The following is a 57671-nucleotide window of genomic DNA, read 5'->3' as shown; positions in this document are numbered from 1 at the left end:
CCACAGGCCGGGTTTGTGCAGGCCGGGCAGGCCGCCACGCAGGTCGCTGCGCTCCAGCAGGGCCAGGCCTTCATGCAGGGCGCGTGGGGCCGGTTCGCCGCGTTCGACCAGCGCATCGCGCAGGGTGCGCAGTTCGCTGCGGGCGTGCTGCGAGCCCATCACGTCCAGCGCGAGGAAGCGTTCCAGGGTGCCGCGGTAGTCCTGTTCCAGATCGCGCCCGAACTGCTCGAACACCACCGGCTCCACTGCATTGGGCCAATCGGCATCGCGAACGAAGCGCGGCGTGGCCGCCAGCATTGCCAGCCCGCGTACCTGCGGTAGCGTGGCGGCACCATGCAAGGCAACCAGCCCGCCCAGCGACCAGCCGCACCACATCGCTGCCGGCGTGGCGCTGGCGATGGCGTTGACCAGATACGGCAGCCGCAAGGGCGTGGCATCGTCGCGGCTGTGGCCATGGCCGGGCAGGTCGACCACATGCAGCTCGAAGTGCGGCGCCAGCCGCTCGACTAGCGGCGCGAAGATGCCGCCATGCAGTGCCCAGCCGTGGATCAGGACCAATGCCGGTCCGCTGCCGGTGACTTCGATATGCATGGCGTTACAACCGGTTCTCAGGCAACAGTGTTCAGGGACTTCTGGTACAGCACCACGTCGCGGGCCTTGGCGATGGCGTCTACCAGCGCCTTGACCTGCTCGACGGTATGCAGCGCCGACATGGTCACGCGCAGGCGTGCCTTGCCTTCGGGCACGGTCGGCGGACGGATCGCACTGACCAGGAAGCCGGACTGCTCCAGCGTCGCCGACAAGGCCATCACCGTGGCTTCGTCGCCACAGAGCAACGGTTGGATCGGGGTTTCCGAGGCCATCAGTTCCAGCCCGTTGCGGCGCGCGCCCTCGCGGAAGCAGGTGATCAGTTCAGTGAGTTTTTCGCGGCGCCAGTGGTCGCGGCGCGCCAGCTTCACCGCCGCCAGCGAGGCGGCAGCCTGTGCTGGCGGCAGGGCGGTGGTGTAGATGTAGGGGCGTGCGGTTTCGGCCAGGTGCTGGATCAGTGCGTCCTCGCCCAGCACCACTGCGCCGTGGCTGCCAAGTGCTTTGCCCAGGGTAGCCAGTTGCAACGGAACCTCCTTCACGCCCAGCCCGGCATCGGCCACGCAGCCGCGGCCGTGTTCGCCGATCACGCCAATGCCGTGAGCGTCGTCCACGTAGAACAGCGCCTCCTGCATGCGTGCCACCAGCGACAGCGAGCGCAGCGGGGCGATGTCGCCATCCATGCTGAACACACCGTCGGTGACCAGCATGGCAGCGCCGTCGGCGGTGTTCTTGAGCTGGCGCATGGCGCCTTCGCTGTCCAGATGTGGATAGCGGCGCAGGCGGCAGCCGGCCAGGCGGCTGGCATCGAGCAGGCTGGCGTGGTTGAGCCGGTCCTGCACGCAGATATCGGTTTCTTCGGTGAGCAGTGCTTGCTGCACGGCCAGGTTGGCCATGAAGCCGCTGTCGAACAACAGGGCGCGCGGATAGCCGAGCCAGTCGGCCATCTCGCGTTCCAGCTGCTCGTGCACGCTGTGGTGACCACAGACCAGGTGCGAGGCGGTGCTGCCGGCGCCTTCGCGGCCGGCGGCGTCCTGCAGCGCGGCGATCACCTCGAACTGTTGCGACAGGCCGAGGTAGTCGTTGCTGCAGAAGCCGGTCAACCAGCGGCCGTCCAGCTCCAGTCGCACGCCATCGCGGCGGCTGATGCTGCGCCGGGTGCGGATGCGGCCTTGGGCAAGCCGCAGCTTGCGCTGGGCGTTGATGCGGTCGTGGATGTCGGGACGGGCCATGGCAAGGTTCATGGTCAAGCGGGCGGCTAGCGTACCCGGTTGCCTGTAAGAATGCCCAAGCGGCGCCCCGCGGGCGGGGCGCCAGCCAGGTCAGGCGCTGCGGGCGCAGAGCGGGGCGATATCCAGGTGCACCGTGCCGGGGTGGTCGTGGTCGTCGGCGTCCACATTCACCTGCATCGGGCTGATGCCGAGGCGGGCGAACAGGGCCTGGTCGCGCTCGGTGTCCGGGTTGCCGGTGGTCAGCAGCTTTTCGCCGTAGAAGATGGAGTTGGCGCCGGCCAGGAAGCACAGTGCCTGCAGCTCGTCGCTCATGCTCTCGCGGCCGGCCGACAGCCGCACCATCGAGCGCGGCATCACGATGCGGGCGACCGCGATCATGCGCACGAACTCGAACGGGTCCAGCTCGGCACTGCCGTGCAGGGGCGTACCGGCAACCTGCACCAGACGGTTGATCGGCACCGAGTCCGGATGCGCCGGCAGGTTGGCCAGCGCCTGCAGCAGGCCGGCGCGGTGTTCGCGGGTCTCGCCCATGCCGACGATGCCGCCGCAGCAGGTCTTCATGCCGGCGTTGCGCACGTGTTCCAGCGTATCCAGGCGGTCCTGGTACTGGCGGGTATGGATGATGGAGTCGTAGTAATCCGGCGCGGTGTCCAGATTGTGGTTGTAGTAGTCCAGCCCGGCGTCCTTCAGCGCCTGCGCCTGGTGGCCTTCGAGCATGCCCAGGGTGGCGCAGGTCTCCAGACCCAGCGACTTCACCTCGCGGATCATCGCCGCGACCTTGGGGATGTCACGGTCCTTGGGCGAGCGCCAGGCCGCACCCATGCAGAAGCGCGAGGCGCCGGCCTGCTTGGCGGCGCGGGCGCGGGCCACCACGCTGTCGGTGTCCATCAGCTTCTGCGCGTCCACGCCGGTGTCGTAGCGCTGGGCCTGCGGGCAGTAGGCGCAGTCTTCCGGGCAACCGCCGGTCTTGACCGAGAGCAGGGTGGAAACCTGTACCTGCGCCGGGTCGAAGTGCTGGCGATGCACGCTGGCTGCGCGATGCAGCAGCTCGGGGAAGGGCAGTTCGAGCAGGGACAGCAGCTCTTCGCGCTTCCAGTCGTGGCGGATGACGGTGGACATCGGTATTACCTGACAGATGGGGCGATGGAAGCGGCGCAGTCTGGTCAGCATACACATTGCTGTCAACTATCTAATGAAAGGTCTGGTTTACAGGATTGGGAGCCAGTTATCGGCGCTGCTGTTCCCGCCGCGCTGCCTGGTCTGCGGCGAGGATGGCTTGCCGGGGCGGGATCTGTGCCTGGCCTGCAGCGCCGGACTGCCATGGCAACGGGCCGCTTGCCGGCGTTGTGCGCTGCCCTTACCGGGCGTCGATGCCGGTGGGGTGTGCGGCGCCTGCCAGCGCTCGAGCTCGCCCCTGCAATCGACGCTGGCGGCCTTCACATATAGCGCGCCGGTTGACGGCTTGTTACTGCGGTTCAAATTCCACCATGACCTCAGCGCCGGGCGACTGTTGTCGACCTTGTTGCTGGATGCAGTGCGCGACGCCGAGCGCCCGCAGGCGATCGTGCCGGTACCGCTGCACCTGTCACGGCTGCGCCAGCGCGGTTATGACCAGGCCTGGGAGCTGGCCAAGCCGGTGGCGCGCGCGCTGCAGCTGCCGCTGTGCCGTGGCCTGCATCGGCGGCGTTCAACCCAGCCGCAATCGGAGTTGGACGCATCGGAGCGCAAACGTAATCTGCGCGGCGCCTTCATCGCGGTGGGGCAGTTGCCCGCACATGTGGTGCTGCTCGATGACGTGATGACCACCGGTGCTACCTTGCATGCAGCCGCGCTCACTCTGCACCGCGCCGGCGTGCAGCGGGTGGATGCCTGGGTCTGTGCGCGAGTGCCGTGATTGCCGTCTGTGTGATCACAAGGCCGTATCTGCGCCGCAACTGGCTTGAATTCACGCATGTCATCTCTACATGCCATTACTACGGCTATGGGCCTAGACTGGGATTGAAAGGCCTTTACACCTGTTCAACATAAGGAGACAGACATGGGTGCTTCCCCGGGATTTCCTGCTGGATCGCTGTTTGGCACATTGACGCGCAACTGGTGGGTGCTGCTGCTGTTTGGCCTGTTTGCTGTGATATTCGGCGTACTGGCGGTAATGGCGCCGGTGCGTACCGCGGCCGTTCTGGCGTGGTGGCTCGGCATCATGGCCATTGTTGAAGGCGTGGTGGTGCTGGTCTCTGCCTTCAATGGCTCTGCACCGGTGTCGCGCGGTTGGGCGCTGTTCTATGCGCTGGCTTCCATTGCCTTTGGCGTATTGGCGGTGATCAACCCGCTGGCCACGGCGAGCGTGCTGCTGCTGTTCCTGGCCGCCTGGCTGGTGGTTGGCGGCATCTACCGCATCGTGTTTGCCATCCGCGTGCGCAAGCAGATCACGGGCGAGTGGATGCTGATCGTCAGCGGTCTGCTGGCAGTGGCCTTGGGCGTGATGTTCGCACTCAACCCGATTGCCGGACTGGCAGTGACTTCGCTGTGGATCGGCGTGCTGGCCTTGATCTACGGCGTGCTGCAGATAATCGCAGCGTTCCGCCTGCGTTCGCTGGGCAAGTCCATCGGCGCGATGTGACGTCGCATTTTGTAGGAGCGGCGTAAGCCGCGAAGCAGATAGTCCATCAGATCCACAGAGGGCTGTGCTATCCGACATTGTTGGCTTCGCGGCTTACGCCGCTCCTACAAAGGGACAGCGGCACCGCAATAGAGAAACGGCCCGCTATGCGGGCCGTTTCTTCAATCCAGGTACTGGCTGGCAACAATGCCGGCAAACAAGACAGCGCCGACCCAGTTGTTGTGCAGGAAGGCCTTGAAGCAAGGCTCTCGCTCGCGGTCGCGGCACAGCCAGAACTCATAAACCACCAACGCTACCGCCACACCGATGCCGGCCCAGTAAGCCCAGCCCAGCCCCGCGCGCTGCCCAACCAAGGCCATCGCAGCAAAGAACAGCGCGTACAGGATGCCCTGGATGACCAGGTCCAGATCGCCGAACAGGATGGCGGTGGAATGCGAGCCCACCTTCAGGTCATCGTCGCGGTCAACCATGGCGTACCAGGTGTCATAGGCGGTGGACCAGAGGATGTTGGCGGCGTACAGCACCCAGCCCAGCGGCGGAACTTCGCCCTGGATGGCGGCGAAGGCCATCGGGATGCCCCAGCCGAAGGCCATGCCCAGATACACCTGCGGCAGATGCGTGTAGCGCTTCAGGTAGGGATAGCTGGCGGCCAGGAACACGCCGATGAAGCTGAGCCCGATGGTCAGGGCGTTCAGGGTCAACACCAGCGCGAACGCGACCAGCATCAATCCGGCGAACAGCATCAACGCCGCGCGGCCGGAGATCGCGCCGGTGGCCAGCGGTCGGTCCTTGGTGCGTTTGACGTGCGGGTCCAGCCAGCGGTCGGCGTAGTCATTGATGACGCAGCCGGCCGAGCGGGTCAGCCAGACGCCGGCACTGAACACGAACAGTATCCACAGCGGCGGCAGGCCGTCGGCAGCCAGCCACAGCGCCCACCAGGTGGGCCACAGCAACAGCAAGGTGCCGATCGGGCGGTCGGCGCGCATCAATTTCCAGTAGTGCCCGAACCGCGAGGTTGTAGCTGCGGTGGACGGTGTAGTTGGCAGACGGCTCATGTGTAAAGGTTACCAGCTGGGCAGGTTTTTCCCGCCCAACTGCAGCGATCCAAAGGTGGGGGCAGACCTGCGGCCGCTTTTGCCGTTAGAATGCGCGTCCGCCCGGCTCAGCCGGTCGGAGCACAATGCGCCCGTAGCTCAGCCGGATAGAGTAGTGGCTTCCGAAGCCATTGGTCGGGGGTTCGAATCCCTCCGGGCGCGCCAGATTGAAGTCTGGGCTTGTCCCAGACTGTCAGAAACCCCAGAGAAATCTGGGGTTTCTGCGTTTCAGCCATTCAATGTCGTGTGTAGGAACCCTGGCCAGGAACGTCCGTGCCGACCGAGGTGTGGGCGACGCGCGATGGCGGAGCCCCGGGCACCTGCAATCACACCGATTCTGGCGGTGATGGTTTGCAGGCGTCTTCAGCTGCTACTAGCGTTGCCGCAGTGCCGGCCCCTCAGAGGTTGATGCGCACCCCAAGCTGGAATGCACGGCCCGGCAAGGGCGCGATGTACTTCAGTGGTGAGTTGTGCGGGCGGGCATCGGCATCGAGCAGGTTTGAGCCATTGAGAAACACCTCGATCGCGCTGATGTAGCCACCACGTGGCTGGAAACGGCGGCTTACCTGCATGTCCAGCATGTTGAAGCCATCCAGCGGGATTTCCTCGCTGACATTCTTCCCCAGGTACTTCTGCTTGTCGTAATAGGTGCTGGAGATGCCGGTCTTCCAGTCGCCCTTCTGCCACGCAATGTTTGCGCCATAGCGATTGGTTGGCATGTTGGGCAGGTATTGACCGTCGTTGTGCGCGCGCAGCGAATCCGGATGGTCTGCGCGGTTTTTCACCAGATCGGAGAAGGCGGACAGGTTCAGCGTGCCGTAGCGGCCGAGCTCCAACGTCTGGGAAACATCGACTTCAAAGCCCTTCACCGTGGTGTCGGTCTGCTTCCAGTATTTCAAGGGAAGGCGGTTGGCAGTCTGCAAGCCGGAGTGGCCTTGGTAGAGGAAGTTCTCGTACTTCATGACATAGCCGGTCACGGACATGTCAAAGCCACGGTTGTTGAACAGCAGGGCGAATTCGGTATTTCTGGCCCGCTCGGGTTTCAGGTTCTGGTTTCCTTCTTCCTGGGTCATGACCGAGTAGTGGGCGTTGCTGGCGTACAGCTCATTGACCTCAGGTGCCCGTTGCGAGGACGAGTAGCGGGCCTTGACGCTGAGTCGGCTGCCGAGCTCGACAAGCGCCCCCAGGTTGTAGCTGTTGAGCGTGAACGACCTGTCCTCCAGTTTCGAGTTGGCCGAATTGCGTGAGGTCTTGAAGGCACTGCTGCGGATGTCATGATCCACGCGCTCGTGGCGGAACCCCGCATCGACCGACGCGCCATCGAAGTCGAGGCTCTGTTTCAGGAACACCGCATTGGTCACGCTCTGCACATCGGGCAGGTAGCGCAGTGTGCCGCTGCCGCTGATATCGCGCGTGCGCTGGCTGAGCCCGAGCAGGCCGCTGAGCGGACCGGCACGGCGCTGTGCCAGCAGCGCTTCGGCCTGGTAGCTATCGAACTGGTACTCGTTGGCCTTGCTTGTCCCCAGCTGTTCGGCCGAGGTGTTGCTCAGCTGCGACACGCGCAGATCCGCACTTTCAAACAGCGGAAGCGGATCCAACACATTGGCCTGCAGCGCGTACTTGGTCTGCTTAAGCACGACGCCGACCGGGCGACCTTGGCTATGGTCGGAGCCGAAGGACAGGTTCTCCATCGAGAAGCCCGGCACGCCGTAGTCGCTGTCCTTGGCGTCGATGCTGATGCCGATGTAGCCGCGGTCGAAGAAGTAGGTCGAACCGGCGGCAATGTTTGTGTTGCGGAAGTAGCTGTTGCCCAAGGTGCCGCGGTAGTTGGGGGTGACGTCGCGGTTGATCTTGTTCTGCACATACGAAGGCGTGCCGGCCACATAGTCCGGGTTTGCCGGGTTCACGTAGGTCTTGCCCTGCCAGACCGATGACGGCTTGTTGGTATAGAACGAGAAGCTGCCGTCCGCCCAGTCCGGGTTTTCGGTCATGAACTGGTCGATATATGGCTGCGATGCCTTGTTGTAGACCTGCTGGATGCGGGCCTCCTTCTGGCAGCTGTCGGCCAGGCCGCTGTTGACCCCGCCGCCGGCCGGAAACAATCGGCTGTCGCAGACGCTGGCCTTGCTGTTGCCTGGGATGTCGTAGTGCGAGATCCGTTGATGCGACATCTGCAGATTGGTCGATAGATTGCGCTGGTTGTTGAAATTCATCCGGAAGCCCTGCGCGTCGGCGGCATTGAAGCCCTGCCTGAGCACCAGCTCCATCTCCTGGTCCTTGTCTTCCATCTTGGTGGAGATGATGCCGGAGTCGACATCGACGCTGCCGCCGATCGCATTGCCGCCATGGCGGACGCTGTCCGAAGACTTGTTGACGCTGATGCTGCGTACGAACAACGGGTCGAACGGGATGGCGATGTCGCCGCTGAGTGCGTTCATGCCGAGGATGGACTGGCCATCTTCCAGCACCTGCACGCGGTTGCCGCTCAGGCTGCGAATGACCGGCGCGCCTGCGTTCGGGCCGAACGCGCTGTTCTGCACGCCCGGCACGTGCTCCAGCATGCCGCCCAGGGTCCGGTTCTGCGTCTGGGAGTTCTCGACGACAACGATGCTGTCGATCCTTGAAGCCTTGTCTGCCCGGACCTTGATGGTGGGCAGGGTGGTGTCGTCCGCGGCGTAGGCGCTCTGGACAACGAGCAGCACGGCGGCTGCAAGTACGTGTTGACGCATGGATCATCCCCGTTGAAATTGGAATGTTATAATATATCGTTTAAGGAAAAGCGAGAGTCAATCCGCTGCCGTCCGGGTGCGGCGTACTCCGCAGGTGCGGCGTTTGCCGGGGAGATCGTCCGCGCGGTGTTGCCTTGGACTTCAGGGGTAGCAAGCCTGGCTCGAGACGATAGGAGACCTGCTCGCCCGTTCTGCCACCATTGCTGCGAAGCACCCGAAGCACCCGAAGCACCCGAAGCACCCGAAGTACCCGAAGTACCCGAAGTACCCGAAGCTCCCGAAGCTCCCGAAGCTCCCGAAGCGCCCGAAGCAGCCAGGCATGGCCGGAATGCCGGGTCGCTTGGCTGGATGGAGACCGTTGTTGTCGCTGCCCGCTGGCAAGCCAGGTTTGCACGGAATCCCAACTTATCGGATGATAGTGATTCCTATTCGCAATATTTGCCCATGGCCAACGCTTCGCCGGCATCGGCGCCTGATTCCCTGCAGGGCCTGTATGTCGCGCACCATGGGTGGTTGCTGCAGTGGCTGCGGCGACGCATGTCCGCGGACGAGGCGGCAGCGGATCTGGCGCAAGACACCTTCGTGCGCCTGCTGCAGAAGCCACAGCTGCCAGCGCTGGAGCAGCCGCGTGCCTACCTGACCCGCATTGCCAATGGGTTGGTCATCAACCTGTGGCAGCGCCGCGCGCTGGAGCGGGCATGGCTGGATGTGCTGGCAAGCCTGCCTGAGTGCTTGGTGCCTGATGAGGAACAGCGGCAGATAGCACTGGAGGCATTGCTGCGCATCGACCGCATGCTGGATGCATTGCCGGCGCGGGCACGTGAGGCCTTCCTGCTGTCGCAGTTGGATGGGCTTACCTATGCGGTGATCGCCGAGCGCATGGGCGTCACCGAGCGCACCATCAAGCGCGACATCGTGCTGGCGCTTGCGGCCTGCCTCGAGGCGATGGACTGATCCGTATGCGGGAACCCTTGGCCAGGACCGACACGCCCATTCCCGCACCCGTGCTGCACGAAGCGGCCGAATGGCTGCTGCGTTTCCGCGAAGGCGATCTCGATGCCAAGGAGCGCGCGGCCTGGCAGCGCTGGCTGTCCAGCAACGACATGCATGCGCGTGCCTGGCAACGTGCGGAGCGCTTGACCGGCCTGCTCGACGATGTGCCCGGCACGGTAGGCAGTGCGCCGTTGCTTCAGGCGCGCCGTACTCTGCAGGGGCGCCGCGCGGCGTTGACGGCGATCGTGGGGATGATGCTTGGTGCGCCGCTGGCGCGCCTGGCCTGGCAGCGCGAGCCTTGGCAGCATCTTGTTGCGGACAGCAGCACCGCCATCGGCGAGCGCAGCGCGTTGCGGCTTGAGGATGGCAGCGAACTGCTGCTCAACACCGATACTCGGATCGCCGTCACCTTCAATGAGCAACAGCGACAAGTGCAGCTGCTGCGTGGCGAGTTGCTGTTGCAGACAGCAGCCGATGATCGCCTTCCAGCGCGACCGTTGCTGCTGCAGCTGCGTAACGCGCATCTTATTGCTCTGGGTGCGCGCTTCGCCGTGCGGATGTGGGATGACCATGCGCGCGTGGCGGTGGAGCAGGGCGCGGTGCGGATCCGCCTCGGCGATCGCGGCGATGTCACACAAGTGGTGAGCGCAGGCCAGCAGGCGATCTTCAACGTAGCGGGCATTGGCCCAGTTACTGCGCTACAGCGCAACAGCGTGGCCTGGGTACAAGGCGTGCTGCATGCCGAGGCCATGCCGCTGGGCGAGCTGCTGGGCGAGCTGGCGCGTTATCGCAACGGCGTCGTGCGTTGTGATCCGGATATCGCCAATCTGCTGGTATCCGGCCTATTCCAGCTGGACGACACCGATACGGTGCTCGCCCTGCTGCAGGCGGGGTTTCCGCTACGGGTGCGCTATCGCAGTCGCTTGTGGGTGATGGTCGACCCCGCCTGAGACCGGGATGTCCCTTTTTGCCGGTTGGCCGGGCAAGGAAGTGAACCCTTTCAATTCCTTTCTGTCACGGACCTTGCCATGTCTTCGCGTCCCCCTGTTGTCCGAACCTCGCTGGCGCTTGCCTGCCTGGTCGCGCTTTCGCTGCCATTGCCACAGCTGGCCCTTGCCCAGAACGGCGCAACCGCTGTTGGCGAAAGCAATGTGAGCTTCAATCTTCCGGCCGCGCCATTGGCGCGGGCATTGAACGACACTGCGACCGCCGCCGGTGTTTCGTTGAGCTATGACCCGGCGTTGGCCGCAGGCCGCTCCGCGCCCGCTTTGCAGGGCCGCTATACGGTGCGCGCAGCGCTTGCGCGACTGCTGCAGGGCACCGACCTGACGGCACGCGAAGTCAGCCCGGGCGCGTGGAGCATCCAGCGCGTGGCCGGTGCCGACAGCGACGCCGTTGTGATCGGCACGCTGCGTGTCGGTGGTGAGCGCTCAGCCGATCCCACTGGCATCGAGCGCGACGAGCGCGGCTACGACGATGTGTACGATCTCGATCTGTCGACCGTGTACGCCGGGCGCGAGCAGATCGAACGCTATAAAGGCGCTGCACCGGCCGACATCTTCAAAGGCATGGTCAACGTCTACAGCGGCGACGCCCGCAACAGCGGCGCGCTGGACCCGAACATCCGCGGTATCCAAGGCCCGGGCCGGGTGCCGCTGACCATCGACGGCACCGAGCAGGCGCTGACGGTCTGGCGCGGCTACATGGGCGCCAACAACCGCAACTACATCGATCCCAGCCTGATCGGCGGCATGCAGGTCATCAAGGGTCCGGCGATGGTGCGTGGTGCCAACACTTCGGTGGGCGGCGCGGTGCAGATCAAGACGCTGGACGTCGACGACATCCTGCTGGAAGGCGAGAGCTTCGGCGGTGAGCTGAAGATGGAGGCCAGCGACAACGCCATCGATCCGAAGTTGCCGGCTTTGTTGACCGGCAAGCCTGTTGGCAGCGTGCCTGGCTTCCCGACCAGTCCGGTCAATTTCTATGACCCGACCCTGTACCAGCATCCACGCACCAGTGGCAGCGGCAGCTTCGGCAATGATCAGGCATGGCGCCTGGCCTTGGGCCTGCGCAAGGACAACTTCGACCTGATGGCGGCCTACGCCTTCCGCGAGAAGGGCAACCACTTTGCCGGCAAGCATGGCAGCTCGTTCTATGACAACGCGCCCACCAACAGCTGGGACTATGTTCCTTACCTGGCCAAGGTCTATGTGCCGGGTTCGGAGATCCTCAACTCCTCCAGCCGCATGGAGTCGTGGCTGGTCAAGGGCACCTGGCGCTTGAGCGACAGCCAGGTGCTGCAGCTCAACGTGCGTGACACGCAGTCGCGCTATGGGGAGATCATGCCCTCGCGCATCCAGTGGGCCAGCACCGTCACCGACGGCATCCCGCAGTGGCCGCTGAGCCAGGTGGATGCGCGCTCGGTGAACCTGGAATACAAGTGGCGCCCGGGCCTGGACTGGGTAGACCTGCGCGCCAACCTCTGGCGTACCGATACCGACAGCGCGACCTATAGCAGCGGCGGTCTGCCCAACGATCGCATGAACTGGTACAACGACGTCGACAAGGTCTATGTAACGCCAGATCACTTCCGCAATACCGCAATAGCCAACGGAAAGAATGCGCGTACGGGTTTCTCGTTCGACAACAAGATGCAGTTGCACGAAAGCCTGGACCTGACGGTCGGTGGCAACCTGCAGAAGGAAACCCTGAGCTCCAAGGACGCCTACAACGATCCGGAGATCACCGGCTATTGGCGTGGCAAGCCGCGCGCTGGCTGGCGTCGTGAGTACGATCTGAGTGCCTTGTTCGAATGGCGGCCGATCGACAAGCTGCTGCTGAGCGCCGGCGTGCGCTACCAGAACTGGCAGTCGTTCGATGAATTCCTCGCCCGCCAACAGCGGGCCGGCGTACTGCCGACCAGCAGCCAGGAGTCCTCGGGCCGGGTGATGAAGTGGAGCACGCTGGAGCACTACACCCAGGCCGAGATCGATACCTCGGTCGAGCAGATGACCAGCCTGGTGGAAAGCCAGTGGTCCTTCTACGAGGAATTCTTTGGGTATACGCGCGAGCAGTTTGTGGCGGAAGTGCTGAACCCATCGCTCGACGAAGTTCGCAGCCGCACCACTTACACCGCCAACAACGAAATGCTGTGGAAGCACGATGGCCAGGGCCGTTACAACCGCGCCGACAATCCCTGCATCAACGGCGCCATCGACTTCAGCAACGTGGTGCTGAGCGGTAGCAGCAAGTGCTGGTCTGATGGCCCCTATCCCGGCCAAAGCGTCAATGGCGAGTTGATCCCCTTTGCCACCGTCGACAACACCGCACGCAGGCAGCGTGGCGCTGGCTGGGTGCCGTCGTTCGCGGCGACCTATGAGTTCAGCGAACACAGCCGCGTCTATCTGCGTCACAGCCAGGTGCGCCGCTTCCCGGCCTTGTTTGAAAGCACGATTGGCTTCTCCAGCATCCAGGACAGCTACGGACTGAAGCCGGAACATGCGTTCAATACCGAGTTGTCGTGGGTGCAGGACTTCGGTCAGATGCTGGATGGCAATCCGCTGGCGGACCTGAAGATCGCCTACTACCACCACCGCACCCGCGACGTGATCGAGCGTAGCCCGCAGCTGACCTTCTCCAACATCGACGAGCAGACCATTCGTGGCGTCGAGGTGCAGGGTCGCTTCGACAACGGCCGCTTCTTCACCGACATCAGCGGTGCCTGGAACCTGGAAAACCGCGTCTGCGATGAGCACACCGCGATGTTGCTGGACAACACCGGTGGCGTCTCCAACTGCGTGGAAACCGGCTTCGTCGGCGGTTACCTGGTGACCATGGCGATTCCGCGCTACACCTTCAACTGGACGGTGGGCACGCGCCTGTTCGACGGCAAGCTGGAGCTGGGCAGCCGCATTGTCCACCACGCGCCGCAGGAGAGTGTGTTCAAGGACAACTACGGCAGCCAGTCGGCGACGATTTCCTATTACCTCAACACACCGTTGCAATGGGGTCGCATCACCACTTATGACGCTTACGCCACGTGGCGCGTCAATGACCGCGCCACGGTCGAAGTGGTGGGCACCAATCTGGGCAACCTCTACTACATCGACCCGCTGACGCGGTCGTCCATGCTGGCACCGGGCCGCACGCTGAAGGCGAGCTTCAACTATCGGTTCTGATCCAGTGCGGCGTGCTTGAACACGCCGCATGCAACAAAAAGCCCGCTCGGAAGTGACTCCGAGCGGGCTTTTTGACTTTTGTTGCGAGCAATTTCCAACAAGGACGCGATGTCGTGCACGCAGCAAGCCGGAGAGCAGGCTTGCGTGGAGAGTCCCAGCAGCTATTGTCTGCGAATGAAGAATTCCACCGGCGTGGTGATCTGCACGGGGTCGCCTAGCACTTCATCCGGCGGCGACGGCAATGGGCTGGCGCGCTGCACGGCGTCAAGTGCTTCATCGTCGAGCAAGGCATTGCCACTGCTACGGGCCAGTCGCGTCCACTGCACGCCGCCCATGCGGTCTACCGCGTACTCGACCATGCTCACGCCTTCGCTGCGACGGCGCTGTGCAGCACGCGGGTAACGCTTATGGCGCTCCAGATGCGCCAGTACACGCGCCTGCCAGTTTGCCTGCGACGGGTTTACCACACCGGACGATGATTGCCGGGCGCTGTACTGGTTGCTGCTGGGCGCCAGCACGCTGGGTGGCGCACTTGCTTGTTGTACTTCGGCGCTTGTGGCCGACGTTTGTGCCTGTTCGCGCTGGTCGGAAGCCGGCGGTGGCAGCGCCGCGTCCGCTGCCTGGGCGGGCGAAGGCGGAACCTCAGCAGCCGTCGTTGCTGCGTTCGCCAGTGCTGGCTGTGCTTCGTGCTGCTGTTGCAGGGGGCCCGGCGCCAGATCGGTCGGTGGCGCAGGTGGTGCGCTCGCCTGTGGTGCCATGTCCACCATCACCGCTTCTGGTGGCGATGGCGGGGCCAGCGGTGGAGATCGCGATGACCAGAAAACTGCGCCGCCCACAGCCAGTGCATGCACGCCAAGCACGATGCACAGGCTGCGGCCCCAGCGTGGGCCATCGGGCATGCGCGATGTCGGCTTCATGGTGCGGTTTGCTCCAGACCGACCAGCGCGACTTTGAGATAGCCGGCAGCACGCAGGCTGTTCAAGGTGTCCATCAGGTCGCCGTAGGCGACACCCTTGTCGGCGCGCACGAAGATGCGTTGGTCGTGGTTGCCGGCGGTGAGCGTGTCGAGGGCTGCTGGCAGCGTGGCCGCGCTGACCGGGTCCTGATTCAGTCGCAGCGACAGATCCTGCTGCACGGTCAGATATACCGGTTCATCGGGATGCGGCTGCGGCTGCGCGGTTGACGCCGGCAGGTCGACCGCGACATCCACGGTGGCCAAGGGTGCGGCGACCATGAAGATGATCAACAGCACCAGCATCACGTCGATGAAGGGGGTGACATTGATCTCGTGGTTCTCGTCGGGGAGTTCATCCTGCTCGTCGATCCTTATCGCCATCTCAGGGCGCTCCGCACGCAACGGCCGCGCGGTGGTCGAGGTCGCGCGAGACCAGTTGCTGCACACTGGCCGATAGGTCGCCGCTGTCACCACGCAGCGCTGCCAGCTGCCGGCTCAGGTGGTTGTAGATCACCACGGCGGGGATCGCAGCGACCAGTCCAAGGGCCGTGGCCAGCAATGCCTCGGCGATACCCGGCGCGACCACGGCCAGATTGGTGGTGTTGGCCTGGGCAATGCCGACGAAGCTGTTCATGATGCCCCACACCGTGCCGAACAGCCCGACGAACGGCGCGGTTGCACCGATGGTCGCCAACAACCCGGTGCCACTGCGCAACTGGCGTGCATGCGCGAGCTCGATGCGCTGCAGGCGCGAGCCGACGCGCTCCTTGATGCCATCGGTATTGCCAGCGTTCGGCGAGCGTTGCAACTCGTCCTGTGCCTCGGCCAGCAGCGCTGTAGCGATGCTGCTTTCCTGTGCCGGCGTCGCCAATGCTGCTGGCAGGTTCTCCGCCAATGCGAGCGCGCTGCGTGCGTTCTGCATGCTGCGCGCCTCGTTCTGCAGCTGTCGGCGCTTGGCCACCAGCACCGTCCACGTTGCCAGTGAGGCAATCGCCAGGCCGATCATCACCGTCTGTACCACCCAGTCGGCATGCAGAAACATCTGCCACGGGCTGAGATTGCTGGGCAAGTTGGTTGTCATTGGTGCTCCTGGATGGTCGCGCGGTCAGCTGCCGACGGCATGTCTGTTTGCTGGAGCGATGGCAGCAAGCCAGCTGCGCCCAGCGCCGACAAGGTGTTGTAGAAGGCGCTGGTGGAGACATGCATGCCGCCTTGTTCCAAGGACGCGGCATGCAATAGTTGCGGGCTGAGGCGACCGTGTGCGGCCAGCACCAACGGCGCCAGACGCAAGGTGGCGATCCGCGCCGATGTCACTCGAATGCCGGCGCCGCGCAGTATCGCCGAATGGATGTTGCGGGCTGGTAGCGGCAGACCGCTGGATGTTGTCAGGGGCATGATCGATATCCTCAGTGGATGAGCGCACGCGGTGCGGGACGCGACAGCACGTAGCTGGCGCTGGCGATGAAGAACAAGCCGACGCCCAGCGCCAGCTTCCAGCTGGGGTGCGCCGTGCAGAAGAAAATCAGGTAACCCACGGCCATGCCGAGCGCGGCAAAGGTCTTGCCTTTGGTGCTTACTGCGCCTTGCTCGCGCCATAGGCGCAGGCTGTGTCCGTAGCGTGGATGCTGCAGCAGGTAGCGCTCCAGCCGCGGCGAGGAACGCGCGAAGCAGGCCAGGGCCAGGATCAGGAAGATGGTGGTTGGCATTACCGGCAGCAGTGCGCCGATGATCCCCAGTGCCAGCATCCAGCAGCCCGCGCAGAACCATAGCCAACGCATCAGGGCACCGGCACCGGGTCGGTATGAAGCTCGTCTTCGACGTAGCCGCGCACGCTCTGGAACGCCTCGCGTGCGCCTTCCACCACCAAGGCTTCCTGTTCGGCCGCCAGTGGAGCCGCATCCAGCGCGGCGGTGAAGCTGCGCCAATGCCGCGCGGCGCCGTCGGCATGCGCGGCCAGGTGGCGTGCACCGAAGTCAGCGTGTAGCTGCAGTCGGTAGCGCGCCAATTTGAACAGCACGCTGCCACCGAGGTTGGAGCCTTCGGCAACGTACAGCCAACCCAAGGCATTGGGCAGGGAGATGTCAGCGTCCACCAGCGGCGTGCTGTGCGCTGGAATATCGCTGCCCAGATCCTGCAGATCGCTCGCGATCTTCGGCAGGCGTCGGCGTTCGGCAAGGTCGGGAATCAATGCCAACAACCCTTGATGGGCGTAGAGCGCATCAATATCGCGGTGGAAGCGGTACTGCACGCGCAGGAAGCGCGTGAAGCTGTCGCGGCTTGCGAAGATGTCTGCGGCCATGACCCGCTTGTCCAGGCTGTCATGGGTGCTGTGGGTGGCCGCCTTGAGTTGCTGGCTGCGTGAAATGACGGTGCTGTTCTCTTTCATATGCAATTCCCGGTAGTGCAGGAAACGGTTGGGGGTCAGAAACTGCGTTCCAGCTTCAGGCTGGCGGTACTGCGGTCATAGCTGTAGAGCCAATCGACATTGCTGGACACCACGTTGTAGCGAAGGCTCAGCAAGGGCGTGAAGCCGGCGAAGGCGAGGCGATTGGCTTTGATGATCAGCGTGTAGTTGCGTTCGTCGTCATCGCGGCGGACGCCGAGCATTGGGCTGTAGAGGTCGTAACTACGGCGGCGATAGGAGGCGAACAAGGTGTGGCTGAAGCCTTCCGGCCACTGCAGGGATGCGCCGATACGCGCGCCAACCGAGCGGTAGCTGTTGCTGCGGTCGCGCGAATCGCTGTCCAGTGCATCGATGCCACCGAAGGCCATCCAATGACTGCCAAGACTGCGGAAGTAGGTGGCCGAGGCAGTGCGCTGCACGCCGTCGAGATTGAGCGCGTAATCGCGCTGTCGATAGCGCAGATCCTTCCAATCGGCTTCCAGCTTCAGCATGGAGCGTTGGCCCGGCGTCCAGCTCCATTCGGCATGCACGCCCGGCGCGCCAAACAAGGCGCTATTGCCCAGCGCGTAGTAGTCGAACGACGGTGCCAGCGCGACGTTGTGGTGCGCACTGCGGAAGCTGTAACCGGTCTGCAGCGCCGCGTTGAGCTCGTTGTAGGCGCTGTTGTCGCGGTAGTTCTGGCCGAATGCGATTGCGCGCAGGTAGACGCCATGATGGCCGCGCAGTGCGTGGCGTTTGATGAGGGTGGCGTCGTAGTCGATGCCGGTAGCGGTGATGGCCTCGGGCAGCTTGCGTTCGATCAGGCAGTCGCCGGTGATCAGCAGCAACAGACAGGTACGGCTGGCCGAGGTGCGGTTGGCGTTGTCGGTCCAACTCGGTCCGGCCGCATACGAGCCGCTCCAGCGCTCACGCTGCGCCAAGGCCCGACGGAAGCTGGCGATGGTGGTGCGCACGCCCTCGGTCTTGGAATCGTTGGCATCGATGCTGGCGTCGACATCGGCGAACAGCGCGTCGGCTTCGCGATCCTGCTGGTCTTCGAACAAGGTGCGGGCCAGCTCAAGCTGCGCTGGCATGAAGTCCGGTTGCAGGGCGAGCAGGGCGCGGTACTCGGCGATCGCCTGCGCGTGCTTGCCCTGCATGCGCAGCAAGCCGCCCTGTGCGTAGTGCACCAGCAGTTTGTCGTGGTCGGGCAGGGTCAGGTATTCGTTGAGGAAATGCGCCGCCAGGTTCCACTGCCGCTGCTGCAGCGCCAGATACAGGGCACGGCCGACATCGTCGACATTGTGGCCGATCACGTGGCGCTCACCATCGATGGTCAGCGTCGGGCGCTCGGCATCCAGTTCGTCCTTGAGCAGCTCGCGCTCGCGGGCCTGCGCTTGCTGGTCGATATGCTGGTCCAGCAGGCGGCGGGTATCGGCCTGTTCCTGTGCCGCGCCGGTGGCGGGCAGCAGCAGGCCGGCCAGCAGCAGGGCAGCTGGAAGCGCGAAGACAGACCGGCGTCGACGGTCGGTGGGAGAACGAGAATGCATGCAATGGCCATCGAGGGAGGCAAGGATTGGCGGACGCTGGCTGGTCCTTGCCGTTAGCAGTCGAATTACAGCGTTTGACGGACAGACCTATCCGTTAATTCTTGGTGCCGCCCCAGGCGATGCCCATGGCTGGAATGCCGAAATCGACGATGCCGGCGACGGCGGCCGCGCCGGCACCGAAGAAGTCGCCCTTCACTGCACCGGTGGCAAGAACGACGTTGCCCGGGGCTATCCATTGCCCGGCGCTGGCTGCATCAAAATGACCACTGGTGTCGAAGGCGATCTGGCTGCCGCTGCTGCCCAGACGGATCTGGGTTGCGCCAACCGACAGGTCACCATGGAAGGTGCGGCTGCTGAAGTTGGCGGTCAAACTGCCGGTAAGATGGGTATTGGCGCCGTAGCGATGCAGACCGGTCAGGGTGTAGCCAACCGCAGTACCGGTGGCAGCGGTATAGCCGGTCTTGTCGCCTACGTAATAGACCTGACGGTTCTGGTAGGTGGGGCTGCCGGTGTTGCCATTGGTAGACCATTCGCCAAACCAGACATCGCCGCTGCCAACTTTGACGAAGCTGAAGCTACCCAGGCCGTTGTGCGCCGGGTCGTTTGGGTTGCCTGGCGTGCCTGGAGTGATCGGATCGTGCAGTTGGTACGCAGTCATGCTCGGGGTCAGCGTGGTCGCGGTGCTGGAGGGAGCCAGGCCTTGGAAGTCGACTTTGATGCCCATGGCATAGTTGGAGATGCCGATGCCCGCTTTGCCGGCGGTGTGGGGGCCGAACGGAACCTGGGACTCACCAACACTGATGTACGTCGAGGGCGAGGGATTGGATTGGGTACCGACGATGTTGGCGGCCATTGCGGAGCCTGCCGCTGAAACTACGGTCAGGGTAAGGGCGAGTTGTGAGATGCGTTTGTGCATTTTCATGATCATGTGTCTCTTGGTGTGATGAAGGAAAAAGCAGGACTGCAGTGATGGTTCGGGTTGCGGTGGACTCCTTAGTTGCTACGGGAAAATCAGAACCGTGCGGTCACGCTCAGCTTCAGCGTTCGGCCCGGTGCGGGTAGCAGCGAGCGGGTGGCCGGGTCGGCGTAGTAGCGGTTGCTGAGGTTGGTGCCGGTCAGCTCCAACTGCACGGTGTCGTTGACGCGGTAGCTGGCATAGGCGTCGAACAGCCAGGTCGTATCCCAGGAGAACGGCACGTTGAACACCGCAAGGTTCTGGTTGGTGACGGCGGCAAATGCCTCCAGGTCGCGGTTGGGTTTGCGGCGCTGGTAATAGACAACGCGCGCGCCCAGCTCCAGCCGCTTGTCCAGGAAACGTCCACCCAACGACCAGTTGGCCGAGGTCTCCGGCGAGGCCTGGGTTAGCAGCCAGCTGCCTATGAAGCCCTGATCGACGCAGGTTGGCGTGCCGGCGACATTGGGGTCGATGGTGATGGCGGTGTGCTCATCGCAGACCTCGTTCTTCAGCGTGTGCGCCACGGCGAGATCAGTGAAGAAGCGGCCGTTGTCATAGCGGCCCTGGAACTCCACGCCTTGCACGAGCTGTTTGTCGATGTTGCGGAACAGGAAGTTGTTATCGCGTTCGACCAGGTCGTCGGTGCGGCGGTGGTAGTAACTGAGCTTGACATCGGCGATCGTGTCATCGCCCAGCAGATGCCCAAGTTCCTGAATATAGCCCAGCTCGTAGCTGTAGGTGTGTTCGGGCTTCAGGTCGCGGAATGGGCTGACGCTGGCGCCGAAGGCGATGACGCTCTCAAACATATTGGGGTAGCGCAGTGCCTCGTTATAGCTGAGGTAGGCGCGGCTGTAGTCCGAGAACAGGCCGGTAACGGTAAGCGACGGGGCCCAGCCGCCATCACGACGCTTCTTCGCCACGGCGTACCTGGAAGCGATCGGGTTGGCAGTGTTGCCGATCCTGCAGTTCCCGCCCTCGAACAGATCGGCTACGCCGGCCAGCGCGCCGTTGCTGCAGGGGTTGTCTGCGCGGTGGAATCTACCTTCGGCGTCAGGGCGCCATTCGATGGTGTTCTCTTTGGCTGCATTTTTTATGTTGGCGGCGACGTAGTCCGCTTCGCTTATCCCTGCTGGAACGCTGAACATCTGGCAGTAAAACGGCATCGTCGCGCACAGCTGATAAATACCGCGGCTTTGTGCTTCGGCTTTGCTGCGCTGCTCCGCAGACAGGGTCCGGTAACTGGCCTGATAACCGGATACCGAGCCCAGGAACTTGTTTGGGTGGTCAGCGAGGAAATCGTCATACGCCCAGTACGAGGAGTAGCGGGCGCCAGCATTGATCTTGATGAAATCTGCCGGACGCCATTCAAAGTTGAAGTTGGCGTTCCATTCCTCGCGGCGGCCGGCGCGCGGGAACATGCGCCACGCCGCCGAGGGACCGATGTACTCATCATGCGAGCGCAGCTTCTCGTGCTGGAAGTCACCGCCGACAGTCAGGTCCAGCGTATCGCTGAGCCGGAACAGATTGCTCAGGGTCAGGCCGTTGCGGGTATTGGTGGAATCATCCAGCGCGCCGTTCATGACGATCGGCTGGGTCACCGCATTCCAGTAGTTCGGGTAGCTGCCGGCTGTGTTCGCGTTGCTGTCGGTATCGGTGCGCCACAGGTTGGCGTACAGGTCGATCCAGCGGCTGCCCTGCGGCTGCCACTTGTATTCCAGGTTGTAGGCGGTGGAATCGACCCGGCTCAGTGACCACTGCGGCAGGCCGAGCGCGGTACGGTTGATGCGCGACGGCATGATCTCGCCGTAGTGCGACAGCGTGTCGCGGTAGCCGAAGCGCAGCACCTGGTCGGGCGTCGGGTTCCAGGTGGCTTTGAACAGCCACGATTCCATCTGGCTGGAGGTATTGGTCACCTCGTCGCCCGGACGCAGGCGGCTGGCCATGGTGATGATGTAGTCGCCGGCGCCGATGTTCTCCACCGGCTGCGAGTAGTAGCCGGCGCCGCGCTTGCCGGCGAAGTAATTGCCGCGGTCGCGGTAGGCATAGGCGCCGAACAGGCTGAGCGTGTCCGACTTCCAGCCCAATGCCAGCCGATAGGCGTGGTCCTCGCCATCGAAGACGTTGTAACCGCCGCCACCAGTGTGCGGTTGCACGCGCAGGGTCGGGTCGTTGGCCGGGCTGCCGGTGGCCAGTTCCGGCACGTCGCGGTGGTTCATGCCGGTGTAAAGCCGGCCAGGCAGACGGGGTGCTACCGCGTTGCTGCTGCCTTCGATCTTGAACTCGCCGCCGAACGATTCGCCTTCCGGCACCACATCGTCCACATCCAGCGTCTTGATCACCACGCCGCCACCGATGCCGGTGGTGACGTTGCGGGTCAGCGACGGGCCCTTGAAGATCTGCATGCCGCCGATCAGGTTGGGATCGACGTAGTTGCGGTTGCCGATGCCGTTGTAGCCGCGCCAGGCGGTAACCGCCTGTTCGGTACCATCGATGGTGACCGGCACTCGCCCCGGTCCCTGCACACCACGGATGTTCACATCGAGCGCGCCGCTGTTGCGGGCATCGCCACTGAACACGCCAGCGACGCCGTTGAGCAGATCCGAGGGCGTCGCGCCCTTGTAGCGTTCGATTTCGGTGCGGCCGAGATACGCCGTCGATAGGTCCAGATCATAGACATCGTCCTGGCCACGCAGATCGCGTTGTGCGCCGGTGGCCTCGATGCCTTGCTGGCCGGTCACACTCAGGGTGCCGGTGACGATGGGGGTACTCGCGCCGGTGGCCGCGGCGCCGCTGCGTGTCACCACGGCGGTGCCGGGTTCGCGCCATTGCCAGGCCAGTCCGCTGCCGGCCAGCAGTTGATCCAGCGCCTGCGCTGCACTGAGTTGGCCTTTGATGGCCGCACCCTGCAGCCCGCCGACGTCGCTGGAGACAAACAGGATGCGCACGCCGCCTTGGTCAGCCAGGCGCGTCAGCGCGCTGTCCAAGGGCTGTGCGGGGAGATCGAATGCGACGCTTTGGGTGGGGCCATTGGCGCTGCTGCTTTGCGCGGCGGCATATAGCGGTGCGTTGAGTGCCAGGGCGATGCTGGCGGCGAGCAGGGCGGGCAGTCGCGAAGAACGACGAGGAGGGCTGAAAGGGCTCATGGATCCGACGGGGAAATAGGAAGAGGACGCGCGGATGTACCGGCGTTGACTTTATGAGAATAAGTCTCATTCCTATAGACGGCCGTCGCGGGCGAAACTTGCAGCGTCAGCAGCAAATTTTTTCCCTGGCCCTTTGTGTACCTGCCTGTTACGGCTGATGCAGGGTTACAGCGCTTACCGGTGGCTCAGTGGCTCAGCGGATCAAGGTCAGCAGCGGCAGGCGGATCAGTTCCGCCCCGGCCAGTGCAGCGATGTTGCGCAGCAGTGCATCAATGTCATCCAGCTCGAACACGCCAGTGAGCTGCAGTTGCTGCAAGGGCTCGCCAAACACGACGATACGTCCCGGCACATAGCGCTGCAGCTCGCCTGCAATGGCAGCCACGCTCTGCTGGTTGAAGATCAGCTTGCCGCGTACCCAGGCCGTCAATGCGCCCGCATCGACGTTCTCAGCCTTGCCAAGTACATCGGCGCTGAAGGCAACGCGCTGGTTGGGGATCATTTCGATACTGGCGCCGGCTCGGTTGCGCAGTTCGGCCAGGCCGGAGACCACGGTCAGCGTGCTGCGGCGTGGCTCGCGGTGCAAGGCAAAGCGGCCGACGCTGCAATGGACGCTGCCATCGCGGCTCTCGATCACGAAGGGCCGCTGCGGGTCGGGCGCGACGTCGAACAGCAGTTCACCGGCGGCTACCGAGACGCTGCGGCGGACGTTGGAAAATGCCTGCGAGAACGCGCTCTCGCTGTTGAGCCAGGCGGTCGATCCGTCGCCAAGCGACGCCTGCCGCCGCTGGCCGATGCGGGTGCTGTGGTCGGCAAGTACACCGCTGACCGGCCCCAATAGACCAGTACCGACCACGCCGGCCATTGCAGCTGCTGACAAGCCACCCGCCAGCACCGCGCGACGGCTGATCCGGCGCGGCGCCGGCGTCAGCGCCTGCACCCAATGCCGGTGCTCGGCCGAAAGCGCGGTGTTACCAACGTCGTCGAGCAGCGCGAACGCCTGCCGCGCAGCCTCGGCATGCGCAGGGGAACGCTGGCACCAGCGCTCGAACGCCGCTCTATCGCCCGCAGACGGTCGCGCACCCAGGCGGATTGCCCACTGGATGGATTCGTCGTTGAGCGCGTTGTTGCGGATTCGGAAGCGGTCGAACATCGTGGCGTGGCTGGGGGCTGCGCTGAGAGAGGGGTTGTCTACCTATAAGACGTTTCGCCAAGGCCAAAGTTGCAGTGGCGGCAGCGATCATCTTCCATCGTCGCCCTCAGGATGGCCCCAGGCGGTCGCGGCAATGCCGTAGTGCCTGCGCCAGGTACTTGGCCACCATGCTCTCCGATACGCCAAGGCGGCGCGCGATCAGTGCATGCGACAGGCCGTCGACGCGGAACAGCAGCAAGGCCAGGCGTGCATTGGGCGGCAGCTCGCGCAAGGCAGCGTCGAGCTGCCGCAGGCGATCCTGGGCAATGGCGTTGCGCTCCGGGTTGGCGACAGGGTCGGCCTGCTGCGGATCGGGCTCGCCGCTGCCGCCTGCGCGCTGCTCGCGTCGCGCCACATCGATGGCGAGGTTGCCGGCGACGCGGAAGATGAAAGCGCGCTGGTCGCGGATCTGCTCTTGCTGCTGACGGCTGTCGGTCTCCAGCAGGCGTAGATAGGTTTCCTGCATGACCTCTTCGGCACGGGTGTTGTCGCCAGTACGCCGCCGTAGGTGCCGCTTCAACTCGCTGTACAGGCCGAGGAAGGCATCAATCAGGCGCGAGCTGGGCGCGGTCATCAGTGCTGGCAGCCGACGACGCCACGCAGCTGTGACATGCAGGCTGGCGTGGTGTGGGGCAGGGCGGGCGGATGGCGCTGCTGCTTCCGCCAGCATGGCCAAGGATTCGACAGCAGCGGCATGGGAGTCTCTCCACGGCGCTCGGCGCCGGCACGGGGTGGTCGGCTGGCCGCTATGCTTGCTGACCGCCACATCATACTTTCATCCGCGATGGCGTGTCAGATGCGAGGTTGGTCAGGCACTGTGGCAAGCGGCCGGAGCAATGGCCTGCGTCAGAATCGTGGCGATCCAATGGAAGCGCAGACGTAGCAAGCGGCGGCCAAGCCGGCTGGCGGCCACTTGCAACTGAGTATGCTGGACTGACCTGGCGCGGCTACTAGCGCGCCGAAGTACAAAGCATCAGGCCGGCGACGCGCGGGTACCGGATACTACGGCGACCAGCAAGCTGGGGCCCGCCGCAAATCCACTGAAACAACTGGAGTTGCTCATCCAATCCAGATTCTGGCAGTGTCCTTCCGCTGGCTTCCTCGCGCCCGCAGTGCCCGACCAACGCGCGACTCGGTTTTGCGCTCAAGTACGCAGTCGATGTAGTCGGCAGCCAGTAGCAAGCCATCGAGATCGGCGTTGCAGTTGATTCCCAGCTCGGAGAAGAGATAGGCCAGATCTTCGGTGGCAAGACTGCCTGCTGCACCTGGTGCGTGGCTGTCAGCGCCAAGCCCGGAGATGGAACCGTCAAACGCGCGCACACCGTGCTCCAATGCTTCGATGACATTGGCGATTGCCAGGCCGAAGGTGTCATGGAGATGCGTTGCCAAGCGGTGGATGGGCACTTCGCTGGCACAGGCACGCAGCAGCACGCCAACCGATGCCGGGCTGCCGCTACCGGTGGTATCGCACAGGCTGATCTCACGGCAGCCCATATCGTAGAGCGCGCGGACGATACGGATGACTTCCGCAGTCGTCACCGCTCCACCGAACGGGCAATGGATGACCGTGGCCAGCGTGGCACGGACTTGGATGCCGAGGGCCAGAGCACGCGCGGTGATCTCATCGGCACGGCGCAGGCTCTCGGTGATGTTGCAGTTGAGATTGGCCCGGCAATACGCATCCGAAGCGGCAGACGCGATGGTGATGTCGCGGCAGCCGGCGGCGACTGCCATGTCCAAGCCCTTCATGTCGGCAACCATCACCGAACGGATTCGATTGAGTGGCGGCGGCCCCAGTAGCGCGCACACCGCTGCGGTATCAGCCATCCGCGACACCAAACGCGATGTGGTCAAGGAACCAATCTCGAGCTCCTTGATACCTGCTGACTCCAGTAATTCGATCATGTTCACGCGAACGCTGGTTGGCAGTAACTTCAGCTGGCTTTCAAGGCCTCTACGCGGACCAATCTCGATGATGCGGACACGATCTTCCTGTGCTTCATCTGGGTTGTTCATCACCGCCCCCGCAGATTTTCAAGCGCAGCGATCGCCTTATCACTACGGATGCTCTGCGCGGATATAAGAGTCTTCACGATGCGAACGATTTCACTGTCGCGAGCACCAACCAATAAAGCCAGGTCATGTGCATACTGATCGGGATTGCCCCGCGCGATCGCATCGGCAGCATGTGCATGCAGGTTGGCTAGACTCTGCGCCAAACCGATGGCGGCGACAGCGGAGTTGAGTAGCTGTCTGCACTGGCTGATGGCAGCAATGTCAGCCGGTGCCGGTGCCGGTGCCGGTGCCGAGTCCGTGTCCACCGCTGCACCGTTATGATCCGTCTGCTCAGTGAGCACCGGCAGGCAGATCCTCCCAGCCAGATGACCGTGATGGTCGCGGTACCAGATGGCCAATGGCACACCATGTTCGTCGCGGGCCGTCCATTTCTTTCGTCTACCGCCAGTGCTGTCGCTTGCAGGGTCAATAGCGGAAAGCACCGAATTCGCCGTTGCGAGGATGTCCGCATTGCGTGCGCTGCCACGATCCCTGGCGATGCAGGTGTAATTATGCAGGTCGACGATACGCCCAGCCAACGCATGGCCTGACGCTGGATCAAGCGAGAAGGTGCTCGGGTCAATTGTTACCTGCGCACATAACAAATGGCGATCAGCAACATCTTTGATGGAAGCTCTTCCTCGCACGCCGTGCGTCAGCTGCTCTATCAGCGGTGCCAACTTCGCAATTACGCTGTCGATGACGTGGACATCGGATCGATAGGGAACCTCGACAATCACTACAATCTCGAGATATGCACCTGTATCGGCGGCTACGCGTACAGTTGCATCAATATCCTTGCAGCCGCCGCCTGAAGCGAGTGTTGGATTCATTGTATTGACGAGGCCGATAAGCTGATTTCGAAGCTTAAGTACCTGCAGGCGAGCACTGTGAACATCGCGGATAGCACTGAACTGGACGCATGCACGCAGCAATGGGCCCGCGCAAAAGACGCGGAATCCGCCGGTTCGGTGCGCAAGGTCAGCGATGTGCTGGAGAGTGCGGACCTGTCCTGGATGAAGCTCTTTTAGTGGAACGAGAAGGCTCGTGCCGTTCACCAGAAGGTTGTCGACGAAAGCGACTGGCTCAGAAGTGGCAGAGTGTCGGCCGTCCAGCACGGATGGATCGTTGTTCACGGGTTGCGTTCTCGCTGCTTCGTTCCTTCCGATGCCATCGTTAGAGTTGCGCGGCATGTTGGCTTTCGCTGACGCGGCTCCAAGTGGCGACGCGTTTTCTGGGTGCGCATGATTTGCGCTCAACGTCGGATGCCCTGTCGACCGAATGTCGGCGAGGATTACAAAAAATGCAGGACACAATGTGCTCTGAGCAGCACGGGCGAAAGGTACAGTTTTTCCGAACAGCGACTACGCTGAAGCGTATCTACCAGTTCATATCGAAATGTCTATTTATGCTCTTTACAGAGTGTGTTGGCGCGTAGATACAGTGAGCGCCCGAAGAAATTTGTATGGATTTTTATGCGCTCTGAACCACGGAAGATTTCATTAGCGGAAAAAGTTGCAATGGACATCGGTCGTCAGATCCTGGCCGGTGTGCTGAAGCCTGGAGACAAGCTGCCGTCGTTGCGCGAGTACGCACGATTGAATGGCTACTCGAAGAATACGGTTATCTCGGCGTTTGACTTGCTTGGTGAGCGAGCGCTGGTTGAGGCGCAGCATGGCAAGGGGTTTTTCGTGCGTGGCGTCGAAGCGCCGCCGGAACGGGATGTCGATGAAGAGCCTGTGGGTTACAGCAGGGTCATCGATACCTTGTGGATGATGCGCCAGCAGGCGATTCGTGAGCCGGGGCGGTCACATCTTGCCGAAGGATTTCCGCCTGTTGATTGGTTGACCTATATGCGACTGGATCGCTTCCATCGACAGGTCGCACGCAGCGGCATCGGCAGCTTGTTCCGTTACGGCAACCGTTATGGCTACCTGCCGTTGCGGCAGCAACTGATCCGACGCATGGCCATGCATGGGATGGAGCTGGGGCCGCGACAGTTGGTAACTACATTTGGCGCCAATCATGCGTTGGACCTGATCATCCGGCGCTACGTCGCGCCAGGCGATACGGTGTTGGTCGAGCAGCCTGGTTACTACCCGCTGTTTGGCAAACTGCAGTTGCAGGGCGCAAAGTCGATTGCAATCACACGCCGTGTAGATGGTCCTGATCTGGCTGAGTTCGAGGCGGCGTTGCAGACCAGCAAGGCGCGCGTTTTCTTCATGCAGACCACTGCGCACAACCCGACCGGAACCGATGTGTCGCCGGAAGTAGGCAAGCGCTTGCTGGAGTTGGCAGCGGCGCACAATGTGCTGATTGTCGAGAACGACGCAATGGCCGACTTCAAGCCGAACTCGGCGTTCCGCCTGTCCTCGTTGTCGCAGTTCAGGAATACGCTGTATGTGGGCAGCTTCTCAAAATCGGTATCGGCGGCGTTGCGCAGCGGGTTCATCGCCGGCGAGAACGCACACATCGAAGAACTGGCTGACCTGAAGATGCTGTTGCACATCGGCAGCAGCGAGTACGGCGAGCGTGTGCTTGAGGCGATCCTGCGCGAAGGAAACTTCCTGCGCCATGTAGGGCGTTTGCAGGACCGGGTGCGCGCGGCCACCGCGGAAGGGCTGGAGGTGCTGAATCGGCTGGATGCAACCGTCTATGCCACGCCGGAACAAAGCCTGTATCTATGGGCCCGTTTCGATGGCATCGACGATACCCGCTCGCTGACCGCGCGCTTGCTGTCACGCGGCGTTGTACTGGCGCCGGGTGCGTTCTTCAATATCGACTCGGAACAGGTGTCACCGTGGACACGTTTGAACGTTGCCTATTTGAATGACAGCGTCTTCATCGATAGTCTCCGCGAGGAGATGGATCAGTCCACGGCGCTGGCTTGAGAATGGCGCGACGAACTGGGGGCTGCCGCTAGCGGAGCACCCAGCACCGTCTTGCATGGTGAGAGATCATTGCCAGTCGGAAAGCGAGAGCTTCAACTCGGCGTTGAAGCCTTTGGCTGACCGCAGCGGTACTGCGAAGATGTTCGGAGCCTGCTGGTTGATGCCGATGGCCTTGGTACGCGCGGTATCCAGTTCGGCCTCATTCTTGGGGCCGCCAGCCCATTGGTCGTCACTCCAGACATAGCGCAGGCGCCAACCGCCTGCGTCGTCGGGTTTTGCGAATACCACCAGCGTGTTGCGGAACAGGTACTCGCCGGGGATATGGTTCTTCAGGAACAAGGCGCCATCCACCTGGTAGCCGGCATTGCTGACCGCCAGGTCGATCGAGAAGGCGATTTCGCTGCCGGCCAGGATCTTGCTACTGTCCAGGAACACCGAGAACAGCACGGTCGAACGCTGGTCCTTCAACAGATTGCCCTGTGCATCGAAGATGTCACGGTACTCGCGTCGGATGGCGCATTGGTTGGCCTGGGTGCGTGAAGTCAGTTCATAGGTGTAAGCGCCACGCGGGGCAACGGTGGCCTCGATGTAGTACGAGGATTCAATCTTCTTGCCGCGCTTGCGCGCTGCTTCGATCTCTGGCGGAAAGGGCAGGGCGCTGATATCGAGCTGGGCGGTGGCGCAGGTGTCGCCGAACAGGAAGCGCACCAGATTCTGGTAGCCCTCCTCGGAATTGACGATGCCGAAGTAACCGCTATGGCTGCGGTTGACGAAGGCCCGCGGTGAGCCTTCAACATAGGCGTTGGCGATACGCACCAGGCCATCGCTCAGCGCACCAACCGCAAACGACGACAATCCATGTGCAGCAGCATAGTCGCGGCTGTTGGTGCCGATCAGGCAGAACAGCCGCTCGGGTGGGAAGCCGGAGTTGCCCAAGGTATTGACCTTGTCCTTGGGAACCTTCAGGTACTTGCCCATGTTGCTGCGGTTGAAATTATTCATGTCGTTGATCGACAGCAGGTTCGGCAGGTTGATGCCGCCGACCTCGATGCCGTTGTGCGGCGTGGCATAGGTGAAGGCCTTGTCCACCATGGCCCGCACTTCGGCGCTGGCCACGTCCGGATTCTGCAGCAGGCAGCGGCAGATCAGCCCGCCCATCGAATGGGCGACCAGATACACGCGGAACTCCTTGCGCATGGCTGCGTTGTTGCCGCATATGCTGTCGCGCAGTTGTTCGATGCGCTTGCCCAGCGCGGCGGCGGCATTGGGGATGGATGGCGTCTTGCCATCGCCGAAGGCCGGGTCGGCGGGATCGTAGTAGCGGTGGATGACGATGCAGCGTGGCGAGATACGATCGCGGCGCTCGGCCCCGAACTCGTAGACATCGCGGTAGTTGTAGTCCTTCATCAAGCGCACCAATGGCGACTCGAACACGAACTTGACGATGCTGCCGTCCTGCGCCTGACGCATCTTGGTGGAGCCGGCCTCGAAGCCCATGAACGGCGTGGAGGTGGTTTCGACGATCTCATCGCGGGTCATCGCGTAGCCGCGCACGTAGATGATCGGGAAGTAGGGGCGTTCAATACGTTCCATGGCCGGTCTCTGCGGGGGCTGCTGGCGATGGTGAACGTATTTCTTGGATTTGTCTTGAATCTGGTGCTTTGAAAGCTCACCCCTCCCCAGCCCTCCCCTTGGCTGCGCCAAAGGGAGGGGGCGCAGCTTGGCTTCCTCCCTTGCGCGAAGCGCAGGGGAGGGTTGGGGAGGGGTAAATCCTTTGCCGTTGCAGCAGCTCCGGCAAGCCCCGAAGCCCACAACAACCTACCTCTCCCCCCCAACCCCACCCCGTTCCAACAGCCGATAGCCAATTGCCTCGGTCAGATGCGCCCGCTGGATCGCTGTTTCCCCGGCAAGGTCGGCAATCGTCCGTGCCACCCGGAGAATTCGATGCATCGACCTTGCCGATAGCTGCAATCGCTCCATCGCCCTCTCGAGCAGATCAGCATCGGAAGTCGACAAGCCGCAGTCCCGCAACGTCTCTGCCTGTCCAAGGTGTGCATTGGCCTTGCCAGCACGTTCCAGCTGTTGTGCACGCGCAAGCACTACCCGAGCACGCACCTCGGCGCTGCTTTCACCCGTAGTTGCATCTCCACGCAATTCACTCGGCGCCAGCCGTGGCACCTGCAGATGCAGGTCGATGCGGTCCAGCAGCGGCCCGGAGATGCGTGCGCGGTAGCGGCGGATGCTTTCGGCCGAGCAACGGCAGCGCCCGCTGCTGTCACCTGCCCAGCCGCAGGGACAGGGATTCATAGCCGCGACCAGCTGGAAGCGTGCAGGAAATTCCATGCTGCGCGCCGCCCGCGAGACGGTGACTGTGCCGGACTCCAATGGTTCGCGCAGCACTTCCAAGGCATGTCGGCTCCACTCGGGTAATTCATCGAGAAACAAAACGCCGTTGTGCGCGAGGGAAACTTCGCCAGGGCGTGGGTGCGAGCCACCGCCAACCAGGGCAACCGCGCTGGCTGTGTGGTGCGGCGAACGGTAAGGGCGCTGTCGCCAGCGACTGGGTTCAACACCGCGCCCACTGATCGAGGCGATGGCAGCGGATTCCAGCGCTTCTTCTTCACTGGCCTCGGGCAGGATGCCGGGCAGACGCGAGGCCAGCAGGGTCTTGCCGCAGCCGGGCGAACCCAACAACAGCAGATGATGGCCGCCTGCTGCGGCAATCTCCAAAGCACGTCGCGCATGTTGCTGACCACGCACGTCGCTGAGGTCGGCCAATACGGCGGGCTCGGTGGACGGCACCTGCGCATCGGGCAGCTGTTTGCTGCCGCCCAGTGCGGCGCAGACTTCCAGCAAGGTGCGTGCGACCTTGACTTCGGCATACTGAGCCAGTGCCGCCTCGTCAGCGTTGCCCGGCGGCACGATCAGGCAGCGCTGGGCATCGGCGGCTGAGATGGCAGCCGGCAGTGCGCCATCTACCGCACGCAGTTCACCAGTCAATGCCAGTTCGCCGATGAATTCGTAATCGGCCAGCGCGTTGCGGTCGATCTGACCACTGGCAGCGAGAATGCCCAGTGCGATCGGCAGATCAAAACGGCCGCCTTCCTTGGGCAGATCGGCCGGCGCCAGATTGATGGTGATGCGGCGTGCGGGATAGTCGAACTGCGCACACATGATGGCGGCACGCACGCGGTCGCGTGACTCGCGCACTGCGGCCTCGGGCAGGCCGACGATCTGGGTGAAGGGCAGGCCGCCGGACAGGTGTACTTCCACCTGTACCAGCGGTGCGTGCACGCCCGCGCGGGCGCGGCTGTGCACCAGCGCCAGGCTCACCGCCCGGCGCTCAGGCGTTCTTGTCGGAGGCGCGGTTTTCCAGGGCGGCGACGGCGTGTTCCAGCGCGTCGAGCTTTTCACGGGTGCGCAGCAGTACCGCACGCTGCACTTCAAATTCTTCGCGTGTGACCAGGTCCAGCTTGCTCAGCCCGGCCTGCAGCGCGGTCTTGAAGGTGGCCTGCAGTTCTTCGCGCGATTCGCGCAGACCCGGCGGCACCAGGCTGCTCAGGCGGCGGGCCAGCTCGTCGATGTGGTTGAGGTCGATCATGGGGTTTCTCCGCAGGGTTGAGCCGAGCCTAGGCGGCGGCTGTTGGTTGCGGGCATCGGTATCCGTTATTGCCAATGGTAAGGATAGTCCGGAACCTTGCTAGTGGCACGTCAGCCTGCACGGTATGCTGCAGGCATCACCCAAGGAGCCGACCAATGAAGATGATCATGGCCATCGTCAAGCCGTTCAAGCTGGACGACGTGCGCGAGGCGCTAGCCGAACGCGGCGTGGCCGGTATCACCGTCACCGAGGTCAAGGGCTTTGGTCGGCAGAAGGGCCACACCGAGCTGTATCGCGGTGCCGAGTACGTGGTCGATTTCCTGCCGAAGGTGAAGATCGAGGTCGCCGTGACCGACGCGCAGGCCGATGAAGTGGTGGAAGCCATCGTCAAGGCTGCTGGCACCGGCAAGATCGGCGACGGCAAGGTATTCGTGTACGACCTGGGCAGCGTGGTGCGAATCCGCACCGGCGAGCTGGATGGCGATGCGCTTTGAGGTTTGGGGTTTGGGGGTTTGGGGTTTTGAAGCTTTAGAGCTTTAGAGCACCCCTCCCCAGCCCTCCCCTTGGCTGCGCCAAAGGGAGGGGGCCAAGCTCTGCTCCCTCCCTTGCGCCGAAGGCGGAGGGGAGGGTTGGGGTAGCTTTGGCCTTAGCCCTTGATCCGCCGGTACAACCGCTTCCACGCATTCCGCACCGCCTGCACCCAGCCCGGCTCGGCCAGTGCCGCGGCCTGTTCGGCACTGGGCTTCTGACCAGTCAAACGCTGGCGCATCTTCACCAGGTTTTTCATGTCACTGCGGCGCAGTTGGCGCGAGATCGGCCAGTTGCGCAGCCAGCGTGGTGAGCGCAGCGCCGAGGTGAAATCCAGCAGCACCGGCACGCCGGCGCTGACCACCACATTTGTGCCATGCAGGTCGTTGTGGGTAATGCCGGCCGCGTGCAGGCGCGCCAAGGCGTTCTGCAGCTGGTCGAAGACTTCCTGGCTCACACCCTGCACACCGGCGCTCAAGGTATCGCCGGGGATGAATTCCATGCCCAGCGCCAACCCGCCCAAGGTGCCCAGCAGCGCCGGGGCGTGCTTCCAGCCCTGCAGGCGCTTGAGCACCTTGGCTTCGCGGCGCACCAACAGGCGCGCCACCGGCGACAAGGGGGTGCCTTGATAGCGGCGGTAATCCTTGACCACCGCCGGGCGACCGTCCAGTTCGGTGCGGTAGACATCGGGCTCCAGCAGGCGTTCGCCACGCTTGAGCAGATGGTGGGCGGGAACAACCGCGTGTTCGCCGTCGAAGTTGGGCAATGTGTTCATCAAAACCTTCCTGACGCGGGCATGGCGCGGAAAGCGTCTTGCAAAGCCGGTCTAACGTGCCCTGGGTGGGCGGGGATGTGCGGCAATTATAAAACTGCACAGTCCATGAATTGCTGAATGTAAAAAAAATGTAGGAATCTTGTGACGGAAATGATTGTTGCGATCACGCGGTTGTCACCGCCAGGGGCGTGTGCGCCGCGCCGGGCCCTGAACGAAAAACCCCGCGCCGTTGCGGGCGCGGGGTTTGGTTCACAGCGCTGGCAGCGGGCTTATTCGCCCAGTGCCTTGGCCACGAACGGCGGGCTGACCAGCACGCCGGTGTGCAGCGGCGCGGTGTAGTACAGGGTGTCGAACGGCTTGGCGGCCGAATCGGCCTCGCGGAAGCCGAAGCCGAAACCGGCCTGCTTGCTGGCCACGGTCACCGACCACCAGCCGGTCGGGTAGCACGGCTGCGGGAAGGGCAGGGTCTTGAACGACTGGAAGCCAGCCTTGCCCATTTCCGAACGCATGTCCTTGATCAGCTCCAGCAGGGCCAGCGGCGACTCGCTCTGCTGCACCAGCAGGCCGTCGTCCTTCAGGGCGCGGAAGCAGCTTTCGAAGAAGGCCTTGTTGAACAGGCCTTCGGCCGGGCCAACCGGGTCGGTGGAGTCCACGATCACCACGTCCACGCTGCCCGGGGCGCAGTTGGCCATATAGGCCACGCCGTCGTCGAACAGCAGCTCGGCGCGCACGTCGCCGTTGGATTCACACAGTTCCGGGAAGTACTTCTCGGCCATGCGGGTGACCTGCTCGTCGATATCGCACTGGGTGGCGCTTTCCACGCCCGGGTGCTTGAGCACCTCGCGCAGGGTGCCGCAATCGCCGCCGCCGATGATCACCACGCGCTTGGGCGCCGGGTGGGTGAACAGCACCGGGTGGCTGATCATCTCGTGGTAGAAGAAATTGTCCTTGGTGGTCAGCATCATGGCGCCATCGATGACCATCAACTTGCCCCAGTCGGTGCTGTCGTAGATCTCGATCTTCTGGAACGGCGACTGCACCTCGTCCAGCTTGCCGGTGATGCGGAAACCAATAGCCGAACCGGTCGGCTGGAAGTGTTCGATGAACCAGTTTTCGTTGGAGGTCATGATGATTCCTGGGTGCAATGGACTTTTCCCTTCTCCCGCGGGCGGGAGAAGGTGCCCCAAAGGGGCGGATGAGGGCAGCGGTGAGCCTGCCACAGCAGGGTTTCACCCGTAATCTGGCCCGGAACCCCGATTCAGTCAGGCTGGGGTGAGGGCGCGGGCGCGGATTGTAACGGACCCTTGCCCCGCTAGCGTTAGAATGCGCGTCCTTATTTATCCACAGCTGAGAGTTGCTACGCCGATGAGCGATTGGTCCCTCGAACAGGCCCGCAAGACCTATTCGATTCCGCACTGGTCCGACGGATATTTCGACGTCGATACCGCAGGCCACTTGGTGGTCCGTCCCGTTGGCGCCGAAGGCGCGGCGGTGTCGTTGCCGCAGATTGTCGATTCGGCGCGTGCTGCCGGCGCCAAACTGCCGTTGCTGGTGCGCTTCCCGGACATCCTCGGCCAGCGCCTGGGCAAGCTGCAGGCGGCGTTCGCCCAGGCCCAGTCCGACTGGGACTACGCCGGCGGCTATACCGCGGTCTACCCGATCAAGGTGAACCAGCACCGTGGCGTGGCCGGCACGCTGGCCAGCCACCACGGCGAGGGCTTCGGCCTGGAAGCCGGTTCCAAGCCGGAGCTGATGGCGGTGCTGGCGCTGAGCCGGCCGGGCGGGCTGATCGTCTGCAACGGCTACAAGGACCGCGAGTACATCCGCCTGGCCCTGATCGGCCGCAAGCTCGGCCTGCAGACCTATATCGTCATCGAGAAGCCGTCCGAGCTGAAGCTGGTGCTGGAGGAATCCAAGGCGCTGGACGTGATGCCGGGCCTGGGCGTGCGCATGCGTCTGGCTTCGCTGGGCGCCGGCAAGTGGCAGAACAGCGGCGGCGACAAGGCCAAGTTCGGCCTGTCCCCGCGCCAGCTGCTGGACCTGTGGAAGGCCCTGCGCGACACCGAGTACGCCGATTGCCTGAACCTGCTGCATTTCCACATGGGCAGCCAGATCAGCAATGTGCGCGATATCGCCAACGGCATGCGCGAAGCCACCCGTTACTTCGTCGAGCTGTCGCAGCTGGGCGCCAAGATCAGCCACGTCGATGTCGGCGGCGGTCTGGGCATCGATTACGAAGGCACCCGTTCGCGCAGCTACTGCTCGATCAACTACGGCCTCAATGCCTACGCCAGCAACATCGTGCAGCCGCTGGCCGAAGCCTGCGAAGCGCATGGTCTGACCCCGCCTCGCATCATCACCGAGTGCGGCCGTGCAATGACCGCGCACCACGCGGTGCTGATCGCCAACGTGTCGGAAGTCGAACAGGCAGCCGAAGGGCGCGTGCCGGAAGCGCATGACGACGAGCCAGCGGCGATCCGTCATCTGCGCGAGATCCACGAGGAACTCGACCAGCGCCCGGCGGTGGAGCTGTTCCAGGAAGCCCAGCATTTCCACGCCGAAGGCTTGAGCGCCTATGCACTGGGCCAGATCGACCTGCCGCAGCGTGCGCGCATCGACGACCTGTTCTATGCCATCGCCAACGGCGTGCGCGCGCGCCTGAGCTATGACGAAAAGAGCCATCGTCCGGCGCTGGACGAATTGAACGACCGCCTGGTCGACAAGTACTTCGTCAACTTCAGCGTGTTCGAGTCGATTCCGGATGCCTGGGCAATCGACCAGGTGTTCCCGATCGTACCGATCGAGCGCTTGAACGAGCGCCCCGAGCGTCGCGGCGTGATCGCCGACATGACCTGCGATTCCGATGGCATGGTCAAGACCTACGTCGAGAACGAAAGCCTGGACAGCTCGTTGCCGCTGCACGCCGTGCGCCACGGCGAGAGCTACCGCATCGGCTTCTTCCTGGTCGGTGCCTACCAGGAAATCCTCGGCGATATCCACAACCTGTTCGGCGATACCGATGCGGTGGAAGTGGTGGTGGACGACGATGGCTACGTGATCACCCAGCAGCGCCGCGGTGATACCACCGACGTGATGCTGGACTACGTTGGTTACAGCCTGGATGACCTGCGCGCCTCGTACCGTGAGCGGGTGGCCGCAGCCGATCTGTCAGCAGAGCGTGCAGCGGAGTTGGATGCCGCACTGGAAGCGGGCCTGACCGGTTACACCTACCTGTCGGACGAACCGCTGGGCTGATCCATCAGCACAGGCAAGGAAACAGCGAACGCCGCGCAGGCTTGCCTGTGCGGCGTTTTCTTTGGCGTACTGATTCGATGTGCGCTCAGGCCCGTGGCAGCTGCAGGCTTGCGCACAGCCCGCTGCCGGTATTGCGCAGGGTCAAGCTGCCGCCATAGCTGTCGACGATGTCGGCGACTATCGCCAGTCCAAGCCCGCTGCTGCCATCACGCTCGTCCAGACGTACGCCACGTTGCAGCACCTGTTGCAGCGCTTCCTCGGCCAAGCCCGGGCCGTCGTCGATGATGTCGATCAGTACCTGCTGATTGTCTGCACGCGCCTGGATACGCACTTCATGCGCCGCCCAGCGGCCAGCGTTGTCAAGTAGGTTGCCGAGCATTTCTTCGAGGTCGGCTGTCGCCCCGGCAAAGCACAGCTGCGCATCGATATCGTCGGCGACGAAACGGATGTTGCGCTCGCCGTGAACACGCTGCATCAGTCGGCACAACGATTGCGCGACTGGCGCGACTGCGCTGCGTTGATGCCGGTCCGCGGCCATGCCAGCGGCCAGGTAGCGATCAATGCTTGCCTGCATGCGCCGGCTTTGCTCGCGCAGGGTTTGCCGCCAGTGCTCGCCGCTGCCATCGGCCTCGGCATGCAGCACGCTCAGCGGTGTCTTGAGCGCATGTGCCAGATCCTGCGCGCTGCTGCGCGCGCGGCTGACCATACGCTGGTGATGGGCCAGCAGGGCGTTGAGTTCATCGGCCAGCGGAGCCACTTCACGGCCAAGCCCCTCGCTGCTGATCTGCGCGGCATCGCCGTGACGCACCTGCTCCACGCGCCTGCCAAGCGCGCGTAAAGGACGCAGGCCGAACTGCACCTGGCTGACCAGCACCGCCAGCCACGCCGCGATCAACACCGCCATCGCCAGCGCCGAGCGCTGGCGGAAACGGGCGACATCGGCATCCAGTTGACTGCGATTGCTGGCGACAGTGACCTGCAATGGACCCTGGCTGCGCGGCAGACGCACCTGTTGGGTCAGGCCGCGCAGGGGCTGCTGCATCGGACCGCTGAAGTCCACGCCGCTTGCCTGGGTAGGAATCCTTGGAACTGGTGGTTGCAGGCTCTCATCCCACAACGAACGCGACTGCAACAACACCTGCCCATCGGTCGTGGCGATCTGCCAGTAAGCGCCGGAGAACACCCGTTGGAAGCGGGCGTCATTGGGTTCCTGACGTAGCGCAAGCTTGCCGCTGGCATCGATCTCGGCCTGTGCCAGTACGGTCAGCAGGTCCTGCTCCAGCTGCGTGTCCAGGTTGTCGCGCGCGGCCTGCTCGAACAAGCGTCCGAGCAATACGCCGGCGAGCACCGAGACCAGTACCAGCCCCAGGCCACCGGCGAGCAGCAGGCGCGCGCGCAGCGAAAGCGTCTTCATGCCGGTGCGACCAAGCGCCAGCCCTGGCCGCGCACGGTTTGGATCATGTCCACACCAAGCTTGCGCCGCAGCCGCCCCAGCAACACGTCCAGAGCATTGGAATCCGGATCATGGCCGCCGTCGAAGACCTGCTCGCCCAAGCGTTCACGGCTGACGACGCTGCCCGGATGGTGGATGAAATAGCTGAGCAGGCGGAACTCCTGCGGGCTCAGTGCCAACGGCTGTCCATCCAGCAGGAAACGCCCGGCATTGATCTCCAGCTGCAACGGCCCACAGCTCAGCTGCGCGCTGGCGTGGCCATTGCTGCGGCGGATCAGCGCCCGCAGCCGCAGGATCAGCTCATCGGCCTGGAAAGGTTTGGTCAGGTAGTCATCGGCACCGGCATCGAAACCGGCCAACTTGTCGTGCCAGCGCCCGCGTGCGGTCAGTACCAGCACCGGGAAGTCGCGGCCGTTGCCGCGCCAGCGCTCGATCACGCTGAGCCCATCCAAGCCGGGCAGGCCGAGGTCGACGATGGCTGCCTGCAGTTCCTCGATCTGGCCGAGTTCCTCGGCTTCACGGCCATCGCTGACGTGGCTGACCACGTAGCCGGCCTGCTCCAGCAAGGGTTGCAGGCGGCTGGCCAGTTCAAGGTCATCTTCGGCCAACAGGATCCGCATCAATCGTCCAGTTCGGTCTTCAGCAGGGCGCCGCTGCGGGCATCATAGTCGAGCTCGACGACCACGCCGTCTGCACGCAGGATCTCCACTTCGTAGATGCCGTCGTCGAGTTCCACTTCCAGCAGCTTGCCGGGATGTCGCTTCAGCGCATCGCGCACGATGTTTTCCAGCGGCACGTAGCGGCCCTGCTTCAAGGCCTGGCGCGCGGTCTGCTGTGCGGCGTCCTGGCCGTGGGCGATGGCCAGCGGCGTGCCGGCCATCAGCAAGGACAGGCAGGCCAGGGCAATGAGGGCGCGGGAGGAAAACATGCTGCAAGTATTGGCGTGCCCGCCTAACAATCGACTAACAGCCCCGGCTAGGGCGCTGTTAGTCAGGCGGAGGAGACTGTCCGGGCCGGGCTGATCCGGCAGCACTCAAGGAACTCCCCCATGTTGAAGTCATTGTTCGCCACCGCCGCCATCGCCGCGGCATTGAGCACCAGCGCCCATGCACAGACCAAGTCGCTGGGCATGGCCGAGGTCGAGCAGAAGCTGCGTGCCGCTGGTTACACCCAGATCCATGAGATCGAGAAGGATGATGGTCTTTGGGAAGCCGATGTCGCGCGTGCAGATGGCCGCTTCGCCGAAGTCTGGGTGGACCCGGCAACCGGCGAGATCTTCGATGAGCACGATGGCCGCACCCTGCTGGGCAGCGAGCAGATCCTGGCCCGTGCAGGCGCTGCTGGCCTGCGTGAGATCCACTCGCTGGAGCGCGATGGCGCCACCTGGAAGCTGGAAGCACGCAATGCCCGCAACCAGCGCGTGGAAGTGCGCATGAGCGGCATTGATGGCCGCATCCTGCACAGCGAGCGTGATGGCTGGTTGGACTGAGTTGCCGCGAGGCGCAGCCAAGGGCTGCGCTTCGTGCGATCAGGCGTTGCGAGCTACCTGGAAGCCAGCGAACGACTGGCTCACCGGCATCAATTCGATGCGGTTGACGTTGAGGTGCGCGGGCAGCGTGGCCACCCAGAAAATCTGCTCGGCGATGTCCTGCGCGGTCATCGGGCTGGCACCGCCGTACAGCTGATCGGATGCGGCTTGATTGCCATGCGTACGCACCAACGTAAATTCGGTTTCAGCCATGCCCGGCTCGATCGCGGTCACGCGTACGCCGGTGCCGTGCAGGTCTGCACGCAGGCCCAGCGAGAACTGGCTGACGAAGGCCTTGGTGCCGCCGTAGGCATTGCCACCCGGGTAGGGGTACAGCGCGGCGGTGGAGCTGATGTTGATGATCGCGCCACGGCGTTCGATCAGCTTGGGTAGCAGATGATGAGTCAACGTCACCAGCGCGGTGATGTTGGTGTCGATCATGGTGCGCCAGTCTTCCAGGCTGGCGTGCTGGGCAGCAGCGGTGCCCTGGGCGAGGCCTGCGTTGTTGACCAGCAGGTCGATGTCGCGGAAAGCGGGCGGCAGGGCGGCCAGAGCGGCGTCCATTGCAGCGGCGTCGCGGATGTCGAAGGCTGCGGCGTGGATCTTGTCGGCGCCGAACTCGTCCACCAATGGTTGCAGGCGCTCGGCACGACGACCGGTGGCGATCACTTTCCAGCCGGCCGCAGCAAAGCGGCGGACAGCGGCGGCGCCGAAGCCGGACGTGGCGCCGGTGATCAGGGCGGTCTTGGACATTGCGGAATCCTTGGGGCGGGGAACTTGGATTTTCGCACTGTGGGGGCGTTGGCGGTATGGGAAGGTGGGGCCAGCATCAGATGCAAGGCCAAAGCCAAAGCAGGTGCAGAGCTTTCGCCCGCCTGCGGCGCGCGAGCGCACCTTTCTTTGCTTGTGCAAAGAAAGGTGGCCCAAAGAAAGCACACCCTGCCTCCGCGCCCACGCCGCTATGCGACGTGGGTCCACTCCGCTGCCGGGATTTTTCGACGATACATCCATGTATCGTCGAAAAACGACGTGCGTCCTGCACGTCGCCCCATGCGGGGTCTTGTCCGTCAGCTCCGTCGCTACGGAAGGGGACCCGGTAGATCAACGGCAACAGCCAAAGCCAAAGCCAAAGCCAAAGCCCTTCCCTTGGCTACGCCCGGTTTATTGGTGTATCGCTGGATTCAGGCGGCTGCCCCGCGGTTATGCAGACTGGCTGCGAGCCCTGAGGAAATACACAAGGCCAAGCGCAAAGATGAGCAGCGGCATCGCAATTGCGACGAACCCATCTTCACTGAAGTGGCGGACATTCACTGCGAACCAAGCCGCCCCAACCACCATGCCGATCAAACCCGAAATCTTCTTGCCAGTCATAAGACCTCCTCCCCAGGGTTGAATTGCCAAGAAGCCGGAAAATAATCTGAGCGTCAGCCAGAAGCAACTCAGTCCGCCCCTGCCGCCCAACCCGCGATCTGTCAGTTCGCAGCGCCGCCGCTCTCAGCCCCCGCCCTTGCGCCGAAGGCGCAGGGGAGGGTTGGGGAGGGGTGCTCTTGCTCTTCGCAGGAACAAAAACAACGCGAAGAAGCTCTCTGCCGACCGCGCGCAAACAAAGTCTCGGATGCGCTGCGCTCACCCGGGCTACAACAGCACGAACAAATAGCCCTGACATCAAAACGATGTCAGGGCTTAGATGATCGAGAAGCTTCTCGAGCGATCTGTCAGTCGCAACAGCCCCCTTTAGTAAAGGGGGCGCGCCGACAGGCGCAGGGTTGTGGTTGTAACGGGAGTGGGGCCCAAGGTTTGCGCAGCAAATTTTGGGGTGAAGCCGCCATCGGCGGTTTCACTTCCCCCCTTTTGTAAAGGGGGCGCGCCGACAGGCGCGGGGATTTGGAGAAGACGGGCACGGGGCCCAAAGTTTGCTTCACAAACTTTGGGGTGAAGCCGCCGTAGGCGACTTCACTGCGCCTTGATCGCCATAGCCTGCAGACCAGTGCCGTTGAGCTTAGCCTTGGCTTCGGCCAGTTCGCTGGCGGTGCCATACGGGCCCATGCGCACGCGGTACACGGTGTTGCCGTTGATCTGCGCCGATTCCACCCGTGCAGCCAAACCCATCATCGCCAGTTTGGCCTTGGTCGACTCGGCATCACCCGAAGCACCAAATGCGCCCGCCTGCAGGATGTAGCGCACGTTCTCGGTCGCTGCTGCCGGGGCGGCAGTTGCAACCGTCGCAGCCGGAGCAGGAGTTGCCGCGGCGGGCGCCGTCTTGGGAGCCGTGGCCGTAGCTGCCGGAGCAACGCTGGCAACCTGCGCCGGGCGCGCAGCGGTTTCGCTGATCGGTGCCGGCTGGCGGGTGGTCTCGCTCACCGGTGCCGGCAACGGACGCCCTTCCAGCGCAGCCTGCGCACGCTGGGCATCGGTCGGCGGGGTGGCCGGCGTTGCGGCCGCAGTCGCGCGTGCAGCAGCTGCACGACGCTGTTCCTCGGCCTTGGCACTTGCTGCCAACTCGGCGTCGGACATCTGTACTTCGGTGCCTGGCAGCAGGGTGTAGAAGTCGTACTGGGTGGCTGGCTTTTCCTCCGGCTTGGCACCGGCAGGCGTGGCTGGCTTGTTCGATTCCACCCCGGCGTCGACGTCGGCGTCAGCGACCGGTGCCGGCTGTGCGTCCGGGTTGGGTTGCGGGCCTACGCGCAGGAAACCGTCGCCGTCCTTCTTGAACAGGTTGGGCGCCGCCAGGAACACCACCGCCGCAATCGCCACGCCGGCAACCAGCCACACCCAGCCGGGCGTGCCATTGTCGTTGTTGCGCCGGGCTTGGGTTTTGCCGCGTCGTGCTGCCATGTCTACTGCGTCTCCAGGTGTTTACATCTTTTCCGGGGCACTGACGCCCAGGATGCTCAGGCCATTGGCCAGGGTCTGCCGTGCGGCGCTGGCCAAGGTGAGTTTGGCGTTGCGCTCAGCGGCATCATCCACCAGCACGGGGGTGCCGTGATACCACGTGTGGAAAGCGTGTGCCAATTCACGCAGATACTGCGCGACCTGATGCGGTTCCAGCGCGATGCCGGCCGCTTCCACCACTTCCGGGTAGCGCGAGATTTCGTTCATCAGTTCCAGCGAGGTGTCGTCGCCCAGACGCGACAGCGCGGCCAGACCTTCGGCCTGCTTGTAGTCCAGGCCCTTCTCCTGCGCCTGGCGCAGCAACGAGCAGACGCGGGCATGCGCGTACTGCACGTAGAACACCGGGTTGTCGCTGCTCTGCTGGCGAGCCAGGTCGATGTCGAAGGTCAGCTGTGAATCGGGCTTGCGCGCGATCAGGAACCAACGCACCGCATCGCTGCCCACTTCTTCGATCAGGTCGCGCAGGGTCAGGTAGCTGCCGGCACGCTTGGAAAGCTTCACTTCCTCGCCGCCGCGCATCACCGTCACCATCTGGTGCAGCACGTATTCCGGCCAGCCCTTGGGGATGCCCAGGTCCAGTGCCTGCAGGCCAGCGCGCACGCGCGCCAGCGAGCCGTGGTGGTCGGCGCCCAGTTCGGTGATGGCGCGTTCGTAACCGCGCTGCCACTTGCTCAGGTGATAGGCCACGTCCGGCAGGAAGTAGGTGAAGGTGCCGTCGGACTTGCGCATCACGCGGTCCTTGTCGTCACCAAAATCGGTGGAGCGCAGCCACAGCGCGCCGCCTTCCTCATAGGTGTGGCCGGAGCTGATCAGCTGCTGCACGGTCTCGGCAACCTTGCCGTCCTTGTACAGCGAGCTTTCCAGGAAGTAGATGTCGAAATCCACGCCGAATGCGGCCAGGTCCAGGTTCTGCTCGTTGCGCAGATAGGCCACCGCAAAGCGGCGCACTTCTTCCAGGTTTTCGGCATCCTTGGCGCCGACGATCTGGCTGCCTTCCAGGTCCACGGTCTCACCCAGCAGGTAGGCCTTGGCCACGTCGCCGATGTAGTCGCCGTTATAGGCTTCCGCCGGCCATTGCTCGTCGCCCGGTTTGAAGCCGCGCGCACGTGCCTGCACCGACTTGGCCAGGTTTTCGATCTGCACGCCGGCGTCGTTGTAATAGAACTCGCGCTTGGCGTTCCAACCGTTGACTTCCAGCACGCGGGCGATGCAATCGCCGATCACACCAGCGCGGCCGTGGCCGACATGCAGCGGACCGGTCGGGTTGGCCGACACGTATTCGACGCCGACGCTGCGGCCGTTGCCGCTCAGGTTGCGGCCGTAGTCTTCGGCTTCCTTGAGCACGCTGACCACTTCGCGCTGGTAAGCCACCGGCGAGAGTTTGAAATTGATGAAGCCAGGGCCGGCGATCTCGACACTGACGATGTCGTCGCTGGCCGGCAACGCGGCAAGCAGCGCCTGGGCAACGGCGCGCGGATTGCTGCGCGCGGCCTTGGCCAGCAGCATGGCGGCGTTGGTGGCGAAATCACCGTGTTCGCGGGTCTTGGGTCGTTCGACCACGAAATCCGGCGGCAGGGTGTCGGCAGGCAAAGTGCCGTTGGCGCGCAAGGCTTCGATGCCTTGGCCGATGAGGGCGCGGAGTTGGGCTTTCACGTGACTATTCTGCTTGAAGCGCGGAACTGACCATTTTACCTGACCTGCGTCACGGCCGCCTGCGGGCCGCTGGCAGGGGTCAGCAATGTCAAAAAAACAGAAAGACTGCGCCCGCCAGCAGGCATGTGGCATTACGTCCGCGGCCGGGCGGATTCGGGGAGCGGGGTCCGGGCGGGGTGGTTCAGGCTGAGCCGTTCAGACCCAGCCACGCGCGGCCAGCGACACCGGCGCGCCGTCGCCGATCACGAAATGGTCCAGCAGGCGGATATCCACCAGCGCCAGGGCCTGCTGCAGCCGCGTGGTAATGGCGCGGTCGGCCGCCGACGGTTCAGGATTCCCGGACGGGTGATTGTGGCCGACGATCACCGCTGCAGCGTTGTGGGCCAAGGCCTGGCGGACGACTTCACGCGGATGTACCTCGGCGCTGTCTACCGTTCCTGTGGATAACTCTTCAAAGGCCAAAGCCCGATGCCGGTTGTCCAGGAACAGCGCCGCGAACACCTCCTGCGGCCGGTGGCGCAGGCGCTGGGCGAAGTAGCGGCCGGCGGCGGCCGGGTCGGTCAGTGCATCGCCGCGCTCCAGCCCGGCGGCCAGATGGCGCCGGCCCAGTTCCAGCGCGGCGCTGAGCTGGCAGGCGCGGGCCGGGCCAAGCCCGGGCAGCTTGGCCAGTTGCGGCGCGCTGCGGTCCAGCAGCGCCCGCAGCGGGCCATGCGCCTGCAGCAGCTCGCGCGCGGTCTGCACCGCATCACGTCCGCGCAGGCCCGAGCCGAGGAAGATCGCCAGCAGTTCAGCATCGGAAAGTGCGGCCGCGCCGCGTGCCAATAATTTTTCGCGCGGGCGTTCAGCGCTGGGCCAATCACGGATATGCATGAGTGGCAGATTCACCGCCATTTGCCAAAAACTGGATCAGGCGTAACAAAGCCTTCGGTTAAGCTAACCCTTCTTCTGTACCTAGGAATCCCCATCCGTGACCAGCGTTTCCCCCACTTCCCGCCCCTTGGAAGGACAGAAGCTGCTGCTATGCGTAGGCGGCGGCATCGCCGCGTACAAGTCGCTGGAGCTGGTGCGTAGGCTGCGTGATGCCGGCGCCACCGTGCAGGTGGCGATGACGGCTGGTGCGCAGCAGTTCGTCACTCCGCTGAGCTTCCAGGCGCTGTCCGGCCATCCCACCCGCACCACCCTGTGGGACAGTGCTGCCGAGCAGGCCATGGGCCATATCGAACTGGCGCGCTGGGCCGACCGCATCATCATCGCCCCGGCCACTGCCGATCTGCTGGCGCGGCTGGCGCACGGCAATGCCGACGATCTGGTGACCACGTTGTGTCTGGCCAGCACGGCACCGCTGACGGTGTGCCCGGCAATGAACCATCGCATGTGGCTGCACCCGGCCACCCAGGCCAACATGGCATTGCTGCGCGAGCGCGGCGTGCAGGTGATCGGACCGGAAGATGGCCCGCTGGCCGAGGGTGAATCCGGCCCCGGTCGGGTCAGCGAGGCACCGACCATCATTGCCGCGCTTGCCGGCAATGTGGCCCCGCAGGCGTCGGCCAAGCCGGGCCGGCTGAACGGCATGCGCGTACTGATCAGTGCTGGTCCCACCTACGAAGATCTGGACCCGGTGCGCTACGTCGGCAACCGTTCCAGCGGCAAGATGGGCTATGCCTTGGCCGCCGCCGCCGCCCGTCAGGGCGCACAGGTGGTGCTGGTCAGCGGCCCGGTGCAGCTGGCCACCCCGGCCGGCGTGCAGCGCATTGATGTGCGCTCGGCCGCGCAGATGCGCGATGCCGTGCTCGGCGCCTTGCCGGCTGATATCTACATCGGTGCCGCCGCCGTGGCCGATTACACCCCGCGGCAGGTCTCACCGCAGAAGCTGAAGAAGACCGCCGGCACCCAGACCCTGACCCTGGAGCTGGTGCGTACCGCCGACATCCTCGCCGAAGTAGCCGTGCACGAGCAGGCCTTGAAGCTGGTGGTGGGCTTTGCCGCTGAAACCCACGATGTGGAGAAGTACGCGCGCGGCAAGCTGGCAGACAAGCATCTGGATCTGATCATCGCCAACCAGGTCGGCATTGCCGGCAATGGTTTTGAGAGTGACCAGAACGCGGCCGTGGCCTACTGGAACGGCGGCCTGCGCGAGTTCCCGGGCACCGCCAAGACCCAGCTGGCCGAACAATTACTGGATTTGATTGCCGAGAGGTTGGACGCATGAGTAATGGACTGCAGCCCTTGCAGGTGAAATTGCTGGACCCGCGCTTCGGCGACAGCTGGCCGTTGCCGGCCTACGCCACCGAGGCCAGCGCCGGCATGGACCTGCGTGCGGCGACCGAAGCACCGCTGACGTTGGAGCCGGGCGATGCGGCGCTGCTGCCCAGCGGCATCGCGATCCATATCGCCGATCCGGGCCTGTGCGCGGTGGTTCTGCCGCGCTCCGGACTGGGTCATCGGCACGGCATCGTGCTCGGAAATGGCACCGGCCTGATCGATGCCGATTACCAGGGACCACTGCTGATCAGCGTGTGGAACCGCGGCCGCGACGCCTTCACCATCGAACCGGGCGACCGGATCGCGCAGTTGGTGGTGATGCCGATTGCACGCGTAACGTTGCAGGTAGTAGATACTTTCATCGACAGTGCACGTGGAACGGGTGGATTCGGCCACACCGGGGTGCGCTGACAGGGGGAACGCACGATGAGCCAAGGCAACGAGAGCGGGCGACCACGTCCTGCGCTGGGTCGATCAACGCCACTGCTGGCGGTACTGCTGCTGCTGTTGGCCGGGTGGTTCGGCTGGAGCGCGGTAGATCAATGGATGCAGTCCGGTACCAGTGCCGGGCTTGAGCAATCCCGCGATCAGGCCGTGACCGGCGTGCAACAGGCATTGGCCGCGCAGACCGCGCAGTTCGGCAAGCAGCTGGCGCTGGAGCCGGTGAAAGTCGCGCTGGCCAGCGGTGATGCAGCCGCTGTCGCCTTGGCGGTACGTGACAAGTGGACCGGCGTGGAAGACGCGCAGGTTCTCGACGCCAGCTTGGTCGAGGCTTATGCCGAGCCAGCGGCGTTCGGCTACTCGCGGCTGGCCCTGCTGGAGCAGGCGATGGCCACCGGCCAGCCGGTGGCGCTGGTGGTTCGCGATGGCGGCAGCCCGCGACTGGGTCTGGCCGCACCGGTGCTGCTGCAGGGCAAGCCGGCGGTGGTCTACATCCGCCAGTCGCTGACCCGGCTTACCTCCGTGTTTGATGGCATTGATTCGCCGAGCAGTGCCTTCCTCGGGCTGCGTCAGGGCGGTTTTACCATCGTCCAGAAAGGCGCAACCAACTTGGGCAACAGCGCCGATGCACTGGCGCGCCCGGTTGGCGACACCGGTCTGCGCGTTGTTGCCGAGCTGCCGGATGCAAACACCGGTGCGATGGGCCTGGGGGTGATTGCCAGCGCCATCGTGGCGCTGTTGCTGCTGGCCACTGCTTTGTTGTTGCTGCTGGGGCGCAAGCGTTTGGCGAATCTGCCGGTCCTGCGCAAGAACACCGTGCAGGCCGACGATGGTGGTCTGACCTTGCAGGAAGCACTGCAGCAGGACCCGCAGCCGCTACCGGCTTCGGCCAATGCGCGCGCGGGCGATGCGCCGCAAGCGCGCGCTGAGCCGGGTGCCGACGCGGTATTGCCAGTCATTTTCCGCGCCTACGACATCCGTGGCGTGCTTGGCACCGAGTTGAATGGAAGTGTCGCCACGCTGATCGGTCAGGCCATCGGCAGCGAAATGCAGGCACAGGGCCTGCGCGATGTGGTGGTGGGCCGCGACGGTCGTCTGTCCGGACCGGAGCTTGCCGATGCCTTGATCACTGGCCTGCGCCGCGCTGGCTGCGATGTGATCGATATCGGTATGGCACCGACTCCGGTTGTGTACTTCGCCAGCTATCACCTGCGCGCAGGCAGCTGCGTTGCGGTCACTGGCAGCCACAACCCGCCGGACTACAACGGCTTCAAGATCGTCATCGGTGGCGAGACGCTGTCCGGCGATGCCATCACAGATCTGTACAAGCGCATCCAGGAAGGCCGCCTGCAGCATGCCGACAGCGAAGGCAGCCTGCAGCAGCGCGAGGTCATCAACGACTACGTGCAGCGCATCGCCGACGACGTGCAGCTGGACCGCCCGCTCAAGATCGTTGCCGATGCCGGCAATGGCGTGGCCGGCGCGGTGGCGCCGCAGTTGCTGGAGGCCATCGGGGCCGAGGTGATTCCGCTGTACTGCGAGGTGGATGGCAACTTCCCCAACCACCACCCGGACCCCAGCGACCCGCACAACCTCGAAGACCTGGTGCAGATGGTCAAGCGTTTCGACGCGGACCTCGGTGTGGCCTTCGACGGGGATGGCGACCGCCTGGGCGTGGTCACCAAGGACGGTAAGATCATCTTTGCCGACCGCCTGCTGATGCTGTTCGCTGCCGATGTGCTGGCCCGCAACCCCGGCGCGATGGTCATCTACGACGTGAAGTGCACGGGCAAGTTGTCGGACTACATCCTGCGCAACGGCGGCAGCCCGATGATGTGGAAGACCGGGCATTCGCTGGTCAAGGCCAAGATGCGCGAGACCGATGCCGAGCTGGCCGGCGAGATGAGCGGCCACTTCTTCTTCAAGGAGCGCTGGTACGGCTTTGATGATGGCCTGTACGCGGCGGCGCGCCTGCTGGAGATTCTGGCGCAGCGTGATGAAGAACCGTCCGAGGTATTGAACGAGCTGCCGGATGCGGTGTCCACGCCGGAGCTGAAGGTGGAAGTGGAAGAAGGTACCCAGCATGCGCAGGTGGCCTTGATCGTGGCCGCAGCGCAGGTGGAGGACTCGCCGTTCGCAGGCGCGCGCATCTCGACGATCGACGGCCTGCGGGCCGACTTCAGCGATGGCTGGGGTCTGGTGCGCGCCTCCAACACCACGCCGGTGCTGGTGCTGCGCTTCGAGGCCAATGACGAAGTGGCGCTGGAGCGGATCAAGGGCGTGTTCCGCGAGCAGTTGCTGCAGGTGTTGCCGGCGGGGACCGAACTGGGTTTGTTAGGGATTGTTGCCGTTGCACGAAAGGCTGTCCGCGCGCTGGGTGGGGGGCCTTTCTTTGTTTTTGGTTTTGTGGCTGCGGCTTCAGCCGCGAAGCCACTGCTGCCTCAGTTCTAGACGGGCTGCAATTCGAGACTAGCTGGCGGCTGTTGTTTCAGTAGCTTCGCGGCTGACGCCGCTCCCACAACCACCACAGCCTTTATGTCCCACCAAACCGCAAACCAACTCCTGGCTCGGTAAACAGATAGCGCGACTCCAGTGCTGAATCGCCCAGCTTGTGCCGCAATCGCCCCACCAGGATGCGCAGGTAATGCGTGTCGTGCCGGTGCGTTGGTCCCCAGATTTCCTGCAGGATCTGCGGCTGGGTCACTACCCGCCCGGCATTGCGCAACAGCAGGGCCAGCAACGCGTATTCCTTGCGGGTCAGTGCAATCGCTTCGCCATCCACACGTACATCGCGGCGCGACAGGTCGATATGCAGGCGGCCGTCATCAAACACCGGCACCTGGCCTTCGCTATCGGTGCTGCGGCTGCGTAGCAGGGCACGCACCCGCGCCATCAACTCCTGGGTGCCGAACGGCTTGGTCACGTAGTCGTTGGCGCCGTTGTCCAAGGCGCGGACCTTTTCGGCTTCACCGGCGCGCACACTGAGCATGATCACCGGCACTTGGCTCCATTGCCGCAGCTCTGCCAGTACGTCGTGGCCTTCCATGTCGGGCAGGCCGATATCCAGCACCACCAGATCGGCGCCATCCTCGGCCAGCCGTTGCAGGCCTTCGGCGCCGTTGGCGGCCTGGCTGACCGCATAACCCTGCGCGCGCAGCGAAATATCCAGGAAACGCCGGATCTGCACTTCGTCATCGACCACCAGCACGCGCGGCGGCGGAATGGCCGGCGTTTCAGCCGTCATCGCGCGGACTCTCGGGGTGTGGCTGGAGCAGGGGCAGGGTCATGCGGATCAGGGTACCGCGTCCGTCGCGTCCCGGCAGCGCTTCAACGCTGCCACCGTGGGCGCCGATCATGCCTTGGCAGATGGTCAAGCCCAGACCGGTGCCCTGGCGGCCGCGGTCGCCGCGCTCCACGCTGTAGAACATGTCGAAGATGCGCGAGCGCTCGGCATCGGGAATGCCGGGGCCGGCGTCGATCACCTCGATGCGCAGTTCGTTGGCCTGCTGGCGAGCGCGCACTTCCACCGGCACGCCCGGTGGCGAGAACTTGGCGGCGTTCTCCATCACATTGAATACCGCCTGCTCGACCAGCGCCGGGTGCACCCAGATCGGTGTCATGTCCGCTGGGATATCCAGCTGCAGGCGTACGTCCGGTTGGTAGCGCTGCAGGCGGCGTGCGGCCGAGCCGATCAGCTCATCCACGCCTATCCAGTCACGGTTGAGCTTGAGCCCGTCGTGGCCGAGCCGGGTCATGTCGAGCAGGTTCTGGATGTAGCGGTCCAGCCGCTCGCCCTCGACCACGATGGTGTCGAGCAGGGCGCGGCGATCGCTGGCATCCATCGCATCGGCGTAGTTGGACAGGCTGTCGGCGGAGCCAATCATCGCCGCCAGCGGGGAGCGCAGGTCATGCGAGACCGAGGACAACAGGGCAGATCGTAGACGCTCGGTTTCGTTATGCAGATGCGCGGTTTCCAAGTCAGCTACCAAGCGCGTGCGCAATGCCGCCTGGGCGATGTCGTCGGCCATCGCTTCCACCAACTGGCGCTGTTCCGGGGCCAGGCGTGGATGCTGATGGTCAAAGCGAAGCCCGGCTACGCCGATCGCGTGTGCCTCGCCGTCGAGCAGTGGCAGGAACCACCAGTCGGCGCCGGCCAATGTATCGGTGAAGCGGCCGGCCGGTTGCCCATGGCGCAGTGCCCAGTCGGCGGCGGCCAGATCGGTGTCGCCCGGTGCAGCCGTGCCACTGGTGCTGATGTCATCGCCCAGCCGCACCCATGCCGGTGCATCCAGTGCTTGTTCCAAGGCAACACGGCCGGCGTGCCCAACTTGGGCGTTGTCGGTAGCGCCGACCAATTGCCGGCCCAAGGTCTGCCGCACATTGGCATGGCGATTGGCCGCGCGCAGCGCTACCACCTGCATGCGCAGACGTGATGCAAGCCGGCCTGCGACCAGCGCAGCGGCGAGGAACAGGAAGACGGTGATCACGCCTTGCCGCGCGCTGATCGCAAAGGTGAAGCGCGGTGCGATGAAGAAGAAGTTGTAGGCCAAAAAGCACAGCGTCGCTGCCAGCACCGCCGCACTCATTCGGGTACGCGCGGCCACTAGCACTACCGCGACGATGAACACCATCGCCAGATCGCTCAGGCCTATCCAGTGTTCACCCAGCCATGCCGCCAAGCAGGCGCCGGCGGTGGCGAGCACTGCAGTCGTTGCATCCTTGCCCCAGCTGTCGGGCGCAAGCGACAGCCCGAAGCGACGTGCATTGGCGCGCGCCTGCGGGGTGCTGATGATGGTGATTTCGTAGTGCGCACCGCGCTGGATCAGTTGCTGGGTCAAGGTCTGGTTGAACAGCCGTGCCAGCGGCCGCTCGCGGGTGCGGCCCAGCACCAGTGACGACACCGCGTTGTGCGCGGCGTAATCGAGCAGCGCATCGGCAATGCCCGGCCCATGCAGCAGCTCGGCATCACCGCCGAGCCGCCGTGCCAGCGCGAAAGCATCGTCGATCTCGCGGCGGGTAGCCTCGTCGTGGCGACGGTGTTGCACGGTTACCACGGTCCATGGCGCATCGCGGCGCTCGGCGATGCGCCGCGCCACCCGCACCAGATACTCGCTCTGGCCGCCGCCGTCGATGGCGACCACTACGCGGCGGCGTAGCGGCAGATTGCCTTCGCCGCGCGCGGCGCGGGTCTCGCGCAAGCTGCTGTCGACGCGGTCGGCGGCTTCCTGCATCGCCAATTCGCGCAAGGCAGTGAGGTTGGCCGGCGAGAAGAATGCCTGCAATGCCTGCGCTGCCTGTTCGGGCACGTAGACCTTGCCTTGCTGCAGGCGTTCGATCAGCTCGCGCGGTGGCAGGTCGACCAGCACGATGTCGTGCAGGCGGTCGAACACCACGTCGGGCACGGTCTCGCTGACGCGCACGCCGGTGATACGCATCACCACATCGTTGAGGCTTTCCAGATGCTGGATGTTGATCGTGGTCCACACGTCGATACCGGCATCGAGCAGTTCCATCACGTCCTGCCAGCGACGTTCGTGACGGCTGCCGGGAGCGTTGCGATGGGCCAACTCATCTACCAGCACCAGTGCCGGCTTGCGGGCCAGCACCGCATCCAGGTCCATCTCCTGCAGCTGATGGCCGTGGTATTCCAGTACGCACATTGCAATGCGCGGCAGGCCGTCGAGCAGGGCAGCGGTGTCGCTGCGGCCGTGGGTTTCAACCACGGCCGCCACCACATCCACCCCGCGCCGCAGCTGTTCCTGGGCGCGGGTGAGCATGCTGAAGGTCTTGCCCACGCCCGGTGCGGCGCCGAGGAAGACGGTCAGCTTGCCACCGGCATCGCGTTGCAAGGCCTCGGCCAAGGCATCGGCCTGGCGGCTACGGGAGTCGTTCATGGCCACGATTGTGCGCTGTTGCTGGTGCGGCCGACATCACGGCGCATGCGCGGCCTAATCCAGTGCCTGGTTGAGGGCGATTACATTTATGCGCGGTTGCCCGAACACGCCCCATTGGCGGTCCTGCAGCTGTGCATCAACCAGCGCCTGCACCTGTGCCAGCGGCAAACCACGTGCAGCGGCCACACGCGCCACCTGCACCTGTACGGCAGCAGGCGACAACTCCGGATCCAAGCCGCTGGCCGACTGCGTGACCAGATCGCCAGGCACGGTGGCCGGATCGATCTTCTCGCGCGCTGCTGCGGCAGCAGTGGCTTCGCTGACGCGCTTGACCAGGTCTGAATTGCTGCGCGCCATGTTGCTGCCGGCCGCGGCCATCGGATCGTAGTTGGCAGCCGAAGGACGCGTCTGGAAGTAGCCATCGGCAACGAACGGCTGCGCCAGGTACAGCGAGCCACGCACCTGTCCGTCGGCATCGCGGATCAGGCTGCCATCGGCTTGTGCCGGGAACAGCGAGCCGGAGATGCCGGTCGCCAGCACCGCATAGACCAGGCCGGTGCCGAGCAGGCCGAACAGCGACAGGCCAATGGCCGGCCGCCACAGCGGGTTGCCGGAACGACGAGGGGAAGTGTTGGAGGTGTTCATGCGCCAAATACCAGAGCAAGCAGAAGGTCGATGGCCTTGATGGCCGCAAATGGCAGCAGCACGCCGCCCAAGCCGTACACCAGCATGTTCCGCCGCAGCAGCGCGGTGGCAGTGGCCGGACGGAAGCGCACACCGCGCAGGGCGAGCGGAATCAAGGCCGGGATCACCAGCGCATTGAAGATCAGCGCAGCCAGTACCGCATTGCGCGGGCTGGACAGCTGCATCACGTTCAATGCCGCCATCGACGGGATGCTGGCGGCGAACAGTGCCGGCAAGATCGCGAAGTACTTGGACACGTCATTGGCCAGCGAGAAGGTGGTCAGCGCGCCGCGGGTGATCAGCTGTTGCTTGCCGACTTCCACCACGGCCAGCAGCTTGGCCGGATCCGAGTCCAGATCGACCATGTTGCCGGCCTCCTTGGCCGCCTGCGTACCGGAGTTCATCGCCAGACCAATATCGGCCTGGGCCAGTGCCGGCGCATCGTTGGTGCCGTCGCCGACCATCGCCACCAGTCGGCCACCGGCCTGCTCGGCACGGATACGTGCCAGCTTGTCTTCCGGTCGAGCTTGGGCGATGTAGTCATCGACACCGGCCTCGGCAGCGATGGCGGCAGCGGTGAGTGGGTTGTCGCCGGTGATCATCACCGTGCGGATACCCATCGCCCGCAGCTGGGCGAACTTTTCGCGCATGCCGTGCTTGACCACGTCGGCCAGTTCCACAACACCGAGGACGTGGCGGCCTTCGCTGACCACCAGCGGCGTAGCACCGCCACGGGCAACCTGATCCACCCGCGCCTGCAGCTCGTTCGGCACGGTGCCGCCCAGCGCCAGTACATGTGCGGTGATGGCATCGCCAGCGCCCTTGCGGATGCTGCGGCCGTTGTCGAGGTCGACACCTGACATGCGGGTTTGTGCGGTGAAAGCGAGATACTCCGCTTTGTCCGGCTCGGCGGTGGTGCAAGCCTGCTCGCGGGCCAGACGCACGATGGATTTGCCTTCCGGGGTCGGGTCGGCCAAGGACGACAGCAGCGATGCTTCACGCAGCTGTGTAGCGTCGATGCCGGCCAGCGGATGGAAGTGCGTGGCCTGACGGTCGCCGTAGGTGATGGTGCCGGTCTTGTCCAGCAGCAGTACGTCGACGTCGCCGGCCACTTCCACTGCCTTGCCGGACTTGGCCAGTACATTGGCTGACAGCGCACGGTTCATGCCGGCGATGCCGATAGCTGGCAGCAGGCCGCCGATGGTGGTCGGAATCAGACACACCAGCAGGGCAATCAGCAGCAGCGGATCAACCGTGACGCCGACAAAGCCAGCAATCGCCGGCAGCGTTGCCACCACCACCAGGAAGGTCAGCGACATTGCCGCCAGCAACAGGGTCAGCGCGATTTCGTTCGGCGTCTTCTGCCGGTTCGCACCTTCCACCAGCGCAATCATGCGGTCCAGGAAGCTATGGCCCGGCTCGGCACTGACCCGCACCACGATCTCGTCGGACAGCACCTTGGTGCCGCCGATCACGCCGGAGCGGTCGGTTTCGGCCTCGCGCAGCACCGGGGCCGATTCGCCAGTGACGGCAGCTTCGTTGATGGTGGCAAGGCCACGCACAATCTCGCCATCGGCCGGCACGAACTCGCCGGCACTGACGATCACATACTCACCCGGGCGCAGCTCGGCGGCGGGTACACGGCTTTCGGCAGCACCCTGCAACGGCGTGGCGACACGCCGTGCGACCAGGTCCTGGCGTGCACGTCGCAGCGACGCGGCCTGGCCACGGCCACGCGCCTCGGCCACGGCTTCGGCGAAATTGCCGAACAACACCGTCACCAGCAGGATCGCGGTGACGGCCAGGCCGAAGCCCATCGGCGCATTGCCGCTGAGGGTGACGATCAGCGCCAGCACGGTGCCGACCATCACCACCGCCATCACCGGGTTGTGCAGCAGGTGCAACGGCGACAGCTTGCGTACCGAGTCGAGCAGGGCACGGCGCAGGCCGGCCGCATCGAGCAGGGCGGGGCGGCGCGAGGCCGCGGGAGAAGCAGAACGGTTCATGGGGGCGTTCACGGTGAGGGGGCTCCCTGCAGGGCCAGCAGGCTCAGGTGTTCGGCTACCGGGCCAAGCACCAATGCCGGCAGGAACTGCAGCACGGTAAGGACAATGACCACGCAGATAAGCGTCAATGCGAAGGTCGGGGTTTCAATCTGCAGGCTGCCGGCGCTTTGCGGCACCTGCTTTTTAGCGGCCAACTGCGTGGCGATGATCAGCGGGATGATCAGGATCGGGAACCGACCCAGCGCCAACACCAGCGCACAGCTCAGGTTCCACCACACGGTGTTGTCGGCTAGCCCTTCAAAGCCGGAGCCGTTGTTGGCATAGGCCGAAGTGAACTCGTAGAACACTTGGCTGATGCCATGGAAACCGGGGTTGGAGGTGCCGGCCAGGCCGGGGATGGCCAGGGTCAGCGCGGTCAGCCCGAGCAGGGTGATCGGCTGCAGCAGCACCAGTACCGCGAGCAGGCGCACCTGCGGCGTTTCCAGTTTGCGGCCGAGCAGTTCGGGCGTGCGTCCGGTCATCAAGCCGGCCAGGAACACCGCCATCATCAGATAGACCAGGAACTGCTGGATGCCGCAGCCAATGCCGCCCCAGATAGCGCTGATCAACATGTTGACGATGGGCATCATGCCGCCGAGCGGGCTCAGCGAATCGTGCATGCCGTTGACCGAGCCGTTCTGCACCTGGGTGGTGATGGATGACCACAGCGCCGTGCCATCGGCGCCGAATCGGGCTTCCTTGCCTTCCATCAGCAACGCACTGGCGGCACTGGCGCTATGACCTTCCAGCCACATGCTGGCGCTGGTGGCGATGACCGACATGGTCAGCATGCAGCCGAATACCAGGGCGCCAAAGCGACGCCGGCCGGTGAAGCTGCCGAGCATGCAGATGATGGCCATCGGGATCAGCAGGATGCCCATCAACTCCAACGCGTTCGACAGCGGCGTGGGGTTTTCCAGCGGGAAGCTGCTGTTCGGGCCGTACCAGCCGCCGCCATTGGCGCCAAGCTGCTTGGCCGCGACCATCGCCGCGACCGGGCCGATCGGGATCTTCTGCGTTTCCATGCCAGCACTGGCATCGATGGGCGTCGCTTGCGGGCCAGCGGCCAGCGTGGAAGGCACGCCCTGCCAGTTCAGCAGCAGCGTCCATACCAGGCACAGCGGCAGCAGGAAGCGCAGACACAGACGCACCACGTCGGCGTAGTAGTTGCCTACGGTGACGCGTACCGCGGTGTTGCTGTTGTCGCTCGTCGCCGGCTTCATGAACAAGGCGCGCAGCGTTGCCACCGCAAGTGCCAAGCCCATCATCGGGGTGATCACCTGCAGGCCGGTGATGCCGGTCATCTGCGAGAAGTAGGACAGCTGTGCCTGACCGCTGTAATGCTGCTGGTTGGTGTTGGTCAGGAACGACACCATGGTGTGGAACGCGGTGTCCCAACGCATGTTGGGGATGTTGTCCGGGTTCAACGGCAACCAGGCCTGGGTCATGAACACCGCCTGTGTCAGTACCGCCAACACCAGGTTGCTGATCAGGAACGCGACCACATAGCCGCGCCAGGACATGGAGTGGTTGGGATCAACGCCGAGCACGCGGTACAGCGGCTTTTCGATCCAATGGAAGAGGACGTCGATACGCATCGGCGTACCGCGCATCAGCCGCGCCAGGTACAGGCCGAGCGGCCATGCCAGCGCAAGGCTGGCCAGAATGATGAGGATGGGTTCAATCACGACGGCGCTCCTCAGAACGACTCAGGTCGAAGGACCGCGTACAACAAGTAGGCAGCGGCGATCAGCACCACTACGCCGCACAACAGAGCAAGCCAGCCGGGCATGGAAACCTCGAATTACGATCAGGACGCGGCCGGGGCTGCCGGAACGCACGTCAGTGGACGGGTAGGGCGGCAGGCAGGCGCGAACGACAAGTCTGATCACCCCGATCAGAGCGCTATCGTCCGCCTGAGGGGCGTAAACGATCGACGCTGCTGGGGCGGGGCTGGCGTAAAAGGCGCGTAAAAAGTGGGGTTTGGGGTGAGGCGGGTGGGATTGTGGTGGGAGTAGAGCCGGAGCAGAAGCGAAAGCCACAAGCCAGAAGCCAGAAGCCAACACCCACACGCCACCCGACACCCGCCTCCCGCCAGCCGGCACACG

At 64.1% G+C, this 57671-nt stretch carries 48 protein-coding genes, 1 tRNA gene and 1 pseudogene (1 of these 50 running past the window's edge); 13 read left to right on the top strand and 37 right to left on the bottom strand.

Translation table 11 applies throughout. The annotated features are described in order from the left end of the window. From bioH to bioB, 3 genes are all read right to left on the bottom strand, one after another. On the bottom strand, positions 1-591 hold the 5' portion of the coding sequence (gene bioH / locus ACVOLR_RS09280; RefSeq protein WP_481536202.1) for a pimeloyl-ACP methyl ester esterase BioH. 177 nt of this gene lie to the left of the window's left edge; 591 of the gene's 768 nt are visible here — the first part of the coding sequence; its start codon is at positions 589-591; the stop codon falls past the left edge of the window. A gap of 17 nt (positions 592-608) precedes the next feature. Next, on the bottom strand, positions 609-1817 hold the full coding sequence (gene bioF / locus ACVOLR_RS09275; RefSeq protein ID WP_481536201.1) for an 8-amino-7-oxononanoate synthase: 1209 nt from the start codon (positions 1815-1817) through the stop codon (positions 609-611). A gap of 90 nt (positions 1818-1907) precedes the next feature. Next, the gene (gene bioB / locus ACVOLR_RS09270; RefSeq protein ID WP_481536200.1) at positions 1908-2936 is read right to left on the bottom strand and encodes a biotin synthase BioB; all 1029 of its coding nucleotides are present in this window, start codon (positions 2934-2936) and stop codon (positions 1908-1910) included. 73 nt (positions 2937-3009) lie between these two features. Here bioB and ACVOLR_RS09265 point away from each other — a divergent pair, with 73 nt between their 5' ends. Both ACVOLR_RS09265 and ACVOLR_RS09260 read left to right on the top strand, forming a co-directional pair. Further along, positions 3010-3711, top strand: coding sequence for a double zinc ribbon domain-containing protein (locus ACVOLR_RS09265; protein WP_481536199.1), 702 nt, complete (start codon positions 3010-3012; stop codon positions 3709-3711). Between the two features lie 144 nt (positions 3712-3855). Beyond that, entirely contained in the window at positions 3856-4437 is a 582-nt protein-coding gene (locus tag ACVOLR_RS09260) for an HdeD family acid-resistance protein (protein WP_481536198.1), read from the top strand. A 161-nt stretch (positions 4438-4598) separates the two neighbouring features. Here ACVOLR_RS09260 and ubiA read toward each other — a convergent pair whose 3' ends face one another. Beyond that, positions 4599-5492 carry a 4-hydroxybenzoate octaprenyltransferase gene (ubiA, locus tag ACVOLR_RS09255; protein WP_481536197.1) on the bottom strand — a complete coding sequence of 298 codons (894 nt, stop codon included), beginning with the start codon at positions 5490-5492 and terminating at the stop codon, positions 4599-4601. A 127-nt stretch (positions 5493-5619) separates the two neighbouring features. On the opposite strand from ubiA, the gene ACVOLR_RS09250 reads away from it, so the two are divergent. Further along, positions 5620-5696, top strand: a tRNA-Arg gene (locus ACVOLR_RS09250). 233 nt (positions 5697-5929) lie between these two features. Here the strand turns inward: ACVOLR_RS09250 and ACVOLR_RS09245 are convergent. After that, positions 5930-8260, bottom strand: coding sequence for a TonB-dependent receptor (locus tag ACVOLR_RS09245; RefSeq protein ID WP_481536196.1), 2331 nt, complete (start codon positions 8258-8260; stop codon positions 5930-5932). Between the two features lie 444 nt (positions 8261-8704). On the opposite strand from ACVOLR_RS09245, the gene ACVOLR_RS09240 reads away from it, so the two are divergent. The 3 genes from ACVOLR_RS09240 to ACVOLR_RS09230 all read left to right on the top strand — a co-directional run bounded on the left by ACVOLR_RS09240 (position 8705) and on the right by ACVOLR_RS09230 (position 13431). Beyond that, a complete protein-coding gene (locus ACVOLR_RS09240; RefSeq protein ID WP_481536195.1) occupies positions 8705-9214 on the top strand; it encodes a sigma-70 family RNA polymerase sigma factor in 510 nt (169 codons plus the stop codon). 5 nt (positions 9215-9219) lie between these two features. Beyond that, complete coding sequence (locus tag ACVOLR_RS09235) at positions 9220-10203, top strand: FecR domain-containing protein (RefSeq protein ID WP_481536194.1); 984 nt, start codon at positions 9220-9222, stop codon at positions 10201-10203. 78 nt (positions 10204-10281) lie between these two features. Next, positions 10282-13431: a TonB-dependent receptor gene (locus tag ACVOLR_RS09230; protein WP_481536193.1), complete on the top strand. Its 3150-nt coding sequence runs from the start codon at positions 10282-10284 to the stop codon at positions 13429-13431. 161 nt (positions 13432-13592) lie between these two features. On the opposite strand, the gene ACVOLR_RS09225 is transcribed toward ACVOLR_RS09230, so the two are convergent. The 13 genes from ACVOLR_RS09225 to ACVOLR_RS09165 form a co-directional block, all read right to left on the bottom strand. Next, complete coding sequence (locus tag ACVOLR_RS09225) at positions 13593-14348, bottom strand: energy transducer TonB family protein (RefSeq protein WP_481536192.1); 756 nt, start codon at positions 14346-14348, stop codon at positions 13593-13595. Further along, complete coding sequence (exbD, locus tag ACVOLR_RS09220; RefSeq protein ID WP_481536191.1) at positions 14345-14767, bottom strand: TonB system transport protein ExbD; 423 nt, start codon at positions 14765-14767, stop codon at positions 14345-14347. The genes ACVOLR_RS09225 and exbD overlap by 4 nt, the downstream gene beginning before the upstream one ends. A 1-nt stretch (position 14768) precedes the next feature. Further along, the gene (gene exbB, locus ACVOLR_RS09215) at positions 14769-15467 is read right to left on the bottom strand and encodes a tonB-system energizer ExbB (protein WP_481536190.1); all 699 of its coding nucleotides are present in this window, start codon (positions 15465-15467) and stop codon (positions 14769-14771) included. Then, positions 15464-15781, bottom strand: coding sequence for a hypothetical protein (locus tag ACVOLR_RS09210; RefSeq protein WP_481536189.1), 318 nt, complete (start codon positions 15779-15781; stop codon positions 15464-15466). The genes exbB and ACVOLR_RS09210 overlap by 4 nt, the downstream gene beginning before the upstream one ends. Positions 15782-15792: 11 nt before the next feature. Then, positions 15793-16164 carry a YbaN family protein gene (locus ACVOLR_RS09205; protein WP_481536188.1) on the bottom strand — a complete coding sequence of 124 codons (372 nt, stop codon included), beginning with the start codon at positions 16162-16164 and terminating at the stop codon, positions 15793-15795. Beyond that, on the bottom strand, positions 16164-16772 hold the full coding sequence (locus ACVOLR_RS09200) for a biliverdin-producing heme oxygenase (protein ID WP_481536187.1): 609 nt from the start codon (positions 16770-16772) through the stop codon (positions 16164-16166). The genes ACVOLR_RS09205 and ACVOLR_RS09200 overlap by 1 nt, the downstream gene beginning before the upstream one ends. A 35-nt stretch (positions 16773-16807) precedes the next feature. After that, complete coding sequence (locus tag ACVOLR_RS09195) at positions 16808-18319, bottom strand: surface lipoprotein assembly modifier (protein ID WP_481536186.1); 1512 nt, start codon at positions 18317-18319, stop codon at positions 16808-16810. A 94-nt stretch (positions 18320-18413) separates the two neighbouring features. Beyond that, positions 18414-19241, bottom strand: a complete 828-nt coding sequence (locus ACVOLR_RS09190; RefSeq protein ID WP_481536185.1) for a HupA family protein — start codon at positions 19239-19241, stop codon at positions 18414-18416. A gap of 89 nt (positions 19242-19330) precedes the next feature. Next, positions 19331-22417, bottom strand: coding sequence for a TonB-dependent receptor (locus tag ACVOLR_RS09185; RefSeq protein ID WP_481536184.1), 3087 nt, complete (start codon positions 22415-22417; stop codon positions 19331-19333). A 193-nt stretch (positions 22418-22610) separates the two neighbouring features. Further along, a complete protein-coding gene (locus ACVOLR_RS09180) occupies positions 22611-23567 on the bottom strand; it encodes a FecR family protein (RefSeq protein ID WP_481536183.1) in 957 nt (318 codons plus the stop codon). Positions 23568-23673: 106 nt separating this feature from the next. Further along, positions 23674-24180: an RNA polymerase sigma factor gene (locus tag ACVOLR_RS09175; protein ID WP_481536182.1), complete on the bottom strand. Its 507-nt coding sequence runs from the start codon at positions 24178-24180 to the stop codon at positions 23674-23676. 485 nt (positions 24181-24665) lie between these two features. Next, entirely contained in the window at positions 24666-25622 is a 957-nt protein-coding gene (locus ACVOLR_RS09170) for a hydroxymethylglutaryl-CoA lyase (protein ID WP_481536181.1), read from the bottom strand. After that, on the bottom strand, positions 25622-26797 hold the full coding sequence (locus ACVOLR_RS09165; RefSeq protein ID WP_481536180.1) for a hypothetical protein: 1176 nt from the start codon (positions 26795-26797) through the stop codon (positions 25622-25624). The genes ACVOLR_RS09170 and ACVOLR_RS09165 overlap by 1 nt, the downstream gene beginning before the upstream one ends. A 339-nt stretch (positions 26798-27136) precedes the next feature. Here ACVOLR_RS09165 and ACVOLR_RS09160 point away from each other — a divergent pair, with 339 nt between their 5' ends. Then, positions 27137-28552 carry an aminotransferase-like domain-containing protein gene (locus ACVOLR_RS09160; RefSeq protein ID WP_481536179.1) on the top strand — a complete coding sequence of 472 codons (1416 nt, stop codon included), beginning with the start codon at positions 27137-27139 and terminating at the stop codon, positions 28550-28552. Positions 28553-28618: 66 nt separating this feature from the next. Here ACVOLR_RS09160 and ACVOLR_RS09155 read toward each other — a convergent pair whose 3' ends face one another. The 3 genes from ACVOLR_RS09155 to ubiK form a co-directional block, all read right to left on the bottom strand. Further along, positions 28619-30145 carry an esterase/lipase family protein gene (locus ACVOLR_RS09155; RefSeq protein WP_481536178.1) on the bottom strand — a complete coding sequence of 509 codons (1527 nt, stop codon included), beginning with the start codon at positions 30143-30145 and terminating at the stop codon, positions 28619-28621. Between the two features lie 225 nt (positions 30146-30370). Next, a complete protein-coding gene (locus ACVOLR_RS09150) occupies positions 30371-31885 on the bottom strand; it encodes a YifB family Mg chelatase-like AAA ATPase (protein WP_481536177.1) in 1515 nt (504 codons plus the stop codon). Between the two features lie 10 nt (positions 31886-31895). Further along, positions 31896-32153: a ubiquinone biosynthesis accessory factor UbiK gene (gene ubiK / locus ACVOLR_RS09145; protein ID WP_481536176.1), complete on the bottom strand. Its 258-nt coding sequence runs from the start codon at positions 32151-32153 to the stop codon at positions 31896-31898. A 155-nt stretch (positions 32154-32308) separates the two neighbouring features. Between ubiK and ACVOLR_RS09140 the strand changes: the two genes are divergently transcribed. Next, complete coding sequence (locus ACVOLR_RS09140; RefSeq protein WP_057628415.1) at positions 32309-32647, top strand: P-II family nitrogen regulator; 339 nt, start codon at positions 32309-32311, stop codon at positions 32645-32647. A 152-nt stretch (positions 32648-32799) separates the two neighbouring features. Here the strand turns inward: ACVOLR_RS09140 and ACVOLR_RS09135 are convergent, their stop codons facing one another. After that, positions 32800-33456 (bottom strand): RIO1 family regulatory kinase/ATPase domain-containing protein, encoded by a 657-nt coding sequence (locus ACVOLR_RS09135; RefSeq protein ID WP_481536175.1) that lies wholly within the window; start codon positions 33454-33456, stop codon positions 32800-32802. Positions 33457-33725: 269 nt separating this feature from the next. Next, entirely contained in the window at positions 33726-34583 is an 858-nt protein-coding gene (gene speE, locus ACVOLR_RS09130) for a polyamine aminopropyltransferase (RefSeq protein WP_481533098.1), read from the bottom strand. A gap of 238 nt (positions 34584-34821) precedes the next feature. Between speE and speA the strand changes: the two genes are divergently transcribed. Then, on the top strand, positions 34822-36711 hold the full coding sequence (gene speA / locus ACVOLR_RS09125; RefSeq protein ID WP_481536174.1) for an arginine decarboxylase: 1890 nt from the start codon (positions 34822-34824) through the stop codon (positions 36709-36711). A gap of 85 nt (positions 36712-36796) precedes the next feature. On the opposite strand, the gene ACVOLR_RS09120 is transcribed toward speA, so the two are convergent. From ACVOLR_RS09120 to ACVOLR_RS09110, 3 genes are read right to left on the bottom strand one after another with little or no spacing between them, the layout of a single operon-like run. Continuing rightward, on the bottom strand, positions 36797-38125 hold the full coding sequence (locus ACVOLR_RS09120) for an ATP-binding protein (RefSeq protein ID WP_481536173.1): 1329 nt from the start codon (positions 38123-38125) through the stop codon (positions 36797-36799). Beyond that, entirely contained in the window at positions 38122-38784 is a 663-nt protein-coding gene (locus tag ACVOLR_RS09115; protein WP_481536172.1) for a response regulator transcription factor, read from the bottom strand. Before ACVOLR_RS09115 ends, ACVOLR_RS09120 begins: the two co-directional genes overlap by 4 nt. After that, complete coding sequence (locus ACVOLR_RS09110; RefSeq protein WP_481536171.1) at positions 38784-39092, bottom strand: PepSY domain-containing protein; 309 nt, start codon at positions 39090-39092, stop codon at positions 38784-38786. Before ACVOLR_RS09110 ends, ACVOLR_RS09115 begins: the two co-directional genes overlap by 1 nt. A gap of 120 nt (positions 39093-39212) precedes the next feature. Between ACVOLR_RS09110 and ACVOLR_RS09105 the strand changes: the two genes are divergently transcribed. Then, entirely contained in the window at positions 39213-39653 is a 441-nt protein-coding gene (locus tag ACVOLR_RS09105) for a PepSY domain-containing protein (RefSeq protein ID WP_481536170.1), read from the top strand. A gap of 39 nt (positions 39654-39692) precedes the next feature. On the opposite strand, the gene ACVOLR_RS09100 is transcribed toward ACVOLR_RS09105, so the two are convergent. The 5 genes from ACVOLR_RS09100 to radC form a co-directional block, all read right to left on the bottom strand. Beyond that, the gene (locus ACVOLR_RS09100; RefSeq protein ID WP_481536169.1) at positions 39693-40445 is read right to left on the bottom strand and encodes an SDR family NAD(P)-dependent oxidoreductase; all 753 of its coding nucleotides are present in this window, start codon (positions 40443-40445) and stop codon (positions 39693-39695) included. Positions 40446-40892: 447 nt separating this feature from the next. Beyond that, entirely contained in the window at positions 40893-41063 is a 171-nt protein-coding gene (locus ACVOLR_RS09095) for a hypothetical protein (protein WP_481536168.1), read from the bottom strand. Positions 41064-41645: 582 nt separating this feature from the next. After that, positions 41646-42527 (bottom strand): SPOR domain-containing protein, encoded by an 882-nt coding sequence (locus ACVOLR_RS09090; RefSeq protein ID WP_481536167.1) that lies wholly within the window; start codon positions 42525-42527, stop codon positions 41646-41648. Between the two features lie 21 nt (positions 42528-42548). Further along, on the bottom strand, positions 42549-44237 hold the full coding sequence (gene argS / locus ACVOLR_RS09085) for an arginine--tRNA ligase (RefSeq protein ID WP_481536166.1): 1689 nt from the start codon (positions 44235-44237) through the stop codon (positions 42549-42551). 195 nt (positions 44238-44432) lie between these two features. Further along, positions 44433-45107 (bottom strand): RadC family protein, encoded by a 675-nt coding sequence (radC, locus tag ACVOLR_RS09080; RefSeq protein WP_481536216.1) that lies wholly within the window; start codon positions 45105-45107, stop codon positions 44433-44435. A gap of 97 nt (positions 45108-45204) precedes the next feature. Between radC and coaBC the strand changes: the two genes are divergently transcribed. The 3 genes and pseudogenes from coaBC to ACVOLR_RS09065 all read left to right on the top strand — a co-directional run. Continuing rightward, the gene (coaBC, locus tag ACVOLR_RS09075; RefSeq protein ID WP_481536165.1) at positions 45205-46446 is read left to right on the top strand and encodes a bifunctional phosphopantothenoylcysteine decarboxylase/phosphopantothenate--cysteine ligase CoaBC; all 1242 of its coding nucleotides are present in this window, start codon (positions 45205-45207) and stop codon (positions 46444-46446) included. Next, positions 46443-46910, top strand: a complete 468-nt coding sequence (dut, locus tag ACVOLR_RS09070) for a dUTP diphosphatase (protein ID WP_296253083.1) — start codon at positions 46443-46445, stop codon at positions 46908-46910. The genes coaBC and dut overlap by 4 nt, the downstream gene beginning before the upstream one ends. 15 nt (positions 46911-46925) lie before the next feature. Beyond that, positions 46926-49253: pseudogene (locus ACVOLR_RS09065) on the top strand (phosphomannomutase/phosphoglucomutase); the annotation flags it as partial. Between the two features lie 220 nt (positions 49254-49473). Here ACVOLR_RS09065 and ACVOLR_RS09060 read toward each other — a convergent pair. From ACVOLR_RS09060 to ACVOLR_RS09035, 6 genes are read right to left on the bottom strand one after another with little or no spacing between them, the layout of a single operon-like run. Beyond that, positions 49474-50184, bottom strand: a complete 711-nt coding sequence (locus ACVOLR_RS09060) for a response regulator transcription factor (RefSeq protein WP_481536164.1) — start codon at positions 50182-50184, stop codon at positions 49474-49476. Beyond that, complete coding sequence (locus ACVOLR_RS09055) at positions 50174-52834, bottom strand: ATP-binding protein (RefSeq protein ID WP_481536163.1); 2661 nt, start codon at positions 52832-52834, stop codon at positions 50174-50176. Before ACVOLR_RS09055 ends, ACVOLR_RS09060 begins: the two co-directional genes overlap by 11 nt. A 54-nt stretch (positions 52835-52888) precedes the next feature. Continuing rightward, positions 52889-53479: a potassium-transporting ATPase subunit KdpC gene (gene kdpC / locus ACVOLR_RS09050; protein WP_481536162.1), complete on the bottom strand. Its 591-nt coding sequence runs from the start codon at positions 53477-53479 to the stop codon at positions 52889-52891. Then, positions 53476-55524: a potassium-transporting ATPase subunit KdpB gene (gene kdpB, locus ACVOLR_RS09045; protein ID WP_481536161.1), complete on the bottom strand. Its 2049-nt coding sequence runs from the start codon at positions 55522-55524 to the stop codon at positions 53476-53478. The genes kdpC and kdpB overlap by 4 nt, the downstream gene beginning before the upstream one ends. A gap of 8 nt (positions 55525-55532) precedes the next feature. Next, positions 55533-57251, bottom strand: coding sequence for a potassium-transporting ATPase subunit KdpA (gene kdpA, locus ACVOLR_RS09040; protein ID WP_481536160.1), 1719 nt, complete (start codon positions 57249-57251; stop codon positions 55533-55535). 11 nt (positions 57252-57262) lie between these two features. Continuing rightward, a complete protein-coding gene (locus ACVOLR_RS09035) occupies positions 57263-57355 on the bottom strand; it encodes a potassium-transporting ATPase subunit F (protein ID WP_054660392.1) in 93 nt (30 codons plus the stop codon). Positions 57356-57671: the final 316 nt, after the last annotated feature.

It is taken from the genome of Stenotrophomonas sp. STEN030, assembly GCF_056759995.1.
This window is presented reverse-complemented; position numbering and strand designations above follow the sequence as displayed.

Excerpts from the sequence above, each read along its gene's own strand:
- ACVOLR_RS09060 (WP_481536164.1), bottom strand. The coding sequence starts at position 50,184 with ATGACGGCTGAAACGCCGGCCATTCCGCCGCCGCGCGTGCTGGTGGTC.
- ACVOLR_RS09205 (WP_481536188.1), bottom strand. The coding sequence starts at position 16,164 with ATGCGTTGGCTATGGTTCTGCGCGGGCTGCTGGATGCTGGCACTGGGG.
- ACVOLR_RS09170 (WP_481536181.1), bottom strand. The coding sequence starts at position 25,622 with ATGAACAACCCAGATGAAGCACAGGAAGATCGTGTCCGCATCATCGAG.
- ACVOLR_RS09185 (WP_481536184.1), bottom strand. The coding sequence starts at position 22,417 with ATGAGCCCTTTCAGCCCTCCTCGTCGTTCTTCGCGACTGCCCGCCCTG.
- ACVOLR_RS09200 (WP_481536187.1), bottom strand. The coding sequence starts at position 16,772 with ATGAAAGAGAACAGCACCGTCATTTCACGCAGCCAGCAACTCAAGGCG.
- ACVOLR_RS09035 (WP_054660392.1), bottom strand. The coding sequence starts at position 57,355 with ATGCCCGGCTGGCTTGCTCTGTTGTGCGGCGTAGTGGTGCTGATCGCC.
- ACVOLR_RS09190 (WP_481536185.1), bottom strand. The coding sequence starts at position 19,241 with ATGAAAATGCACAAACGCATCTCACAACTCGCCCTTACCCTGACCGTA.
- ACVOLR_RS09095 (WP_481536168.1), bottom strand. The coding sequence starts at position 41,063 with ATGACTGGCAAGAAGATTTCGGGTTTGATCGGCATGGTGGTTGGGGCG.
- ACVOLR_RS09160 (WP_481536179.1), top strand. The coding sequence starts at position 27,137 with ATGCGCTCTGAACCACGGAAGATTTCATTAGCGGAAAAAGTTGCAATG.
- dut (WP_296253083.1), top strand. The coding sequence starts at position 46,443 with ATGAGTAATGGACTGCAGCCCTTGCAGGTGAAATTGCTGGACCCGCGC.
- bioF (WP_481536201.1), bottom strand. The coding sequence starts at position 1,817 with ATGGCCCGTCCCGACATCCACGACCGCATCAACGCCCAGCGCAAGCTG.
- ACVOLR_RS09120 (WP_481536173.1), bottom strand. The coding sequence starts at position 38,125 with ATGAAGACGCTTTCGCTGCGCGCGCGCCTGCTGCTCGCCGGTGGCCTG.
- ACVOLR_RS09260 (WP_481536198.1), top strand. The coding sequence starts at position 3,856 with ATGGGTGCTTCCCCGGGATTTCCTGCTGGATCGCTGTTTGGCACATTG.
- kdpB (WP_481536161.1), bottom strand. The coding sequence starts at position 55,524 with ATGAACCGTTCTGCTTCTCCCGCGGCCTCGCGCCGCCCCGCCCTGCTC.
- ACVOLR_RS09265 (WP_481536199.1), top strand. The coding sequence starts at position 3,010 with ATGAAAGGTCTGGTTTACAGGATTGGGAGCCAGTTATCGGCGCTGCTG.
- ACVOLR_RS09115 (WP_481536172.1), bottom strand. The coding sequence starts at position 38,784 with ATGCGGATCCTGTTGGCCGAAGATGACCTTGAACTGGCCAGCCGCCTG.
- ACVOLR_RS09155 (WP_481536178.1), bottom strand. The coding sequence starts at position 30,145 with ATGGAACGTATTGAACGCCCCTACTTCCCGATCATCTACGTGCGCGGC.
- ubiK (WP_481536176.1), bottom strand. The coding sequence starts at position 32,153 with ATGATCGACCTCAACCACATCGACGAGCTGGCCCGCCGCCTGAGCAGC.
- ACVOLR_RS09055 (WP_481536163.1), bottom strand. The coding sequence starts at position 52,834 with ATGAACGACTCCCGTAGCCGCCAGGCCGATGCCTTGGCCGAGGCCTTG.
- ACVOLR_RS09105 (WP_481536170.1), top strand. The coding sequence starts at position 39,213 with ATGTTGAAGTCATTGTTCGCCACCGCCGCCATCGCCGCGGCATTGAGC.
- ACVOLR_RS09175 (WP_481536182.1), bottom strand. The coding sequence starts at position 24,180 with ATGACCGCGCCCAGCTCGCGCCTGATTGATGCCTTCCTCGGCCTGTAC.
- ACVOLR_RS09235 (WP_481536194.1), top strand. The coding sequence starts at position 9,220 with ATGCGGGAACCCTTGGCCAGGACCGACACGCCCATTCCCGCACCCGTG.
- bioB (WP_481536200.1), bottom strand. The coding sequence starts at position 2,936 with ATGTCCACCGTCATCCGCCACGACTGGAAGCGCGAAGAGCTGCTGTCC.
- ubiA (WP_481536197.1), bottom strand. The coding sequence starts at position 5,492 with ATGAGCCGTCTGCCAACTACACCGTCCACCGCAGCTACAACCTCGCGG.
- ACVOLR_RS09195 (WP_481536186.1), bottom strand. The coding sequence starts at position 18,319 with ATGCATTCTCGTTCTCCCACCGACCGTCGACGCCGGTCTGTCTTCGCG.
- ACVOLR_RS09110 (WP_481536171.1), bottom strand. The coding sequence starts at position 39,092 with ATGTTTTCCTCCCGCGCCCTCATTGCCCTGGCCTGCCTGTCCTTGCTG.
- ACVOLR_RS09090 (WP_481536167.1), bottom strand. The coding sequence starts at position 42,527 with ATGGCAGCACGACGCGGCAAAACCCAAGCCCGGCGCAACAACGACAAT.
- ACVOLR_RS09135 (WP_481536175.1), bottom strand. The coding sequence starts at position 33,456 with ATGAACACATTGCCCAACTTCGACGGCGAACACGCGGTTGTTCCCGCC.
- ACVOLR_RS09140 (WP_057628415.1), top strand. The coding sequence starts at position 32,309 with ATGAAGATGATCATGGCCATCGTCAAGCCGTTCAAGCTGGACGACGTG.
- ACVOLR_RS09100 (WP_481536169.1), bottom strand. The coding sequence starts at position 40,445 with ATGTCCAAGACCGCCCTGATCACCGGCGCCACGTCCGGCTTCGGCGCC.
- ACVOLR_RS09210 (WP_481536189.1), bottom strand. The coding sequence starts at position 15,781 with ATGCCCCTGACAACATCCAGCGGTCTGCCGCTACCAGCCCGCAACATC.
- ACVOLR_RS09225 (WP_481536192.1), bottom strand. The coding sequence starts at position 14,348 with ATGAAGCCGACATCGCGCATGCCCGATGGCCCACGCTGGGGCCGCAGC.
- radC (WP_481536216.1), bottom strand. The coding sequence starts at position 45,107 with ATGCATATCCGTGATTGGCCCAGCGCTGAACGCCCGCGCGAAAAATTA.
- ACVOLR_RS09180 (WP_481536183.1), bottom strand. The coding sequence starts at position 23,567 with ATGTTCGACCGCTTCCGAATCCGCAACAACGCGCTCAACGACGAATCC.
- ACVOLR_RS09240 (WP_481536195.1), top strand. The coding sequence starts at position 8,705 with ATGGCCAACGCTTCGCCGGCATCGGCGCCTGATTCCCTGCAGGGCCTG.
- speA (WP_481536174.1), top strand. The coding sequence starts at position 34,822 with ATGAGCGATTGGTCCCTCGAACAGGCCCGCAAGACCTATTCGATTCCG.
- speE (WP_481533098.1), bottom strand. The coding sequence starts at position 34,583 with ATGACCTCCAACGAAAACTGGTTCATCGAACACTTCCAGCCGACCGGT.
- kdpC (WP_481536162.1), bottom strand. The coding sequence starts at position 53,479 with ATGAACACCTCCAACACTTCCCCTCGTCGTTCCGGCAACCCGCTGTGG.
- ACVOLR_RS09230 (WP_481536193.1), top strand. The coding sequence starts at position 10,282 with ATGTCTTCGCGTCCCCCTGTTGTCCGAACCTCGCTGGCGCTTGCCTGC.
- exbB (WP_481536190.1), bottom strand. The coding sequence starts at position 15,467 with ATGACAACCAACTTGCCCAGCAATCTCAGCCCGTGGCAGATGTTTCTG.
- ACVOLR_RS09245 (WP_481536196.1), bottom strand. The coding sequence starts at position 8,260 with ATGCGTCAACACGTACTTGCAGCCGCCGTGCTGCTCGTTGTCCAGAGC.
- exbD (WP_481536191.1), bottom strand. The coding sequence starts at position 14,767 with ATGGCGATAAGGATCGACGAGCAGGATGAACTCCCCGACGAGAACCAC.